Annotated in this window: 70 protein-coding genes, 2 tRNA genes, 2 rRNA genes and 1 pseudogene (2 of these 75 only partly in view); 63 read left to right on the top strand and 12 right to left on the bottom strand. The window is 48.5% G+C overall.

Annotated elements, in window-relative coordinates; translation table 11 throughout:
- From BN2373_RS01445 to BN2373_RS01435, 3 genes are all read left to right on the top strand, one after another.
- Positions 1–82 (top strand): 23S ribosomal RNA (locus BN2373_RS01445); it begins 2,980 nt to the left of the window's first position.
- Positions 83–139: 57 nt separating this feature from the next.
- Positions 140–256: ribosomal RNA gene (rrf, locus tag BN2373_RS01440) — 5S ribosomal RNA — on the top strand.
- Positions 257–320: 64 nt separating this feature from the next.
- Entirely contained in the window at positions 321–1,517 is a 1,197-nt protein-coding gene (locus tag BN2373_RS01435) for a CaiB/BaiF CoA transferase family protein (protein ID WP_337999376.1), read from the top strand.
- Positions 1,518–1,586: 69 nt separating this feature from the next.
- On the opposite strand, the pseudogene BN2373_RS07945 reads toward BN2373_RS01435, so the two are convergent.
- Positions 1,587–1,709: pseudogene (locus BN2373_RS07945) on the bottom strand (IS481 family transposase); the annotation flags it as partial.
- A 4-nt stretch (positions 1,710–1,713) separates the two neighbouring features.
- On the opposite strand from BN2373_RS07945, the gene BN2373_RS01430 reads away from it, so the two are divergent.
- Entirely contained in the window at positions 1,714–2,100 is a 387-nt protein-coding gene (locus BN2373_RS01430) for a hypothetical protein (RefSeq protein WP_053942404.1), read from the top strand.
- A 234-nt stretch (positions 2,101–2,334) separates the two neighbouring features.
- Here the strand turns inward: BN2373_RS01430 and alr are convergent, their stop codons facing one another.
- A complete protein-coding gene (gene alr, locus BN2373_RS01425; RefSeq protein ID WP_162200040.1) occupies positions 2,335–3,510 on the bottom strand; it encodes an alanine racemase in 1,176 nt (391 codons plus the stop codon).
- A 181-nt stretch (positions 3,511–3,691) separates the two neighbouring features.
- Between alr and BN2373_RS01420 the strand changes: the two genes are divergently transcribed.
- The 14 genes from BN2373_RS01420 (at position 3,692) to BN2373_RS01355 (ending at position 17,326) form a co-directional block, all read left to right on the top strand.
- Complete coding sequence (locus BN2373_RS01420) at positions 3,692–4,171, top strand: hypothetical protein (protein WP_053942402.1); 480 nt, start codon at positions 3,692–3,694, stop codon at positions 4,169–4,171.
- 7 nt (positions 4,172–4,178) lie between these two features.
- The gene (locus BN2373_RS01415; RefSeq protein WP_053942401.1) at positions 4,179–4,400 is read left to right on the top strand and encodes a helix-turn-helix domain-containing protein; all 222 of its coding nucleotides are present in this window, start codon (positions 4,179–4,181) and stop codon (positions 4,398–4,400) included.
- A 91-nt stretch (positions 4,401–4,491) separates the two neighbouring features.
- Positions 4,492–5,766 carry an NAD(P)H-dependent oxidoreductase gene (locus BN2373_RS01410; protein WP_053942400.1) on the top strand — a complete coding sequence of 425 codons (1,275 nt, stop codon included), beginning with the start codon at positions 4,492–4,494 and terminating at the stop codon, positions 5,764–5,766.
- The gene (gene ispD / locus BN2373_RS01405) at positions 5,759–6,475 is read left to right on the top strand and encodes a 2-C-methyl-D-erythritol 4-phosphate cytidylyltransferase (protein ID WP_053942399.1); all 717 of its coding nucleotides are present in this window, start codon (positions 5,759–5,761) and stop codon (positions 6,473–6,475) included. Before BN2373_RS01410 ends, ispD begins: the two co-directional genes overlap by 8 nt.
- Complete coding sequence (gene ispF, locus BN2373_RS01400; protein WP_202904627.1) at positions 6,468–6,962, top strand: 2-C-methyl-D-erythritol 2,4-cyclodiphosphate synthase; 495 nt, start codon at positions 6,468–6,470, stop codon at positions 6,960–6,962. Before ispD ends, ispF begins: the two co-directional genes overlap by 8 nt.
- Positions 6,963–7,101: 139 nt before the next feature.
- Positions 7,102–8,307 carry a methionine adenosyltransferase gene (gene metK, locus BN2373_RS01395; RefSeq protein ID WP_053942425.1) on the top strand — a complete coding sequence of 402 codons (1,206 nt, stop codon included), beginning with the start codon at positions 7,102–7,104 and terminating at the stop codon, positions 8,305–8,307.
- A 23-nt stretch (positions 8,308–8,330) separates the two neighbouring features.
- Positions 8,331–9,389, top strand: a complete 1,059-nt coding sequence (gene mreB / locus BN2373_RS01390; protein WP_019134835.1) for a rod shape-determining protein — start codon at positions 8,331–8,333, stop codon at positions 9,387–9,389.
- A 340-nt stretch (positions 9,390–9,729) separates the two neighbouring features.
- Positions 9,730–9,803: transfer RNA gene (locus BN2373_RS01385), tRNA-Pro, on the top strand.
- A 16-nt stretch (positions 9,804–9,819) separates the two neighbouring features.
- Positions 9,820–10,794, top strand: coding sequence for a type IV toxin-antitoxin system AbiEi family antitoxin domain-containing protein (locus tag BN2373_RS01380; protein WP_074017930.1), 975 nt, complete (start codon positions 9,820–9,822; stop codon positions 10,792–10,794).
- Positions 10,795–10,872: 78 nt separating this feature from the next.
- Positions 10,873–11,373, top strand: a complete 501-nt coding sequence (locus BN2373_RS01375) for a nucleotidyl transferase AbiEii/AbiGii toxin family protein (protein ID WP_082337953.1) — start codon at positions 10,873–10,875, stop codon at positions 11,371–11,373.
- Positions 11,374–11,588: 215 nt separating this feature from the next.
- The gene (locus BN2373_RS01370; protein ID WP_053942398.1) at positions 11,589–13,718 is read left to right on the top strand and encodes an efflux RND transporter permease subunit; all 2,130 of its coding nucleotides are present in this window, start codon (positions 11,589–11,591) and stop codon (positions 13,716–13,718) included.
- Complete coding sequence (locus tag BN2373_RS01365; RefSeq protein ID WP_053942397.1) at positions 13,696–16,137, top strand: hypothetical protein; 2,442 nt, start codon at positions 13,696–13,698, stop codon at positions 16,135–16,137. The genes BN2373_RS01370 and BN2373_RS01365 overlap by 23 nt, the downstream gene beginning before the upstream one ends.
- 24 nt (positions 16,138–16,161) lie before the next feature.
- Positions 16,162–17,187 carry a glycosyltransferase family 2 protein gene (locus BN2373_RS01360; protein ID WP_053942396.1) on the top strand — a complete coding sequence of 342 codons (1,026 nt, stop codon included), beginning with the start codon at positions 16,162–16,164 and terminating at the stop codon, positions 17,185–17,187.
- A 65-nt stretch (positions 17,188–17,252) separates the two neighbouring features.
- Positions 17,253–17,326 (top strand) — tRNA-Pro (locus tag BN2373_RS01355).
- Between the two features lie 392 nt (positions 17,327–17,718).
- Here the strand turns inward: BN2373_RS01355 and BN2373_RS01350 are convergent.
- Both BN2373_RS01350 and BN2373_RS01345 read right to left on the bottom strand, forming a co-directional pair.
- A complete protein-coding gene (locus tag BN2373_RS01350; RefSeq protein WP_053942395.1) occupies positions 17,719–18,060 on the bottom strand; it encodes a hypothetical protein in 342 nt (113 codons plus the stop codon).
- A 117-nt stretch (positions 18,061–18,177) separates the two neighbouring features.
- Complete coding sequence (locus tag BN2373_RS01345) at positions 18,178–18,522, bottom strand: rhodanese-like domain-containing protein (protein WP_053942394.1); 345 nt, start codon at positions 18,520–18,522, stop codon at positions 18,178–18,180.
- Positions 18,523–18,664: 142 nt separating this feature from the next.
- Here BN2373_RS01345 and BN2373_RS01340 point away from each other — a divergent pair, with 142 nt between their 5' ends.
- Positions 18,665–19,093, top strand: a complete 429-nt coding sequence (locus tag BN2373_RS01340; protein WP_053942393.1) for a PaaI family thioesterase — start codon at positions 18,665–18,667, stop codon at positions 19,091–19,093.
- Positions 19,094–19,134: 41 nt separating this feature from the next.
- Here the strand turns inward: BN2373_RS01340 and BN2373_RS01335 are convergent, their stop codons facing one another.
- Positions 19,135–20,526: an MATE family efflux transporter gene (locus BN2373_RS01335; protein ID WP_053942392.1), complete on the bottom strand. Its 1,392-nt coding sequence runs from the start codon at positions 20,524–20,526 to the stop codon at positions 19,135–19,137.
- A gap of 190 nt (positions 20,527–20,716) precedes the next feature.
- Here BN2373_RS01335 and rpmG point away from each other — a divergent pair, with 190 nt between their 5' ends.
- The 11 genes from rpmG to BN2373_RS01280 all read left to right on the top strand — a co-directional run bounded on the left by rpmG (position 20,717) and on the right by BN2373_RS01280 (position 30,707).
- Positions 20,717–20,866, top strand: a complete 150-nt coding sequence (rpmG, locus tag BN2373_RS01330; RefSeq protein ID WP_019134789.1) for a 50S ribosomal protein L33 — start codon at positions 20,717–20,719, stop codon at positions 20,864–20,866.
- 11 nt (positions 20,867–20,877) lie between these two features.
- Complete coding sequence (gene secE, locus BN2373_RS01325) at positions 20,878–21,063, top strand: preprotein translocase subunit SecE (protein WP_053942391.1); 186 nt, start codon at positions 20,878–20,880, stop codon at positions 21,061–21,063.
- 18 nt (positions 21,064–21,081) lie between these two features.
- Positions 21,082–21,690 (top strand): transcription termination/antitermination protein NusG, encoded by a 609-nt coding sequence (gene nusG, locus BN2373_RS01320; RefSeq protein ID WP_053942390.1) that lies wholly within the window; start codon positions 21,082–21,084, stop codon positions 21,688–21,690.
- A gap of 156 nt (positions 21,691–21,846) precedes the next feature.
- Complete coding sequence (gene rplK, locus BN2373_RS01315; RefSeq protein ID WP_053942389.1) at positions 21,847–22,272, top strand: 50S ribosomal protein L11; 426 nt, start codon at positions 21,847–21,849, stop codon at positions 22,270–22,272.
- A 41-nt stretch (positions 22,273–22,313) separates the two neighbouring features.
- A complete protein-coding gene (gene rplA / locus BN2373_RS01310; RefSeq protein WP_053942388.1) occupies positions 22,314–23,021 on the top strand; it encodes a 50S ribosomal protein L1 in 708 nt (235 codons plus the stop codon).
- Between the two features lie 169 nt (positions 23,022–23,190).
- Positions 23,191–24,951 carry a DUF6359 domain-containing protein gene (locus BN2373_RS01305; RefSeq protein ID WP_053942387.1) on the top strand — a complete coding sequence of 587 codons (1,761 nt, stop codon included), beginning with the start codon at positions 23,191–23,193 and terminating at the stop codon, positions 24,949–24,951.
- Positions 24,948–25,769: a hypothetical protein gene (locus tag BN2373_RS01300; RefSeq protein ID WP_053942386.1), complete on the top strand. Its 822-nt coding sequence runs from the start codon at positions 24,948–24,950 to the stop codon at positions 25,767–25,769. Before BN2373_RS01305 ends, BN2373_RS01300 begins: the two co-directional genes overlap by 4 nt.
- A gap of 141 nt (positions 25,770–25,910) precedes the next feature.
- A complete protein-coding gene (locus tag BN2373_RS01295) occupies positions 25,911–26,888 on the top strand; it encodes an ABC transporter ATP-binding protein (RefSeq protein WP_053942385.1) in 978 nt (325 codons plus the stop codon).
- Positions 26,885–27,964: an ABC transporter substrate-binding protein gene (locus BN2373_RS01290; protein ID WP_053942384.1), complete on the top strand. Its 1,080-nt coding sequence runs from the start codon at positions 26,885–26,887 to the stop codon at positions 27,962–27,964. The genes BN2373_RS01295 and BN2373_RS01290 overlap by 4 nt, the downstream gene beginning before the upstream one ends.
- Positions 27,965–27,979: 15 nt before the next feature.
- The gene (locus BN2373_RS01285; protein ID WP_053942383.1) at positions 27,980–29,641 is read left to right on the top strand and encodes an ABC transporter permease; all 1,662 of its coding nucleotides are present in this window, start codon (positions 27,980–27,982) and stop codon (positions 29,639–29,641) included.
- 1 nt (position 29,642) lies between these two features.
- Complete coding sequence (locus BN2373_RS01280; protein WP_053942382.1) at positions 29,643–30,707, top strand: MBL fold metallo-hydrolase; 1,065 nt, start codon at positions 29,643–29,645, stop codon at positions 30,705–30,707.
- A gap of 118 nt (positions 30,708–30,825) precedes the next feature.
- Here BN2373_RS01280 and BN2373_RS01275 read toward each other — a convergent pair whose 3' ends face one another.
- The 4 genes from BN2373_RS01275 to BN2373_RS01260 all read right to left on the bottom strand — a co-directional run bounded on the left by BN2373_RS01275 (position 30,826) and on the right by BN2373_RS01260 (position 34,009).
- Complete coding sequence (locus tag BN2373_RS01275; protein WP_053942381.1) at positions 30,826–31,932, bottom strand: site-specific integrase; 1,107 nt, start codon at positions 31,930–31,932, stop codon at positions 30,826–30,828.
- A gap of 328 nt (positions 31,933–32,260) precedes the next feature.
- Complete coding sequence (locus tag BN2373_RS01270) at positions 32,261–32,953, bottom strand: NYN domain-containing protein (protein WP_053942380.1); 693 nt, start codon at positions 32,951–32,953, stop codon at positions 32,261–32,263.
- A gap of 221 nt (positions 32,954–33,174) precedes the next feature.
- A complete protein-coding gene (locus BN2373_RS01265) occupies positions 33,175–33,519 on the bottom strand; it encodes an ImmA/IrrE family metallo-endopeptidase (RefSeq protein WP_053942379.1) in 345 nt (114 codons plus the stop codon).
- On the bottom strand, positions 33,500–34,009 hold the full coding sequence (locus tag BN2373_RS01260) for a helix-turn-helix domain-containing protein (protein WP_053942378.1): 510 nt from the start codon (positions 34,007–34,009) through the stop codon (positions 33,500–33,502). Before BN2373_RS01260 ends, BN2373_RS01265 begins: the two co-directional genes overlap by 20 nt.
- 136 nt (positions 34,010–34,145) lie before the next feature.
- On the opposite strand from BN2373_RS01260, the gene BN2373_RS01255 reads away from it, so the two are divergent.
- Together BN2373_RS01255 and BN2373_RS01250 are read left to right on the top strand one after the other, a co-directional pair.
- Positions 34,146–34,349, top strand: a complete 204-nt coding sequence (locus BN2373_RS01255; RefSeq protein ID WP_053942377.1) for a helix-turn-helix transcriptional regulator — start codon at positions 34,146–34,148, stop codon at positions 34,347–34,349.
- A gap of 70 nt (positions 34,350–34,419) precedes the next feature.
- Positions 34,420–34,605: a helix-turn-helix domain-containing protein gene (locus BN2373_RS01250; protein WP_053942376.1), complete on the top strand. Its 186-nt coding sequence runs from the start codon at positions 34,420–34,422 to the stop codon at positions 34,603–34,605.
- A gap of 532 nt (positions 34,606–35,137) precedes the next feature.
- Here the strand turns inward: BN2373_RS01250 and BN2373_RS07795 are convergent.
- Complete coding sequence (locus BN2373_RS07795; RefSeq protein WP_154826099.1) at positions 35,138–35,383, bottom strand: hypothetical protein; 246 nt, start codon at positions 35,381–35,383, stop codon at positions 35,138–35,140.
- Positions 35,384–35,605: 222 nt separating this feature from the next.
- On the opposite strand from BN2373_RS07795, the gene BN2373_RS01240 reads away from it, so the two are divergent.
- A complete protein-coding gene (locus BN2373_RS01240) occupies positions 35,606–35,848 on the top strand; it encodes a hypothetical protein (protein WP_053942374.1) in 243 nt (80 codons plus the stop codon).
- A 145-nt stretch (positions 35,849–35,993) separates the two neighbouring features.
- Here the strand turns inward: BN2373_RS01240 and BN2373_RS01235 are convergent, their stop codons facing one another.
- Together BN2373_RS01235 and BN2373_RS01230 are read right to left on the bottom strand one after the other, a co-directional pair.
- Positions 35,994–36,419 carry a hypothetical protein gene (locus BN2373_RS01235; protein ID WP_053942373.1) on the bottom strand — a complete coding sequence of 142 codons (426 nt, stop codon included), beginning with the start codon at positions 36,417–36,419 and terminating at the stop codon, positions 35,994–35,996.
- The gene (locus tag BN2373_RS01230; RefSeq protein WP_053942372.1) at positions 36,416–36,835 is read right to left on the bottom strand and encodes a hypothetical protein; all 420 of its coding nucleotides are present in this window, start codon (positions 36,833–36,835) and stop codon (positions 36,416–36,418) included. Before BN2373_RS01230 ends, BN2373_RS01235 begins: the two co-directional genes overlap by 4 nt.
- Before the next feature lie 154 nt (positions 36,836–36,989).
- On the opposite strand from BN2373_RS01230, the gene BN2373_RS01225 reads away from it, so the two are divergent.
- The 30 genes from BN2373_RS01225 to BN2373_RS01085 form a co-directional block, all read left to right on the top strand.
- A complete protein-coding gene (locus BN2373_RS01225) occupies positions 36,990–37,178 on the top strand; it encodes a hypothetical protein (protein ID WP_053942371.1) in 189 nt (62 codons plus the stop codon).
- Between the two features lie 9 nt (positions 37,179–37,187).
- Positions 37,188–37,412: a hypothetical protein gene (locus BN2373_RS01220; RefSeq protein ID WP_053942370.1), complete on the top strand. Its 225-nt coding sequence runs from the start codon at positions 37,188–37,190 to the stop codon at positions 37,410–37,412.
- Between the two features lie 8 nt (positions 37,413–37,420).
- On the top strand, positions 37,421–37,558 hold the full coding sequence (locus tag BN2373_RS07875; RefSeq protein WP_162200038.1) for a hypothetical protein: 138 nt from the start codon (positions 37,421–37,423) through the stop codon (positions 37,556–37,558).
- 22 nt (positions 37,559–37,580) lie between these two features.
- Positions 37,581–37,967, top strand: coding sequence for a helix-turn-helix domain-containing protein (locus BN2373_RS01215; protein ID WP_053942369.1), 387 nt, complete (start codon positions 37,581–37,583; stop codon positions 37,965–37,967).
- A gap of 89 nt (positions 37,968–38,056) precedes the next feature.
- Complete coding sequence (locus BN2373_RS07870) at positions 38,057–38,284, top strand: hypothetical protein (RefSeq protein ID WP_053942368.1); 228 nt, start codon at positions 38,057–38,059, stop codon at positions 38,282–38,284.
- Positions 38,274–39,215, top strand: a complete 942-nt coding sequence (locus BN2373_RS01205) for a YqaJ viral recombinase family nuclease (protein WP_053942367.1) — start codon at positions 38,274–38,276, stop codon at positions 39,213–39,215. Before BN2373_RS07870 ends, BN2373_RS01205 begins: the two co-directional genes overlap by 11 nt.
- Complete coding sequence (locus tag BN2373_RS01200; protein ID WP_053942366.1) at positions 39,212–40,063, top strand: recombinase RecT; 852 nt, start codon at positions 39,212–39,214, stop codon at positions 40,061–40,063. Before BN2373_RS01205 ends, BN2373_RS01200 begins: the two co-directional genes overlap by 4 nt.
- A 33-nt stretch (positions 40,064–40,096) precedes the next feature.
- Complete coding sequence (locus BN2373_RS01195; protein WP_053942365.1) at positions 40,097–40,708, top strand: DUF4373 domain-containing protein; 612 nt, start codon at positions 40,097–40,099, stop codon at positions 40,706–40,708.
- A gap of 129 nt (positions 40,709–40,837) precedes the next feature.
- Complete coding sequence (locus tag BN2373_RS07865; protein WP_053942364.1) at positions 40,838–41,038, top strand: hypothetical protein; 201 nt, start codon at positions 40,838–40,840, stop codon at positions 41,036–41,038.
- Positions 41,016–41,363, top strand: coding sequence for a DUF1064 domain-containing protein (locus tag BN2373_RS01185; RefSeq protein WP_053942363.1), 348 nt, complete (start codon positions 41,016–41,018; stop codon positions 41,361–41,363). Before BN2373_RS07865 ends, BN2373_RS01185 begins: the two co-directional genes overlap by 23 nt.
- A 16-nt stretch (positions 41,364–41,379) precedes the next feature.
- Positions 41,380–41,796: a sigma factor-like helix-turn-helix DNA-binding protein gene (locus BN2373_RS01180; RefSeq protein ID WP_162200037.1), complete on the top strand. Its 417-nt coding sequence runs from the start codon at positions 41,380–41,382 to the stop codon at positions 41,794–41,796.
- A 65-nt stretch (positions 41,797–41,861) separates the two neighbouring features.
- Complete coding sequence (locus tag BN2373_RS01175) at positions 41,862–42,329, top strand: Panacea domain-containing protein (protein ID WP_053942361.1); 468 nt, start codon at positions 41,862–41,864, stop codon at positions 42,327–42,329.
- Entirely contained in the window at positions 42,329–42,895 is a 567-nt protein-coding gene (locus tag BN2373_RS01170; protein ID WP_053942360.1) for a hypothetical protein, read from the top strand. The genes BN2373_RS01175 and BN2373_RS01170 overlap by 1 nt, the downstream gene beginning before the upstream one ends.
- Positions 42,896–43,175: 280 nt before the next feature.
- Positions 43,176–43,619: a terminase small subunit gene (locus tag BN2373_RS07605; RefSeq protein ID WP_074017928.1), complete on the top strand. Its 444-nt coding sequence runs from the start codon at positions 43,176–43,178 to the stop codon at positions 43,617–43,619.
- Positions 43,606–44,277, top strand: coding sequence for a PBSX family phage terminase large subunit (locus tag BN2373_RS01160; RefSeq protein ID WP_053942358.1), 672 nt, complete (start codon positions 43,606–43,608; stop codon positions 44,275–44,277). The genes BN2373_RS07605 and BN2373_RS01160 overlap by 14 nt, the downstream gene beginning before the upstream one ends.
- A gap of 133 nt (positions 44,278–44,410) precedes the next feature.
- Positions 44,411–44,968 carry an NUMOD4 domain-containing protein gene (locus BN2373_RS01155; protein ID WP_053942357.1) on the top strand — a complete coding sequence of 186 codons (558 nt, stop codon included), beginning with the start codon at positions 44,411–44,413 and terminating at the stop codon, positions 44,966–44,968.
- 272 nt (positions 44,969–45,240) lie between these two features.
- Entirely contained in the window at positions 45,241–45,738 is a 498-nt protein-coding gene (locus BN2373_RS01150; RefSeq protein WP_053942356.1) for a terminase large subunit, read from the top strand.
- Between the two features lie 11 nt (positions 45,739–45,749).
- A complete protein-coding gene (locus BN2373_RS01145; protein WP_053942355.1) occupies positions 45,750–47,096 on the top strand; it encodes a phage portal protein in 1,347 nt (448 codons plus the stop codon).
- Positions 47,065–48,399, top strand: a complete 1,335-nt coding sequence (locus BN2373_RS01140; protein WP_053942354.1) for a minor capsid protein — start codon at positions 47,065–47,067, stop codon at positions 48,397–48,399. The genes BN2373_RS01145 and BN2373_RS01140 overlap by 32 nt, the downstream gene beginning before the upstream one ends.
- A complete protein-coding gene (locus tag BN2373_RS01135; protein ID WP_053942353.1) occupies positions 48,392–48,583 on the top strand; it encodes a hypothetical protein in 192 nt (63 codons plus the stop codon). Before BN2373_RS01140 ends, BN2373_RS01135 begins: the two co-directional genes overlap by 8 nt.
- Before the next feature lie 163 nt (positions 48,584–48,746).
- Positions 48,747–49,346, top strand: a complete 600-nt coding sequence (locus BN2373_RS01130) for a DUF4355 domain-containing protein (protein WP_053942352.1) — start codon at positions 48,747–48,749, stop codon at positions 49,344–49,346.
- A gap of 14 nt (positions 49,347–49,360) precedes the next feature.
- Entirely contained in the window at positions 49,361–50,236 is an 876-nt protein-coding gene (locus BN2373_RS01125; RefSeq protein ID WP_053942351.1) for a hypothetical protein, read from the top strand.
- A gap of 11 nt (positions 50,237–50,247) precedes the next feature.
- Entirely contained in the window at positions 50,248–50,607 is a 360-nt protein-coding gene (locus BN2373_RS01120) for a phage head-tail connector protein (RefSeq protein ID WP_053942350.1), read from the top strand.
- The gene (locus BN2373_RS01115; RefSeq protein ID WP_053942349.1) at positions 50,604–50,912 is read left to right on the top strand and encodes a hypothetical protein; all 309 of its coding nucleotides are present in this window, start codon (positions 50,604–50,606) and stop codon (positions 50,910–50,912) included. The genes BN2373_RS01120 and BN2373_RS01115 overlap by 4 nt, the downstream gene beginning before the upstream one ends.
- Positions 50,912–51,253 (top strand): HK97-gp10 family putative phage morphogenesis protein, encoded by a 342-nt coding sequence (locus tag BN2373_RS01110; protein WP_074017927.1) that lies wholly within the window; start codon positions 50,912–50,914, stop codon positions 51,251–51,253. Before BN2373_RS01115 ends, BN2373_RS01110 begins: the two co-directional genes overlap by 1 nt.
- Positions 51,254–51,262: 9 nt before the next feature.
- The gene (locus BN2373_RS01105; protein ID WP_053942348.1) at positions 51,263–51,646 is read left to right on the top strand and encodes a hypothetical protein; all 384 of its coding nucleotides are present in this window, start codon (positions 51,263–51,265) and stop codon (positions 51,644–51,646) included.
- Between the two features lie 9 nt (positions 51,647–51,655).
- Entirely contained in the window at positions 51,656–52,153 is a 498-nt protein-coding gene (locus BN2373_RS01100) for a phage major tail protein, TP901-1 family (protein WP_053942347.1), read from the top strand.
- A 67-nt stretch (positions 52,154–52,220) separates the two neighbouring features.
- Positions 52,221–52,589 carry a tail assembly chaperone gene (locus BN2373_RS01095; protein WP_053942346.1) on the top strand — a complete coding sequence of 123 codons (369 nt, stop codon included), beginning with the start codon at positions 52,221–52,223 and terminating at the stop codon, positions 52,587–52,589.
- Between the two features lie 35 nt (positions 52,590–52,624).
- Complete coding sequence (locus BN2373_RS01090; RefSeq protein WP_053942345.1) at positions 52,625–52,924, top strand: hypothetical protein; 300 nt, start codon at positions 52,625–52,627, stop codon at positions 52,922–52,924.
- A gap of 2 nt (positions 52,925–52,926) precedes the next feature.
- A protein-coding gene (locus tag BN2373_RS01085) for a phage tail tape measure protein (protein WP_053942344.1) crosses the window boundary here: on the top strand, positions 52,927–54,041 show its start. Its footprint extends 2,494 nt past the window's final position; the window shows 1,115 of its 3,609 coding nt (coding positions 1–1,115); its start codon is at positions 52,927–52,929; the stop codon falls past the right edge of the window.

The following is a 54,041-nucleotide window of genomic DNA, read 5'->3' as shown; positions in this document are numbered from 1 at the left end:
GAAAATCTGGTTGATAGGTCAGAGGTGGAAGTGCAGTAATGCATGAAGCTGACTGATACTAATTACTCGTGAATTTGACCAGAAATATCTTTTACTATTTGAGGTTAAGGTGAAACAAGAATGAGGTGTTCATTCTTCATATGGTGATGATAGCAAGAGGGATCCACCTGTTCCCATTCCGAACACAGCAGTTAAGCCTCTTCACGCCGATGGTACTTGGTTGGAGACGACCTGGGAGAGTAGGAAATCGCCAAATAAGAAGCCCGAGAGCAATCGCTCTCGGGTTTTGCTTTTTTGTTAGAATAGGGGAAAGGAGGGATATGATGACAGATACAATCAAAAAAAGCACGGGGGCCCTGGAGGGGCTGAAGGTGTTGGATTTTACCACTCTTTTGCCCGGCCCCTATGCCAGCATGGTCCTTGCCGATTTAGGAGCGGAAGTTCTTCATGTGATAGGTCCGGGTCGCTATGACCTGGTCACCCATTGGTCACCGGATCTTCCGGGCCAGGGGACCGGTGGAGTGGGGGCTTGGCTGGGAAGGAACAAGAAATCCCTTTTTCTCAACCTGAAGAAGGAGGGGGCTGTAGAGGTCGTCAAGAAGCTGGTTGCCGACTACGATATTATTCTTGAGCAGTTCCGTCCTGGCGTCATGGCCAAGCTGGGCTTGGTTTATGAGGACTTGGCAAAGGTGAATCCGGGGCTCATCTACTGTTCCATTACCGGCTATGGTCAGACCGGGCCTAAAAAAGACCGGGCAGGCCACGACATCAACTACCTGGCCCAGTCGGGTATTGCGGCTTCTTCCGGGCGAAAGGAGGGCGGCCCTGCCCTATACAACTTCCAGATTGCCGACGTGGCTTCCGGGTCCATGAATGCCTTGGTGGGCATCCTGGCCGCCGTCATCCACCGGCAGAATACGGGAGAGGGCCAGTATATCGACATCGCTATGGCCGATGGCTTAGTCCCCTTCCTTTCCATGGATGGGGCTGCCTTTTTGGCGGGAGAAGGTCCGGTGGGACCGGAAGAAGGCCTGCTCAATGGCGGAGGAATTTATGATTTCTATGAGACCAAGGACGGGGGGTATATGAGCGTGGGCTCCCTAGAAGGAAAGTTCTTCCGTGCCCTTTGTCGGGCCTTAGGCTATCCGGAATGGGAGGATGGAAAAATTTTGAAGGAGGATCCGGAAGGGGTCAAGGCGGCTTTTCGGGCGACCTTCCGGACCAAGTCCCGGGAGGAATGGACGGCTATTTTCCGGGAAACCGATGCTTGTGTGGAAGCGGTCTTAACGATCGATGAGGTCATTAAGGATCCTCATTACCAGGAACGAGGGGTCTTTCCTCAGGTCCCCCTGGCCATTGGTGAGGGTCAAGTTACCCAGTTGGGCAATCCCATCCGGATGACCAAGACACCGCCTGCCTATGTCCATGCGGGCTATCCGGAGGGCTACCATAGCCGGGAGGTTTTGAGCACCTTAGGCCTTAGTAAAGATGAGATCGAGGAGTTATCCAGTAGGTAATAGGGCTCTCTTTTCCATAGGCTGTCTGCATAGGCAAACGGAAATGCGTGAATTCAAAACCGTTGTCGGGTGGGAACGGTCCATGAGTGACTCCCGGCTGCCGTCAAAGTGGCGATTCCAACGCATAGGAGAAGCTTTTGAGATCTTGTACCTACGAAGGACGAAAGCAAGGGAGTACCCGGAACGGTAGGTTTATATGGGACAACACAATTCAAGGTTGGTAAAAATCATTGGTGGGGTGTGTCTTGTTGCCCTTCTTATCCTCTTTTTTTCTCAAATTCCACCGGATGTGCTGAATCGAAGAGGAAATGAATCCGATGATTCCTTTAAACCCATGATTAAAGTTGACGATGATATCTATATATGGGAGGAAGAATTTGACCACTTTGACACAAGCAAATATGAGCTTATTGGAAAGGTGGCTTTTTCCTATGAGGACACATCTAAGACTCTGGGCCCGGAGGATGTAAGCTTATCAAGCAATTTATTTCCGAAAAATTCAAAGATATACAGGTACGATGACAAAAGAATACTGGTAGAATTTGAACCCTATGGGTTTACCATACTGAAAAAGACCGATTAGACTTCCTTTGAAGAGTAATTGAAGAAAGATGAGAGATCCCCCTCCTGTTTTATTGGGAGGGGGATCTCTCATTCCTGAAGGTTTTTAATAGAGGTCATTTCTTTGGTCGTTTTCAAAGGTAAAAGTCGAACGGACCTTATCTACCAAAGCAAGATCGATATCCACGGTCGCCGCGCTCGGCTTTTTTTGGCCGTCCACATCCGCACTGGACGAGGGGGATTTTCATAGAGCCTCCTAATTCAGGTATTCTCGAGTGACCCGGCCGGAAACGGAGGTCAGGATCTCGTAGGAGATGGTATAGATCGTATCGGCCAGCTCTAATGGGGTGATCGGGGAATCTGTTGGCCATTCGGCGGGATCATGACCCATCAGGTAGGCTTCCTCGCCTACGGAGAGGGGAGGCTGTTTTTTTGCCCGGAGTTCATCTTCCAGGCGACTGACATCCACCATCATCTGGTCCATGCAAACCGCCCCAACTTGGGGGCAGCGGTAGCCCCGGATGAGGACATCCGCCCGGTTGGTCAGGCTTCGTGCATAGCCGTCGGCATAGCCCACCTGGAGAGTGGCAATCCTCGAGGAAACCGGAGCCCTCCATTTGTGGTTATAGGAGACAGGAGTTCCGGGGACGATGGTTTTGATATTGGTAATCACCGTCTTCCAGGCGACCACCTCTTCCAGGTCAATGGGGTTGAGGTCTCTGATTGCACGTGAGGGGAACTCCCCGTAAAGAGAAATGCCCAGGCGGACACCATCCAAAACATATTTGGGGTCCCGGATTAAAGCCGCATCATTGGCAATGTGGCGGATGGGAACAGCAATGCCCTCCTCCTTCATTTCCTCCATGACCGTTAGAAAGCGGTCGAATTGCCGGTCAGTGAAGGCGGGATCTTCTTCATCGGCCGAGGCAAAGTGGCTGAAAGCCCCTTCTAAAAAGAGGTGGTCCAGCTCAGCCATGGCCCGGATTTTTTCCATCCGGTCCTCATCGTCCCAAAGAATTCCGATCCGGGAGTGCCCCGTGTCAATGGCCAGGTGGAAGGGGGCACAGACACCCAGCTTTTTGGCCTCCCGGTTGAAGGCTATGGCAGAATCCGGGTCGTATAGGGTGGGACGAATCCCCTTTTCTGCAAAATAGGCCATCCACTCCTGGGGAAGGTAGCCCAGAGAAAGGATGGGCTTTTGGATGCCCGCCTCCACTAACTCCTTGGCTTCCTCCGGGAGGGCAACACAGAAACCGTCCACCTCCTCTTCAATCTCCCTGGCTACACGTACTGCCCCAAGGCCATAGGCATTCGCCTTGACCACACCGAAAACCTTGGCCTCTGGATTTTCGTCCTCCTTACGACTATTGAGGACCATGAGATTATTTTTTAAAGCCTTGAGATTAACTACAAGGCGGTTTCTCGTTGTCATTGTCATTCCTTTCTCAAGCGAATTTTTTCCTGACATCAGTTTCATCCTATTTTACCACGCCCGGCCCCATAAAAGTATTTCATGGCACAGTCAACCAAACTTTTTATTGATATTCAATAAAAGATTCTTGATTATCAATAAAACATCGCCTATACTGGATAAGAAAAAGAAAGGGGATACCATGAAACGCTGGCGGATGATTACCATACAAGCTCTCCTGCTTGCCATTTGTCTATTCACAATATACATCGCCCTGGGTCCGGTTGTCACTCTATCTCACCGAATGGCCCTGGAAAATCCTTCTTTGGCGGCCTTCCGCCCCTGGATTCTTTGCATGGCCTGGATCATTCTATTGGCCATGGCGGCCTCTTCCGCTATTCTTTTCCTGGCTTTCTTCCGGGTCTTCCGCAACAAAGAAAAACTCTATTCTTTCTTCATTTTTGTCTCCCTGAAAGGGTCGGCCAAAGCTCTTGAAGTGAGCCAGGTGACCTTGGGGCTCTTGGACCTCCTTCTTTTTGTCGCCGGAGTCCGGTCCATGATCCTCCTCTCTCTTTTTATTGGCCTCCTCCTTTCTCTTCTGGTCAGCCAAGTCCTTCGTCTTTTTGCTGAGGTGGTCCGAGATGCCTCTGATATGAAAGACGACCTGGAACTGACGATTTGAGGGGATGATGAGGATTAAAGTCAACCTGGATGTCATCATGGCCAAGCGGAAGATGACCCTGACGGAACTCTCGGAAAAGGTCGGGATCACTATGGCCAACCTGTCCATCTTGAAAACCGGAAAGGCTAAGGCTATTCGTTTTTCAACTTTAGAGGCCATTTGCGAAAATCTTGATTGTCAACCGGGCGACATCCTGGTCTATGAACCGGAGGATCCATCGACTTCTTAGGGGGTCTATGGACAGGAAAGAAGTAATAGGATAGTAAACTGAAAAAACGCCCGGCCTGACCTTAGTCCGGGAGTTATGGAAGGGATGGAACATGGCAAGGATTTACCAGGAACTTCTCGAACTGGACAAGGAAAACAGACCCATACGCCTGGGGATTATTGGTGCAGGCCAAATGGGGCAGGGTTTGGTCGCTCAGCTATCTACGGTTCCCGGGATGGCCCTGATGGCCATTTGTGACCACAACCTCGATCGGATAGAATTAGCAGTAAAAAATTATAAGCGATTGTCGGGCAGGGACTCTGACATCGTTCAAGACACGGATTTTCGAACCATCTGTCGGTCAAAGGAAGTTGACTTGGTGGTCGATGCGACCGGGACTACCGAAGGAGGAGCGGAGATCGCCTATGAGTGCCTTCTTCAGGGGAAGCACCTGGTCCTCCTCAATGTTGAGGTGGACATCACCATTGGTCCTCTCATGCACAAGCTCTTTGACCAGGCGGGACTGATCTACACCGGGTCAAATGGAGATGAGCCGGCAGAAACCTTCAAGCTTTTTGAATTTGCCAAAACCATGGGAATGGAAGTCCTGGTGGCCGGTAAAGGAAAGAATAATAAAATTAATTATGGAGCTAATCCGGAGACTTGTAGGGAAGAGGCAGAGGCGAGGGGAATGAATCCCCGGATGTTGGCCTCTTTTAAGGACGGGACCAAGACCATGGCGGAAATGAACCTCCTGGCCAATGCTACCGGCTTCCTCCCGGATATTCCCGGCATGCATGGGATTACCGGTGGCGAGGAAGAGACCCTGAAAGATCTTCGGACAAAAGAAGAAGGGGGAATCCTAAGTCAATACGGGATCGTGGAATATGTGGATGGACTTGCTCCCGGTGTTTTTGTCATCGCCAAAGCACAAAATGAATGGGTGCAGGATGAACTCAACTACATGATGAAAAAAGATGGTGACCACTTCCTTTTCTACCGTCCCTTCCACCTGGGATCTCTGGAAACCCCCATCACCATCGCCAAGGCCATTCTCCACGACCAGATGGCGATTACTCCCCTTCCGGGCGGTCCGGTAGCGGAAACGGTTTGTGTGGCAAAAAAAGACTTGAAGGCCGGGGAGGAACTGGACGGAATGGGCGGTTTCTGCCTCCGTGGGCTGGTGGAGAGCCATGAGGACCTGGTTCAAGGGGGCCATGTTCCCTTCGGTATTATTGCCGGGAAGTCCAAGATGGTCCGGTCGATTAAGGCCGGCCAGATTCTGACCAGGGATGATGTCGAGGTGGATCCGACTACAACCATTTATAGACTACGAGCCCTTCAAGATTCCACCTTTGCCATGAATTTAGGAGCACTTGATGACTAGGCTGAAGGTTACCGCTTTGATTGCCGGGGCGGGCCGGTCCCAGCGGATGGGAAAGGTCAATAAAATTTTGGTGGATCTGGGCGGGATGCCTGTCATCGAGCGGACAGTCCGGGCCCTGGCTGAAACGGGACGGATTGATCACCACATCCTTCTTGTGCGGGAAGAGGACCTGGACCGGGTGAATGAAGAAATTCTTCCCGGCCTGGTAGAAAACTTCCCTGACCAGACCTTTGCCTTGGTCCAAGGTGGGGAGGAGAGGATGGACACCATTAGGAAGGCGCTGGATGCCCTGGACGATGACACGGACCTGGTTTTGATCCAGGACGGGGCCCGGCCTTTCCTGGACCCCGACTTGGTTGAAGGAGGTCTGGACCGGATGGAGGCGGAGGATCTGGATGGTTGCATCGCTGCGGTTCCTGTGACCGACACCATCAAACGGGTCAATGACCGGGGAGAGATTCGGGAAACCCCGGACCGGGCCCAGCTCTACCGGGCCCAGACCCCCCAGATCTTTCGGAAGGAAGCCCTTCTGGCTGCTTATGATAAGCCCCTCGCGGAGGGGGAAAGGGTCACCGATGATGCCCAGATGCTGGAGCGGATTGGGAGGAAGGTGGCCATCTACCCGGGCCATGGACAAAACATCAAACTGACCCGACCGGAGGATTTGGCCTACGGTCGTTACCTGCTTATGGAGGATACCCATGAATAATATACGAGTGGGAACGGGCTATGATGTCCATCGACTGGTGGAGGGGCGGAAGCTTATCCTGGGGGGAGTCGAAATTCCCTTTGAAAAAGGTCTCCTGGGCCATTCGGATGCGGACGTTCTGACCCACGCCATCATGGACGCCCTCTGCGGGGCCCTCTGCCTGGGGGATATCGGCAAGCTCTATCCGGATACGGACCCCAAGTACAAGGACATCTCATCCCTCCTCCTTCTCCGGGGGATCATGGACCGGGTGGAAGATCGGGGCTACACCATTGGGAATGTGGATGTGGTGGTGATGGCCCAGAGGCCTAAACTGGCCCCCCACATCGATGCCATGAGGAGGAAACTGGCCGAGATCATGGACTGCAGGGTCGACCAGGTTTCGGTTAAGGCGACCACGACCGAGGGTCTGGGCTTTGTTGGCCGGGAAGAAGGGATGGCCGCTATGGCCAGCCTCCTTTTGCTATCAAAAGACGAGGAAAACTAAGAGGAAATGAGAGGACCAAGCCTGCCTTTGGGAGGGCTTGGTATTTTCTTTTTCGGATTTTGTATATAATAGAAGTGATACGGTTTTATTAGGAAGAAAGGAGCAGGAAGGTCATCCGAAGGAGCCTTCTGAACAAGAGATGAAGGAAGAAAGACGAGTTTTAAGCGCAGAATCCGTGACGGAGGGCCATCCTGACAAGGTCTGTGACCAGGTGGCGGATGCGATTTTAGATGAGACCCTGGCCCAGGACCCCGATGCACGCTGTGCCTGTGAGGTTTTGGCTACCAATGGAATCATTTTTATTACCGGGGAAATTACCACCACCGGCTATGTGGATTTCGATGCCGTGACCCGGAAGACTCTCAACCGGATCGGTTACGTTGATACCCGGTCGGGTTTTGATGGCAACCACTGTGCCGTCCTCTCTTCGATCCAGGAGCAGTCAAGCGATATTGCCCAGGGGGTTAACCAGTCCGAGGAATCCCGTGAAGGGGATTCGGATGCCCGGCTCCAGGCGGGGGCAGGGGACCAGGGGATCATGTTCGGCTACGCCTGCAAGGAGACGGAGAACTACATGCCCCTGACTACAGACCTGGCCCACAAGCTTTCCTACCGCCTGGCCCAGGTTCGGAAGGAGGGGATTGTTGACCACCTCCGTCCGGACGGGAAGACCCAGGTTTCCGTGGAATACATGAATGGCAAGCCCAACCGGGTCCGGTCCATCCTGATCTCCGCCCAGCATGACCCGGAAATCACAATGAAGGAGCTCAAGGAGGAGCTCTGGACCAAAGTAGTGGTCCCCACCATTGACCCCTCATTGCTGGATTCCGAGACCCGTTTCTTCGTCAATCCCACAGGCCGCTTTGAAAAAGGCGGGCCGGCCGCCGATTCGGGCCTGACCGGACGGAAGATCATCATCGACACCTACGGGGACCGGGCCCACCATGGCGGCGGAGCCTTCTCCGGGAAGGATCCCTCCAAGGTTGACCGGTCGGCCACCTACTTCGCCCGTTATGTGGCCAAGAACATGGTGGCTGCCGGCCTGGCGGATGAAGTGGAGATCGAGCTGGCCTACGCCATCGGCCGGGCCACCCCCTTCTCCATGGACGTCAACTCCTTCGGCAGCGGGAAATACAGCGACCAAGACCTAACGGCCATGATCCAGGAGGTCTTCGACTTCCGTCCGGCGGCCATTATCCAGACCCTGGACCTCCGTCGGCCCATTTATGGGAAGACGGCGGCCTACGGCCACTTCGGCCGCCAGGATGAGGACTTCCCCTGGGAGAGCTTGGACCGTGTCCAGGACCTCCAGGAAGTGGCAAAAAAATACCAGGAACGCGTGTAAAACGAAGATAAGGGAGCCAAACGATGGCATATTTACGGAAAAACATGGCAATTGACTTGGGGACGACCTCCGTTCTCTGCTTCACCCGGTCCCAGGGCGTGGTTTTGAATGAGCCCTCTGTGGTTGCCTTTGATAGCTTCTCCAATGAGATTGTGGCTGTCGGCGCAGAGGCCAAGAGGATGCTGGGCAAGACCCCCGGCAACATCATCGCCCGCCGGCCCCTCAAGGACGGGGTCATCGCGGACTACCCCTCCACGGCCAAGATGTTGGATTACTTCATCCATAAGGCCATGGGCCGGTCCCTCCTGAGCCCGGATGTGGTCATCTGTGTTCCTTCTGAGGCCACCCAGGTTCAGAAGCGGGCGGTGGTCCAGGCCGCTAAGGCTGCCGGGGTCCACTCGGTCTACCTCATCGAAGAGGCCCTGGCTGCGGCCATCGGGTCGGGCGTGGACATTTCCGAGCCCGGTGGCCACATGATCGTCGATATCGGTGGGGGGACTACGGATATTGCCGTCATCTCCCTGGGGGGAATTGTGGTCTCCCGGTCCATCCGGGTGGCCGGCAACGCCTTTGACCAGGCCATCCTCCGCTACATCCGCGACCATTACAACCTCATCATCGGCGACAGCTCAGCCGAGGAGCTCAAGATCCAGCTGGGCTCCGGCGCTTCCGATGGGATGGAGGAGACTATGGAAGTTAAGGGCCGGAGCCTGGATGACGGCTTGCCCAAGTCCATCTATATCTCCTCCACCGAAATGGCGGAGGCCCTCAGACCTTCCCTCATGACCATTGTCGATGCCGTCCACGACCTCCTTTCCAACACCCCGCCCGAGCTTGCCGCCGACCTTTATGACCGGGGCATTCTCCTCACCGGCGGTGGTTCCCTGATCAAGGGCCTGGACCGCCTCCTCCATGACCGGATTTCCATCGACCTCCACCACCCCGACCACGCCCTCACGGCCGTCGTCCGGGGAACCGGGTCCTCTCTCAACTGGCTAAAGAAGTGGAATCCTTCCGATGAGCTCTTCTCCGAATCCACCCGCCAGCAGATCATCCAGCGGGAGGAACTGAGGAGAAGGTAGGGGAGGGGGGCTGCAGGTACTGCTGTGGCTGGGCGAGGGCCCTTTGTGACTGCCGGCCGCAGGGCCCCCTCATTTAGCAAAGTCGGGGGAAAAGGGGGCCATTGGTAGCCCCCTTAACTGACGAAATCATGGAAAAAGGGGGCCAAACGAAGCCCCCTCATCTGCCAAAATGGCCATTTAAGGGGGAGTCGTTTGTCCCCCTCATCTGCCAAAATAGCCATTTAAGGGGGAGTCGTTTTTCCTCCTCATCTGCCAAAATGGTCAATAAGGGGGCATCTGATGCCCCTTACTATTGGTAGGTCTTGTCAATCTTTCACCCTTGTGGTATATTTATTTCTCACGGGGCGTGGCGCAGTCCGGTAGCGCGCTTGCTTTGGGAGCAAGATGTCGGAGGTTCAAATCCTTTCGCCCCGATGAACAAAGAAACGGCTTGAAAGCAAGGCTTTCAGGCCGTTTTCTTATTTTTATGCTTGGCCTGAAAAATCTTTTTGGTGCCAATTTTGGGGCCAATTTTTTTCTATTTTATGAACGAAGTAATAAGCATTCGAGCATATCGCGCAAAATGTTTTTAATTTTACCCAAAAAGAGAGTAATAACAATCTGTGTGAGTTATAATAACTATATAATTAGAGAGGTGATTATTATGAAATATTATGAAAAGCTACTGGAATTAGGCTGCTTCAGTAAAAATGATTTAGAACAAGTAACTGGTAGTGAGGCGGCTGCAAAATGGATTTGTCGGGAGTATCAAAAGAAAGGCTATATTGAGCAAGTAAAGAGGGATTTATACGTCGCTATTAGTTTGGAAACCCGTCAACCCATTGCTAACCGTTATGTCATTGCCTCTCATATCAGTGACGATGCCACTGTGTCTTATCACAGTGCTTTTGAATTCTATGGCTACAGTAATCAGGTCTTTTATGAGACTCTGGTGACAAGTGACAGCCGATTCCGAAATTTTGAATATGATGGTATTACATACCAACGAGTTGCTCCACGGATTACTGGTGGTGTGACAAGGAAAAAACGGGTTCGCGTTACGACGCTTGAGCGAACAGTGATTGATTCTATTAATATGTTCAACAAGATTGGTGGACTGGAAGAGCTTCTGCGCTGTCTAGTACTGATTCCCATGCTTGATGAGAAAGCACTCATGTCCTATCTGACAGAATATGACAATGGATTTCTTTATCAAAAGACAGGCTATATTCTATCGGTCTTTGCACATGACCTTGGTCTCTCTAAGAGCTTTTTTACCATGTGTAAATCTCACCTCCCAGGAGGAAAATCCTATTTATTTAGAGAAGGCCAAAACTTTGTCTTACATAGGGAATGGAAATTATATGCACCAAAGAACCTAATCCAAATGATAGATAAAGGGGTGGTAGATTATGATGCAATTTGACAGAATGACCTTGGGAAAGGAGGCTCGCAGGCTTGGCTTTGTCATGTATTAACGCTCACGAAGAGAGCGGTTGAACTGATGTGGCTAGATCAGGAGCTTCGTGTTTTATGTGTTCATCCAATAGAAATTTATGGGTCCAAAATTGTTGCACTTCTTAATCGAGCAGCCCCACGCGACCTTTACGATATTTATAAAATGGTAGAGTATGAACTGTTTGATGAGTCGAAGGAATCCATGCTAAAAAAGTGTGTCATGTTTTATAGTGCTATTGGTTCGGACCGTGTTCCTGATCATTTTGATTTTAAGCAGATCGCTTCTGTGTCTCAACAGCGTGTTAAAACTGACTTGATTCCTGTACTACGTCGTGGCACTTGGTTTGATGCACAGCAGGCGTATGAGAAGGTTATTGTCTATCTTCAGGAACTATTGACACCGGATGGAAAAGAGTTTTCTTTCTGGACTTCATTTCGTCAGCAACAGTATCGTCCGGAGTTGCTTTTTCATGACAAAGAGATACTCCTGCGTATCGAACAGCACCCAATGGCACTTTGGAAATGCAGGGGAAAACTTGATAGCTAGATAAAAATAATGTAGGGATCTTATCAGTCTGAGCATTTTGAATTCTATTTCAATTAACCATCTCTTTCCATTAATCCCCCGCCCTCATCCACAAAAGACTCACACATCTTGCTCATATATGTGATAATACTAGTGATAGTTGAACCCTTTTATTCCTATCCGCTATTATCGACGTTAGGGATAGGGGTGTTTTGGCGGAAGAGTGAGGATGGGATATGAGAAAAGTAGCAAAATTTATTGTCAGGCATTATCGGCCGATCTTCATTGCTTTTCTTGTGGCGGTTTTTTTTTGTGGATTTTTGGCCGGTCAGGTGAAGACGAATTATTCTTTGGCCAAGTACCTGCCCAAGGAGGCGGCGTCTTCGAGGGCCTTGGAGGTGATGGACGGGGAATTCCATGAGTCGGTACCCAATCTACGGATGGTCATGGAAGGCGTATCCCTGCCCCAGGCTGCCGGCATAAAGGAAGACCTGGGCAGGCCGGATGAGGTTTCCCGGGTCATGTGGTTGGATACCTATGTGTCTTTGAACCAGCCTCTGGACTTGGTGGATCCGACCCTTTTGGACCAATATTACCAACCCAATGCGGATGGAAAGACGGGGACGGCCCTCCTCCAGGTGACGGTAGAGACAACGAATGCCAAGGAGAGCCTGGCCAAGATCAAGGATTTGGCCAACGCCAAGGGGATCCAGGCCTATTATGATGGGGACCTGGTGGACCAGACCATGAGCCAGGAGGCCACTTCCTCGGAGGTCCTCCTGATCACCTCATTGATGATCCCGCTGGGCGTCCTCATCCTCCTCTTTTCCACCCAGTCCTGGCTGGACCCCTTCCTCCTCCTGCTGACCTTGGCCGTAGCCATCATCCTCAACTTGGGAACCAACATCTTCTTCGGCGAAGTGTCCTTCATCACCATGGCGGTGACCTCCATCCTCCAGCTGGCGGTCTCCATGGACTACGTCCTTTTCCTCCTCCACGCCTGGGCGCGGAATAAGGAAGCCGGGATGGACCGGGACCAGGCCCTGGTGGAAGCCATCTGCGAATCGTCCTCCTCCATCGTTTCTTCGGCCCTGACCACGGTCTTCGGCTTCCTGGCCCTCATCTTCATGCGCTACCGCCTGGGCATGGACCTTGGGTTCGTTCTGGCCAAGGGGGTGGCCTTCTCCCTTTTCTGCGTCATCTTCTTCCTCCCCACCCTCCTCATTCTTTTCGGAAAGTGGGAAGAAAAGCTGAGCCATCGGTCCTTCCTGCCCAGCTTTAAGGGACTATCGACCTTTGTCTATAAAAAGCGCTTCATCCTCATCCTCCTTGTCATCTTGGTTCCGGTGGCCTTCCTGGCTTCCCGGTCCAACCGATTCACCTATGGGATGGGGGGATTCCCTGAGAATTCACAGATTCAAAAGGATGCGGACTTTATCAACTCGAAATTTAAGCCGAATACCCAAATCGTCCTCCTGGTTCCCAAGGGGGATATGGGGCGGGAAAGAGGCCTGGTGAATGACCTCCAGGACCTCCCCATGGTGACCTCCATCCTTTCCTATACGGAGATGGTAGGGGAGGGGGTCCCCGTGGAAGTCCTCCCGGGCCAGGCGACCAAAGAGCTCATGAGCGAGAATTATGACCGGATCATTATCAACACCACCTCTCCCAAGGAGGGGGAAGAGGCCTTCGCTCTGGTCGACCAAGTCCGTTCCCTGGCGAATGAGGCTTATGGGGACCAGGCCCACATCCTGGGCCATTCAGTCACCCTCAAGGACATGAAGGACATCATCCAGGTAGACAACCGCCTGGTTAACCTCCTGGCTATCCTCTCCATCGCCATGGTCATTGCCATCAACTTCAAGTCCCTCATCCTCCCCATCCTCCTGGTCTTGACCATCGAGCTCTCCATCTGGATCAACCTCTCCTTCCCCTACTTCACCAACACCGAGCTCACCTTCATCGGCTACCTCATCATCTCATCCATCCAGTTGGGAGCCACGGTGGACTACGCCATCCTTTACACCAACCACTACCTCCACTTCCGGGAGGACATACCTAAAGACAAGGCCCTGGTTCAGTCCGGTATGAAGACCTATGGGTCCATCATCCCGCCCGCCTTCATCCTGGCCCTGGCCGGCTTCCTCCTCTATAAGTTCTCTTCTTTGGAGGTGGTCTCCGAGATCGGGACAGTCCTAGGACGGGGTGCCCTCCTCTCTCTCTTTATGGTCATCTTCCTCCTCCCTGCCCTCCTCTACTTCTTCGACGGGCTGGTGGAAAAGACCACCCGGGGCATCCATTTCTTCCCCGGGAAGGGCTCGGCGAACATAAAGGAGGCGGGTCATGGACCGGAAATCAAGGAATAATGACGGCGGTAAACACGCTTTTTTTGAAAGGAGTCTGGGCATGAAATTGACAAAGCGCTTCCTGGCGGTTCTTTTGGCCATGGTCCTGGTTGGGGGCTCCCTGCCGGTCATGGCTGCCTCGGAGACGGAAAAAAATACCCCTAAAGACGAGGTGGTTTATGTCTCCATGGACAATAGGGGGAAGACCAAGTCGGTCCATGTGGTCAACGCCTTCCGTCCGGAGGAAGATACGACAATCTTGGATTACGGGAATTATGAGAGCCTGGTCAACCTGACCAACGACCAGGAGATCAGCCGGCAGGGGGATGAGATTCGGGTCCCCGTCAAGGCCGGTCAATTCTTCTACCAGGGGAATGCGCCAAAGGAGGAACTTCCCTGGCTCCTTTCTTTAGAATACAAGCTGGATGGGAAGACCCTGGAGCCCAAGGAACTAGCCGGGCAGAAGGGGGAGGTGGAATTGCTGGGGAAGATCCGCCCCAACCCCAAGGCAAAGGCTGCCTATAGGGATTATTATATGGCCCAGCTCACCCTCAGCTTTGACACCAACAAGGTGGAGGTTCTGGACGGAGGCAAAGCCCAGATCGCCTACCAGGGATCCAAGCGGTCTTTAACCTATATTGCCCTCCCCGGCGAGGACCTGGACTTCACCATTAAACTTAAAGCCCGTGACTTTGCTATGGAGGCCATCACCATGGCCGGCATCCCCTTTTCCATGGATGTGGATTTGCCGGATACCGAGGAACTCTTCTCCGGCCTAAGTAAGCTGGAGACCGGAATCCGTGACCTTGACGCCGGGACCAAAACACTGGCTTCCCATGGTGGGGCTCTTAGCAAAGGCACAAAAGAACTCTACGCCGGGATGGAAGCTCTCCGGACAGGGGCCAACAAGGCTGCCAAGGGACAGAATACCATCATTCAGGGGCAGACCCAGCTCCAGGAGGGTCTGGGCCGGTATGCCGGGGCGATCGGCAGCCTGGTTGACCAGGTGGAAGCCCTTGGGGGCAACCTGGGTGACCTGACCCGGGGTGTAGGTCAACTGGAGGAAGGAACAAAGAGACTGGAAGAGGGCATGGCTGCTTTCAGCCAGGGACTTTCTTCCTATACCGGGGGAGTCGGACAGCTTGTCCGGGGGCAGGATGAATTCACCCAGGGATTGAGCACCCTCGTCGACCAATCCTCTGCCCTGAAAAAAGGCGGGGAAGGCCTACTTCAGGCTTCACAAAAGATGCTAGACGTTTTATCCAACCAGTTTCCCCAAGGACAGGTTTCCCTGGATCCGGCTAAGCTAGCCGGTCTTAAGCAAGGCTTTCAGGCCCTGACCCAGGGTCTACAGTCCCTTCAAGGGCAGGTGGAAAAAATGGACCCCACGCCCATGATGGATCAGATGAAAGCCTTGAGCCAAGGACTGGACCAGCTGGAAGCTTCCCTCAACCAAGAAACCCTGATCACCCAGCTTGGCCTGAGCCAGGAAGACCTGGCCAACCCTGCCGTTCAAAAGCTTCTGGGAACTCTGGGCCAGGTCCAAAGTCAAGTCGGGGGAATCAACCAATCCTTGAACCGGGGATTGGCCGATTACCGGGAAAAGATTCAGGAATCCCAAAAGGATATGGAGGATCTGAAGACCAACCTCTCCTCCATGGAGAAATCCATGGGCCAGATTCAGGCCCTTCTGGAGGATGAGAATCTGGAGAAAATGTTGGCGGCCATGGGGAAGATGGGCGAATTCAGCCAGAGTCTCCGGTCTTTCCATGAGGGGCTGGGCCAGTATGTGGGGGGGAATCATGCCCTCCTCGATGCCCTGGTCGACCAGGTCTATCCGGGCGCCCAAGAGATTCAAACGGGCCTGGGCCAGCTGAACCAAGAAGGTGGAAAGCTGGTTTCCGGCTTTGACCAGATCAAGGGCGGTCAGGACCAGCTCATCGGTGGAATCAAGAAGTTTGCCTCTGCCGGGTCGGGACTTGACCTCAGCCAGATGGGCCGGATCCAAGAGCTCAAGGCCGGGATTGACACCATCTTGGTCAACCATAACCGACTTCTGGGTGGTCAGAAGGAACTGGCAGCGGGCCTGGAAACCCTGTCCGGTGGTCTGGGATCAGCTCTGGAGGGGATGGCCGGCTATCAGGAGGGCCTGGCCCGCTATCTGGGCGGGATCGACCAGCTCGCCGGCGGAACCGGTCAGATGGCCCAGGAAACCGGCGGCATGGCCCAGGAGGCCCAGGACCGGATGGATGATGCCTTAGGAAAGTTTACCCAAGAAGGCTTCCATGCCGAATCCTTCAGCTCCGAGAAGAACACCCAGCTGGGCCTGGTGCAGTTTGTCTACATGTCGGATGGCATTCAAAAAGAAGAAGAGGTCACCCAGGCACCGGTCCAGGAAGAAGAATCCCTTTGGGACAGGTTCCTCGACCTTTTCCGTTAGTTCATCGAATGAAAGGAAGTATTCATGGACCCCATTGACCAAAACCGGACTCCCCGGATCCCGGGGAGCAAAGGGGAGGGAAGGCCCATCCTCTGGGTGGTCATCCCCTGCTATAACGAAGAAAAAGTTCTTCCTCTGACGGCCCCCCTCTTTCGAGACCAGGTCCGGTCCATGGTGGATGCCGGAAAAATCTCATCCCGGTCCCGGATCCTTTTTGTGAACGATGGGTCCAAGGACAGGACCTGGGAAATCATCAAGGAGCTGGCGGAAGAGGATGAGGTCTTTATCGGCATGAGCCAGTCTCGCAACCGGGGCCACCAAAACGCCGTTCTGGCCGGCCTCATGGAGGCCAAGGGCAAGGTGGACATCACCATATCCATCGACTGTGATGGCCAGGATGACATCAGTGCCATGGATGCCATGGTGGACAAGTACCTGGCCGGAGCGGAGATTGTCTATGGCGTTCGGTCGGACCGAGCCAGCGACTCCTTCTTCAAACGCTTCTCCGCCGAATCTTTTTATAAACTTCTGGCCTCCATGGGAGTGGAGGCGGTCTACAACCACGCCGACTACCGGCTCATCTCTGACCGGGTTCTCCAGGAATTTGCCGACTTCAAAGAAGTTAACCTCTTCCTCCGGGGTATGATCCCCCTGGTGGGCTTCCCCTCTGATAAGGTCTTCTACAAGCGGGAGGAGCGGATGGCCGGGGAGTCCCACTACCCCCTGTCCAAGATGTTGGCCCTGGCCTTCAACGGGATCACCTCCCTTTCCGTCCAGCCCATTCGCTGGATCACCATCCTGGGCTTTATCATGTCCTTTTTTGGCTTCCTGGCCTGCCTCTGGGCCTTTTTCAAGGGCCTCTCCGGTTCCACCGTATCCGGCTGGGCTTCCGTCATCTGTATCCTCTCCTTTCTGGCCGGCATCCAGCTCTTTTCCCTGGGGGTCATCGGGACCTACATCGGAAAGATCTACCTGGAATCCAAGCACCGCCCTCGCTACATCATCTCCGAGCGGACTTGGGTTCCGGAAAAGCGAAAGTATAAGGGCTAAATTTTGATGGAAGGCCATTCCTGTGGTATAATCTTTAAGTCACCAAACGGATTCGGTGACTTTTTCGGGGTGTAGCGCAGCTCGGTAGCGCGCCTGCTTCGGGAGCAGGAGGCCGAAGGTTCGAATCCTTTCACTCCGATAATAAAGAAACGGCTTGAAATAAAGGCTTTCAGGCCGTTTTTGTTTCCTCTGAGTTATAGACATTTTAGGTTTTGCCCCCAATTTTGCCCCCAATTTTTTTCTAGATTATTTTGGCCATCATTTCTATGGCCGCTTCCCTCATGGTATCATTAATACCTTCATATTTTTATTAAAAAAAAAATATGGAAGCTTTTTAAGTTATGTAAGTTAACTTTTATCCACTCTTCTGGAAATACATATTTACAATCGTATTAAATATTTCTATTGTGAAAAGTATATACTTATATTGTCATAACAACCAGAAATTTACTGGATGTAAAGAAATAATTCGAAAAGTGTAAAAGGGTTTTTATTTTGAATTGGTTATTCAAAACATGAACTATTTTTGGATCATTTCGTTAACAAATGGGTCAACACTCCAGCTAAAATCATTGTAATGAACCCAAATAGCCATTTTATTAAGGGCAATCCATACAGATGAAGCAATACTTTATTTCTTGAATATTTTTTTCCGCGTTCTGTAAGTTCTGCTAGCCAAGGGATATTATCCGCCCATAAAGAGATCATTAGAAGTTCTAACTTTTCTAATTCAGATATTGCATCACGCAGATGCTGATCATCTTCATACGCCAGCCCCTGGAAACGGTGAAACCAGTATTGATGTGCCTCATCTCCTGAAAGAGAGTTCATCTTTTGTAAATCAATAATTAAATTTTCTTCTAACTCATTCATATATTTTCTCCATAAAAGAACGTATTTTGAGATTATAGCATAGTATTCTTTATCCCTCCGCTATTATTAGTATTGAGGTATATACTATGGGAAGATGATAGTTAAGGGAATCACATTTTATAATTCCCTTAATAACTCCCCCTTATAATCCAAAATACCCCCCACATTATGGACCTCAGTAAAGCCGAGCTTTTCCAAATCCTTTTTGGCGAGTCCGGCCCGGTGGCCCGACCGACAATAGACAAAGAGGGGCTTATCTTGAGGAAGCTCCTCTTTGGCCCTTTGCGGGATTTGGTCATGTGGAATATGAAGAGCACCGGGAAGGTGGCCCTCGTTCCATTCTTCATCACTGCGAACGTCGAGGAGGATGGCGGAATCGGGCTGGTCACGGAGGATTTGAGCGGCCTCCATGAGGCATAAATCATCTGTACTCTTCTTTAAGAAATGACGAAAGATGGTCATATAATCTCCTTTCAAATAGAGAGAATAATTAAATTTTTTGCTTATTTCTTCAGCGAGCCCTGTCTTATATTATATAACCCCTCCCCCCATAAGGGTATATTCATATTGTTTGTTTCCTATTTCAATTCAGAAAGGACATCTTATGATTAAAGAAGAAAACTTGCGTTTCCGGATCAACCATAACAACTTCGGCCTCCACATCGGGGTCGAGTGCGAGGAGGTGGGCGAGGGCTATGCCGAGGCCTCCATGAAGATCGGGGAGGACCTGACCAATCCCTACCGGATCGCCCAGGGAGGATCCCTGGTATCTCTGGCGGATGCCACTATGGCCCTGGCCCTGGTTTATTTGGATGAGGCGGTGACTACCATTGATATTTCTTACCACTTCATGGACTCCATTAAAGAAGGAGGAACCGCTTATTGTCAGGCGGAGGTAGTCAATGAGGGGAAGAGGATTGTGACCTTGAAGGCCGAGGTGAGTGACGGGGAGAAGGTTCTGGGGATTTCCACAGCTACCTACTACCGCTTGGGCCGTCCTATGCTGCCGGAAGGTTGGGAAGAAGAAAAATAAAAAATCCCCGGAGGTCCGGGGATGGGGAAAGACGGGGATAATCAGACGCGGTTGAGTCTCCAGGTGGGCTGGTTGTAATAATAGAGGGTGATGAGGAGGTCTGCTGTGTCCGCAAAGAGGTAGGAGGTCCAAAAGATGAGAATGGGGACATGGAGGACGTAAATCATGACCAGAACCACGGGAAGGTGGACCAGCCAGGTGGAGCCAATGGTGGAGATGAGTTTAGGCCGGTTATAACCGGATCCGGAAAAGACCACTTTGTGACCGAAGCAGTAGGCCAGGATAGGGAGGTCCACCGCCATAATCCACAGCATGGGGATGCCATTATCCACAATCATGGGATCCTGGGAGAAGAGGGACATGATGGGCCGGGCAAAGATGGCGATGAGGAGGGAAAGGGAGCCGACGATGATGACATTGACCAGGGCCCCGACCTTGGTAACCAGCTCGGCTTCCTTGATCCGGTTTTCGCCCAGAGCGGCACCGACAAGAGTGGATCCCGCCATGGTCAGGCCGAAGATGGGCATGAGAGCGAAGCCATTGAGCTTGCCATTGATGCCGGCCAGGGCGATGGCGGTGGTTCCGTAGACCGCGACAAATTTGACCATAGCGGCATTGAAGAACTGGCGGATAAAGAACTGGACACCGGAGGGAATTCCAATGAAAAGGAGCTTCTTGTCAATCTCCTTGTCCAGACGGAAGAGGCCGGGGATAGAAATCCGGACCTTTCTGCAGCCGGTCGCCAGGATGGTAAAACCATAAATGAAGGCAGCGGCGGAGGCCAGGATGGTCGCCCATGCAGCACCGAGGACACCCAAACCGGCACCAGGGATGCCCAGGAAGGGGACGGTATCAAACATGAGGATGGGGTCCAGGATGAGGTTGAGGACGGCGGAAATCAGCATAATCTTCATGGGCGTGATGGAGTCCTGGGTGCAGCGGAAGATGGTGTTGACGGAGTATAGGGCAAAAAGAACCGGGATAAAGAAGATCCGGATATAGCCGTAGGACAGGGCTTCGGAGATAACCTTGGCATCATCGGTATAGAAAGCCATGACGGGGCGGATAAAGAGGAGCAGGAGGGCCATGGAGATGAAAGCGAGGACAATCTTAAAGGAGATGGTTTGTTCAGCGACCCTTTGGGTGGTTTCTTTATCACCCCTCCCGTAATATTGGGAGATCAGGGAGATGGAAGCATCGCCGGCCACTTCGTTGAGAACAGTAAATAGCATATAGAGGGTGGAAAAGATGGTGACACCGGAGAGGGCTTCCGGCGAAATCTGTCCGACCCAGGCCATGTCGACAATATCATAGAAGGATTCTAAGCCAAAGGAGATCATCGTAGGGTAAGAGAGGGACCATAGTCTTTTGGCAATTTCTTTTTTCTCGGTAGGCAGAGCGGGTTTTGCTTTTGGATGCGAAAGACGAATCATGGAACCTCCTTACTCGATAAGATCATGGATAGAAACACAGTATACAAAGGGTAATGATACCCAATCTTTTGGAATTTTGCAATTGCTTAGGACTTGTGATATTATATCTCGATGTATCGGTCTACATAGGCCTTTCTTTAGTGTGCGAAAAAAGGCTGCCGATAACTTTTGGGAGTAGGAGGGAGTATATATGGCAGACAAGGTTAAATTAGCTTGTACTGAATGCAAGAACAGAAACTACGATACCACCAAAAACAAGAAGAACACGACGGACCGCCTCGAACTGCGTAAGTATTGCCCGGTTTGCAAAAAACACACCTTGCATCGGGAAACCAAGTAAGGAGTTTTCACATGGCAGCTAAGAAGCAAAGCTCAAGATTACAGGGAGCAAAGGCAGAATATCGCAAGATTCAGTGGCCCAGTAAACAGGAAACTATCCAGTACACCACAGTGTCCTTGGTTATCGCACTCGCCGTGGCACTTTTCTGTTGGGTACTTGATTTGGCCTTTGGAGGGATTATCGGTCTTGTTCTTTAATCCGATGGAGGGAATGGAATGACACAATCCAAAAACGACTTACCGGAAGATGTAGAACTTTTCGAAGATCCCCAAGATCAAGAAGACCAAGAAACCGTGTCTGATGCTGAACAGGAAGCCAAGTGGTATGTCATTCATACCTACTCCGGCTATGAAAACAAGGTACAGACCAAAATTCAGATGATCATTGAGAACCAGAATAAGGAGACGATTTTTGATGTCCGCGTTCCCACGGAAAAAGTAGTGGAGAACAAGAATGGAGAGCGGGTAGTCAAGGAGAGGAAAATGCTCCCCGGCTATGTGATCGTAAAAATGATCATTACTCCGCAGTCCTGGTACCTGGTTCGGAATACCCAAGGGGTGACGGGCTTTGTCGGCTCGGCCAATGATCCGGTTCCACTTACGCCTGCTGAAATTGCTCGATTCGGTGTTCGCGAGCAGATTCGCCACCGGACAATTGAAGTGGAAGCGGGAGACAAGGTACAGATCATCTATGGCCCCTTCGCCGGTTTTATGGCCGAAGTGGAGGAGGTCATTCAGGAGAAGGAAGTGGTCAAGGGCTTGATCAATATGTTTGGTCGGGAAACCTCGGTTGAACTTTCCTTTGATGACATTGAAGTTGAGTAAGCAGGCTTTTCACATCCTACCCATTGAATAAGGGGAGGATGAGGAAACAATCCGAAGTAGATCGAGAGAACAATGTTCTCGCAAGAATCGAGAGATGGCGTGGAAGGGGGGCGCTTACCCCGTACTAACCACGACCACAATCCTTAGGAGGATATGATGGCTAAAAAAGTAAGTGCAATTGTTAAGCTGCAAATTCCTGCCGGCCAGGCTTCGCCAGCACCCCCAGTGGGTACGGCCTTAGGTCCTCACGGCGTAAATATCATGGAATTTGTTAAGGCATTCAATGCGAAAACAGCAGACCAGAATGGAATGATCATCCCTGTCGAGATGACCATCTTCCAAGACCGGTCTTTCACCTTTATTACGAAAACCCCTCCGGCACCGATCCTGATTAAAAAGGAATTGGGCATGGACAAGGCATCCGGCGAGCCGAACAAAAATAAGGTTGGCCAGCTGACCAAGGAACAAGTGAAGAAGATTGCCGAGATCAAGAAGCCGGACATCAATGCAGGCTCTCTGGAAGCTGCTATGAGTATGATTGCCGGAACCGCACGTTCCATGGGCATTACAGTCGAAGAATAACCAGTGGGAGGAATTTCCGCTCGTACCACAAGGAGGAATCTATGCCTAAAAGAGGAAAAAAATATCAGGAAGTTGCCAAGCTCATTGATAAGAACCAGGCCTATAACCTGACCGAGGCGGCTTCTTTATTAAAGAAAACCGCTACAGCCAAGTTTGATGAAACCATAGAGCTTCATGCCCGTCTGGGTGTTGACTCCCGCCATGCTGACCAGCAGGTTCGTGGGACGGTCATCCTTCCCAACGGAACCGGCCAGAATGTCCGGGTTGCCGTCTTTGCTAAAGGTGCAAAGGCTCAGGAAGCCCTGGATGCCGGTGCGGATTTTGCCGGCGAAGAACTGGCCGACAAGGTTCAGAACGAAAACTGGCTGGACTTTGATGTTGCCATTGCTACTCCCGATATGATGGGTGTGGTTGGTAAGATGGGTCGTGTTTTGGGTCCCCGTGGCCTCATGCCCAACCCTAAAGCCGGTACCGTGACCATGGATGTGGCCCAGGCCGTCAAAGACGCCAAGGCCGGTAAGGTCGAATATCGGACCGACAAGCAGAACATTGTCCACGTTTTGGTCGGTAAGGCTTCTTTCAGTGAAGAAGCCATTGCCGGAAATATTGAAGCCCTCATGGCTGCCTTAGTCAAGGCTAAACCGTCTTCTTCCAAGGGTAAATACCTCAAGTCGGTTACCGTCGCCTGCACCATGGGCCCCGGAATCCCACTTGAAACAGCTCCCCTCATGGAGTTGGGGAAGAAATAACAACATATCAAATATTCAAGAGAAGGTCTCGGATCTACGCCGGGACCTCTTTTTTTATCTTTAACCTTCTTTTTACTTTCTGTTAAAATTGCCCTTAAAACTCTTCGATATGCTTTCCTTGTATGTTTATGAATGGAATGAGGAAAGAGAAAAGATTGAGGAGGAGAGCATGAACGGTTCAAAGGTCCTGAAGTTTAGCCGACGTCTGCTTGCTTTATTCTGCGCTTTCGCCCTTCTTTTGACTTCGGTCGATGGAAGAATCTATGCCAGTGATCCAGCAGAAAAAGATAGCTCATCGGTGGAGGAAGTTGCCAACAAGTCCTTAAGCGTTGTAGAGGCGAAGAAAATTGAAAACAACAAAGAGTGCACGGTAGAGGGATATATCGTTGGGAGCCTGAAGTCCGGCAATTTGATTGATCCCTCAGCTAGCCAATCGGTTTTCAATCTTGCCTTGGCAGATGCCAGAAATGAAAAGAATCCGGATAAAATCATGCCCATTTACCTGGCGGATTCAGACTTTATGAAGATCCTGAATGTAAAAGATCATCCCGAGAACCTGGGAAAACGAATCAAGTTAACGGGAAAGCGCCAGCCGTATTTTAATCAACCGGGTTTGATTTTAATTACAGCTTATGAGTTTGTTAATGATCCGGCTCCGGACAATAGCAAGAAGAAGGTGACGTATAAGTATTGGGGACAGACAACAACGGAAGATGTGGAGAAAGGATCCAAGCCGACCTCTGTTCCTGCCGCGAAGAATCCGCATAAGGTTACTCAATCCACATGGTCGACGATCGTAGGATGGCATGTGGAAGGCAGTAATGAGAAAGTGGATCCTGCCCAAACCGCCATCAATCAGGATACTGTTTTTGTTGCTGAAATCGTCAATAAGGATGAGCTTCGTGTTATCAATCAATCCTATTTCCGCAGTGGAATGGCCCAGTATACGGGGTTAGTGAATCCGGAAATTTATGAGGGATTTGCTGAAAAGGTAACGAGTGCATTACAGTCCACGACGATGAGCCAAGCGCAAGTGGATGATTTGGTAAAGGAATTTCGGGCTCTCCAAGAACAAGAGATTTTAGGGAATAATATCAGAATTGACCTGGTCGATGAGAACAAGAAGGTTATCCATGATAAAGCTACTGTGGAAATTCGCCAAGGGGATAAGCTGATTGATACCCTTGAAATCACCAATGGGTCAATGACGACTCAAAAGAAGTATCCCAATGGAGAGTACACCTTAACCGAAACAAAAGCTCCGGCGGGTTATTCGTTCGATCAAAATGAATCGGTCACCATCGACGTGAGCGGTGCTTTAGCCTACCAGCAAGCGCCAAGCGTGTGCTTGATCCATGCCGGTCAAACGATGGCGACCTTCTCTTACGAAAATCCACCCGAGGGGATGAAGGCTCCCGCCGACATGACCCCTGAGAACGGTAAGGTCATCCTGCCTGAGCCGGAAGCCAGTAGCGATCCGGCCAAATCCTTCCTCTTCTGGAAAGATCCTGCAGGGAACACCTTCCAACCAGGAGCGGAAGTGGAAGTGAAGGAGACCACTAATTATGTAGGCGTTTGGGGGAAAAACTACTGGAAGATCCGCTTGGATGTCCGCTATGCCAATGGGGAAAGAATCACGGATAAGGAGATTGAAGACCTGGGCCTGACCTTTAAGGTGGTTGGTTCCGACGGAGTCGCCCATGATCCTTGGGAGATTAAATCTTCTTTGGACACAGTTACCTTCTTCAAGGATGCTGATGGTCGCTACTACTTCATCCGAGGAGACTACAAGATTATCGTCGATGATTCCAAGAGCGATTATGAGGTGAAAGAACAGTTACCTTCTTCAAGGATGCTGATGGTCGCTACTACTTCATCCGAGGAGACTACAAGATTATCGTCGATGATTCCAAGAGCGATTATGAGGTGAAAGAAGCTCTCTTTGAAGAGAAGCCCTTTGACCTGAAGAAAGATCTTGTCTCTGTTCCTGGAAAAGATTCGTTAACGGATACTTCAACCCAAGCTTTGGAAGTTCGCATTCAAAAGAAGGATCTTGCATCAATTCCTGTTCGTGTTGAAGTTCGTGAAGACGGAAAGCGCGTGGACAGCATCAGCTTCCAGGTTCAGGCAAAGGTGAATGGTGTCTGGACAGAGGTGGAAAATCCCTTCAGTTACAATGACAATAAGCAGGGCGAATTTGAAAATCCTCTGCTTGAAGGTGAGTACCGGCTGAAGGCGCTGGGAGTTCCTGAAGGAAAGAAATTAGTAGTTCAGAGCTCTCCGAACAATATGGCAAAAGAAATTGCTAGTTTGAAAGACACATTTAGTCTCCTTGTTAGCGAAGAAAATAAAGGTAATTTAACTGCAATCTGGGCTATGTTTGACCTGGTAGAAGACGACGAGCCGGACACAGATCCCTCCAAGCCCGGAACAGATCATTCTGAACCGGAAACCGATCCTTCCAAGCCGGGCACAGATCCCACTAAGCCGGGCACAGATCCCTCCAAGCCCGGAACAGATCATTCTCAACCGGGCACCGAATCCTCTAAACCGAGAACGGAGCCTTTGACGAAGCCTGGTATTAATACCTCGGAAACAGATAAGAAGCCGGGAAAGACCACCGCTTCCAAGAATCATGGTTCCGGTTCTCCATCAACCGGTGATTTTAGTCTGATCACGGTTGCCGGACTGGGCCTTCTCGCCGCCTGCGGACTAGTTATTCTGAATAAGAAGAAGGTAGTCCGCTAAGTCGAGATTCATTCCTTCAATTGATGAAATCCCCCTGCTTTATAACAGCGGGGGGGATTTTACTTTTTTTTTACACAGTAGGGCGTTGCAATTAACTTCTTGCTTTTACACTTAATTTTGATTGTAGAAAAGGGGAGTACTATGCAAATCCGATTGAAGGAAATCTCAAAAAGCTTCGGTAAGAAGCAGGTAATCCATCCGACCTCGCTGACCATCAAAGACGGCAGTTTCACCACTCTTCTGGGCCCTTCCGGTTGCGGTAAGACCATGCTCTTGAGGATGATCACCGGACTGGAAAGGCCGGATGACGGTGAGATCTGGTTGGACGATACCTGCGTTTTTTCCAAGCAGGCCAAAATCGACCTGCCACCTGAAAAGCGGAATCTCGGTTTTGTCTTCCAGGACTTTGCTCTTTGGCCGCACATGACAGTGTTTGAAAATGTCGCCTTTGGACTGAGGGCAAGAAAGGACACCAAGGATTTGGAAGAACGTGTCCACAAGTCACTGAGTACCGTCCGCCTTGAGGGCTATGACAAGCGCTACCCCCACCAGCTTTCCGGTGGTCAGCAGCAGCGCGTGGCTTTCGCCCGTGCCATTGCCGTAAGGCCCGGCTGTATCCTCTTTGACGAGCCCCTCTCCGCTCTGGATGCCCTGCTTCGGGAGGAGATGCGCTACGAACTTACGGCCCTCACTTCATCGCTTGGCATCACCTCGGTCTTTGTGACCCACGATCAGACGGAAGCCATGAGCATGAGTGACTACATCGCGGTCTTATCCAGCGGTCATGTGGAGCAGTATGCGGCACCGGAGACCATCTACCACCTGCCTGAAACAGAGTTTGTGGCGAGGTTCGTGGGGAAGTCCAACTGGCTGAACGAGAACCAAATGTTCCGCCCGGAAGCCATCATGTCGACGCCCACCGAAGAGGCCCTCCACTTCAAACTTCCTATTCAGAGCGTCCAGTATCTGGGGAACACCTATGAGGTAACCGTCGCTTATCAATCGGTAATATGGACACTTCACACAAGGCAGAAAGTAGAGCCCGGCGAAGTATTGTCCATTTACATAGATTCCAATCAAGTCATCACTTTAGAAAAGAAAGAGGATTTAACAGCATGAAAAAAACTATCGTATCGTTATTGCTCGCCTTCTGCCTCTGTCTGAGCCTTGCCGCCTGTGGCAACTCGACACCTTCAAAAGAGACAAGCGGCTCTGAAAGTGCCCAATCTCAGGAAGAAACCAGCACATCCGAAAGCACTGAGCCGGCTTCTGAAGAAAGCAAAGCTGGGCTTTCCGGTAAAGTCACTATCTACATGCCCAGCCCCGCCAAATTGGCTGACAAGTTGGCCGCCGCCTTCACCGAGAAGACCGGCGTAGAGGTCGAGCTGTTCCAGGGTACCACCGGTGAAATCTTGGCCCGTCTGGAAGCCGAAAAGGCCAATCCGGTGGCCGATGTGGTCGTCCTGGCCTCTTGGTCCGACGGATTGACTATGAAAGCGGATGGACAGCTGGAAAGCTATAGCCCGGTTGAAAAGGACAAGATCAATGAAGGCTGGATCGACAGCGACAGCACAATCTTCGGCTATAGCGCTTCCGCCGTCGGTGTCATCTACAATACAGAGATCGTTCCTGAACTCAATGCCGACTGGAAAGACCTGGCCGATGCCAAGTATAAAGATATGATCGCTATTCCTGATCCTGAAAAATCCGGTGCCTGCAAGGACTTCCTGGCCGGCCTGGTAACCGGTACGGACGATGGCGAAGCTGTCATGCAGGGATGGGCCGACAATGGCCTGACCGTTCCCGGCGCCAACAAAGCCGCCCTTGAAGCCGTCACCACTGGAGAGAAGGGGATCCTGATCGCCGGCGTTGACTACAATGCTTACTCCTCCATCAATAAGGGTGAGCCTCTGAACATCTACTATCCTGCCTCCGGCACAGTGGTCAACCCCCGTCCGGCCATGATCCTCAAGACGGCCCCCAACATGGACAACGCCAAGGCCTTCGTGGACTTCCTCTTCAGCGATGAAGCGCAGAAGGTGGTTGCCGACGCCTACCTCTTGTCCGGCCGCAAAGATATCACAAGCGACAAGCGCACCAACCTTGCCGACATTCCTCAAATTAAGACCGACTGGTCAAAGATGATGGATGTGGCTTCCGATACTGCAGCCAAGCTCAACAGCATCACGAAATAAGGGAGCTGAGGGCATATGAGACCAATCCATCTGAAAAAGAAACTGCCACCGGCCCTCCTGTTGGCGGTCTTGACCGGTTTTATTCTCTGCCCTTTGATTACAGTATTCGCCAAGGCGGTCATCATTGATGGCCGCCTTGATCTGTATCAGGCATGGCAGATCATTGCAAGCCCTGAGAATGTTCAAACCGTCCTCAACTCTCTTCTCCTGGGCATTTGTGTCGTCCTTTGTTCGACGATTATTGCTGTGCCGACGGCCTATCTCCTGGCGCGCACCCAGCTCAAGAAGCACGGCTGGCTGGATATTCTTTTTATGATCCCCTTCATGACCCCTCCCTATATTGCTTCCATGGGCTGGATTTTGTTCATGCAGAAGAAGGGCCTCTTCCAGCAGCTCTTTCCTTCCACCGGCTCATGGTCGGAGGCTTTCTTCTGCTTCGGGGGCCTTGTCCTGGTCATGAGCCTGCACGTCTTTCCCTTCCTCATGACCATGCTCAAGAACGCCATCCTGAACATTCCGGCCAGCCTGGAGGAAAGCGGGGCAGTCTTCGGGGCGGGCTTCGGCCTCAGGCTCAGAAAGATTTTTGCACCCCTCCTCACGGGTAACTACGCCATCGGCGCCCTTCTGGTCTTCGTCAAAACCCTGTCGGAATACGGGACGCCCTACACCCTGGGCCGTCGGATCGGCTTTTATGTCTTCACCACGGACATTCACCGCTATTCCACGACGGCGCCCATTGATTTCGGCCGGTCGGCCAGCCTCTCCTCCATTCTGGTCTGCATTTGCATGGCCATGTGGCTGCTGCAGAGCTACATCACCAACAAGAAGAGCTACCGCTTGGTGAGCGGCAAAGGAACCCGCCCGGCTAGAGGGAAGCTTTCCGCCATGGGCCAGGTGGGGGCATGGGCATGGGTCCTTCTGGTTGCCTTTGTGGCGATCGGGATTCCCTATTTCTCCATCATCTCCACCTCCCTGATCAAACTTCGGGGCTTTGGCCTGGCGGCCGGCAACTTCACTCTGGAACACTACAGGGAGCTGATGTCCACGCCCAAAGCCCTCTCATCCATATGGAAAAGTCTCTTTCTCGCCGTATCCTCCGCCACGATTTGCTCGGTGATTGGGACGGCTGTTGTTCTTACGGTTCGAAAGTCCAAGGGCTTTTTCAAGAAAGCTCTGGAAGGGATCAGCCTCCTTCCGGAAATGCTACCAAGTATCGTTCTGGTCATCGGCATCATGCTTTTCTGGAATGCCATTTACAATGTCATCCCGCTCTATAACACCCTGGGCATCATGGTCCTGGCCTATGTGGTCCTCTACTTGCCCTATACGGTCCAGTATGTGACCTCCGCCTACAGCCAGATCAACGAGAGTCTTCTGGAAGCAGGACGGACCTTCGGGGGAACGCCGGCCTATGTCTTTCGCTGGATCACCCTGCCCATGATCTCCCGAGGCATCTTTGCCGGCTGGATGATGATTTTCATCATCGCCTTCCGCGAGCTCGTAACGGCTAGCCTCATCGCCCCGCCCAACACCCTGGTCGTCTCCACTTACATCAACCGGGAATTTGAACAGGGGAGCGTCTCCCTAGGTATGGCCATGGCTGTTCTCTGCGTCCTGATCACCACGACCGCACTCCTGATTTTCAACCGTCTTGTCGATAAAAGGAAAGAGGCCTGACTTGGAGTTGATCATTGCAGGCGGCGTGGGTGAGCACGGCCGCAACGCCTTTCTGGTAAGGGGAAGGGAAGTCACTTTTCTTGTAGATTGTGGGAAGATGGCCGGCATGCCCCAAGAACCCTATCCCCGGCTGACGGAAGATCAGATCGGCCGCATGGATGCGGTCTTCTTGACCCACAGTCACGGCGACCATACGGGGGCCCTTCCCTGGCTCTTTAAAAAGGGATTTTCGGGCCGCGTTATCGCTTCAAGGGAGACCCTGACTCAGCTCCCCTTTCCGGTCAAAAGACCCCTTGCTCTGGAAGGCTTGTGTCCGGTGGGAAAGGGGCACTTCCAAAAGCTTAAACTGACTTGGGGGCGGACCGGCCACTGCGCGGGGAGCGTATGGTACCGCTTTGAGGAAGGCGATCGGGCCATCCTCTTTTCGGGCGACTACATTGAGGAGACAAAGGTCTATGCCTGTGATCCCATTCGAGGTCAGACGGCCGACCTGGCCATCCTGGACTGCGCCTATGGCCCGGATGATAGGCCCTATGCTCTATCCTGTGACCGGCTCATTCAGGGGACTGAGTGCCTCTTGTCCAAACACGCTCTCCTTCTTTTTCCTGTGCCCAAATATGGACGCGGACTGGAAATTTTGGCCCTCTTTTCTGCAGGCCGGGGTCAAGTGTCTTGCTTCGGAGATGACTTGTTTCTGGAAAATCTCGCCAAGCAGAGGGAAGGTGGATTTTGGTACAAGCCGGCTCAGATATGCCGGTCGGTGACGCCCTATAACGGGGAAGGGGAGGGGATAGTCTTTGTCTCCGACCCTCAGCTTAAAAGCCCATGTGCCCGAAAGATAGCGGACCATATCCTCTCCCTTGGCGGAATAGGGGTCATGACGGGAACCCTGGAAGAAGGCTCCTTTAGCAAAGAGCTGGTCAATCGGGGGCTCATGGAAGAGTGGCGCTACCCCGTCCACCAGAATCTGAGACAGTATGAGAGGCTGGTGGGGCAGAACCACTTTTCAAGGGCCATTCCCTACCACTCTGAAGCAATTACCTCGGAGCAGAAAATTGAATTTTGATGAAAAAAAATCCCACCCTGTTTACGCAGGATGGGGTTATCTTTTATGGATCCGATGGGGATATAAAGAAACGCTGTTTCCCTTGCTTTCCGTGCCTGTCGATAACAGTCTGATAACATCAAACGCTTTTGATGTAGTCAATGAATGAATCCATGGACTTCTTTTTGGCTTCTTTCGTGACATGGGCGTAGATGTCCATCGTAGTCTTAATGTCAGAATGACCCAGTCTGTCCTGGACTTCCTTAAGCGACCAGCCAGCGGCAAAAAGCATAGAGCAGTGGGTATGCCTCAGGGAGTGTACGTTGATCTTTTTATCGATGGATGTTCTTTTTAGGGCTGACTGCAGCTTCACATAGGGCTTGCTTAGTGGTATGGGCTTTCCCATGGCAGATGAAAAGATATAGCCGTTCATGGGGATAGGGGACTGTGTACTCCTATAATCCTTTAAGGCCTGGAGGGTTTCATCGTCTAGGCTAATTGTCCGGTTCCCGGCTGTTGTTTTCGTACTTGTGACATAAGGGATATTCCCCATCCCTAAAGTAACCGTTTTTGATATCTCAATGATCTTATTCTTAAAATCAAGGTCAGTCCATTGTAGAGCCAGGGATTCCCCTTTTCTCATGCCTGTAAATGCCAGTAAGCGGAAATAGGCCTTCCACATGGGATCATCTATGGCATCCAGTAGTTCTCGAAGTTCTTCGATCTCCAGGAATTCTGCTTCCTTCTTTTCAGCCTTCTTTTTGGGCTTGATTACCCGGTCAAAGGGATTTTGCTTATCAACGATGCCGGTCTTATAGGCGTAGTCGTAGACTCTTCTAGCGTAGTCATAGACTTTCCCATATGAGGTAAATTTCTCTGACAAGGCGTCCGCAAAGTCCTGGCAATCAATAGGCCGAATATCCGAAAGAAACATCTGCCCGAAAGCCGGAAGAATGTGATGGTCGAAATACCCGCAGGTCTTATTGAGGGTGGATTCCTTCACCGTGTCCTTATAGTAGGTAAGCCACTTCTTATACGCTGTTTGATAGGTTAGGTTGGTTGGCGTTTCCATTTTCCCGGTATCATAGGCATAGTGGAGGGCATTGACGGCGCTTTGGGCTTCCTTCTTTGTCTTGAAGCCCCTTCGTGTCACCATAATCCGCTTCCCTGTGATCGGATTCATGCCAAGGTGCTCCGTGAGCTTATACCGATCACCTTTCTTGGTGGAGTACTTTGTAATTGTCATTGGCAGTCCCTCCTTAAGAAAAAATAAATCCTTGGTTTCAGCCGTTCCCGTATCGTGGGGGACTTACTTCCAAGGATTGAAATAGTATTACGCTAAACTCTTTGTTTAGCTTAGGTATATGATATCAATCCATTGGAAGTGGTTCAAGTGTATTCTTTCTGCTAGCCCGCACTATAAGATGTAGAGCTTGTAAATTCTAACAAACCGCTTAAAATATAGATAAAGATAACTTGTGAAGGAGTAACGCTGGGTCCCAGAATGGGGTAGGCCAAAGGCTGAGCAATCCTATGCGCCTGGGGTTATCTTTTTTTTTGCATATATAGTTAGCTTAATTTTTTATGCGGCCTGAAAACTTTCCATATTCATCAGGGCCATCTACGGCGGATCTTAGCCCATCAATATGCTCGTTTAGACCGGATTTAATATGAGACCACATGGGATCCAGTATAAAATCTATGCCTTCTCGACGTGCAGCTTTCGCAGCAGGTACAAAATCACTATCTCCAGCTATCAAAATGATTTGCTGAGCTTGCTTTTTATATGCAAGAGAAGATATATCCAGACCAATTTTCATATCAACACCTTTTTGGCGTGTATCGAGATGAATATCATTTTCAGATAAGTCTTCTGGTTTAATTTTTCCAGAAAGAAGTTGGCTTAATTTCCTTCCTCTAAGACACCATGTTGGATTCTTTTCGTCCATCACACCAAGCCTTAATGCAAGTTTTCTTTTCTTCCTTAATTCCTCGAAGAAATCTAGTCTCCATTTTGCCGTAGGAGTTTTAATATAATTGATTGGCTTTTGTGTGATTGGATGAATTGTTTTTATTTCTGCAGGTGGGCAATCATAGTAGAAGATTCTATATAACTCAGCATTAGGGGAATGGATCTTCGAAAGTTTGATATGCGAACTACAATAGGCAACTAAAATATTTGCCGCTTGTTCGGGGGATCTTGTTCCAAAAATTTTCTTCGCACGGTTTAAATAGAATGCTCCATCAATTAATATCGCTATTTGCATTTTCTTCTCCTCAAAAAAATCCCTGAGCTCTGGACACCTAATTATGCTAGGGCCATACTGTCAGGGAATGGATAAAGGGTTTAGATGGGTTAAAACCAGATCTAACAGTCCTTAATTGACTGTATTTATATTATATTGCATTCCCCTAACAGAATCAAACTGAATTGTGAAATATGGGCCTATAAATCAACTGATTTGATTTATTCCCTGTTTATCTCCTCCTAAAAATCCATCAACAGCTCCGCAAAGTAGTCGGCTTCCTCTTCCAGTTTTCTTCCCTTAAAAAGAAAACTGTAGTGGGCCATCTCTACATCATGGAGGATAGCGTGGCCAAGCTCATGGGCTAGGACTTTTGCCTGTAATTCCACAGGGCAGGCATCGGATAAAAAAATCATCTCTTTATCGTCAACCTTGATATAGCAGGCAGGAGAGTCGTTCAGCGCAGAGGATTCACTCGGGACCACCTTCAAGGAGATGCCGATGGCTTCAATCAGTTCCTCCAAGGATAGGAAGTAGTAGCACTCCTTAATCCCTGTGACGATCTCCTCAATCTCTTTCCGCTTCATCTTTCAGCTCCTTGTAGAGCCTATAGAGGCTTTCGTCGTCCCGATCCTCGTAGTTTTGCCCATCGAAGGCCGCCATCCGGACGTGGTCCCTAAGCCAGATCAGGATCTCCTCACGGGAGGGACGTTCTCCGTCGGTTTCTCGCTCATCGGTCATACTGTATAAGGAGGAGGACAGGAAATCTTCCGCATTGGGTTTGATCACACGGGTGGGGGAGATTAAGGTGAAGTTTTCATCTTTGAATAGGATTTGCTTATTTTCATATTCAATTCTTTCTGGAAGAATTGTTGTCTTAGTCGTTTTACCAAGCAAGTAATCGACATCAACATTAAAGATATCCGATAGGTCTTGGAGTACATATGTACTGGGTACTCTGTTGTTTGACTCATACATTGAAACGGCACTCCGTGAAAGGTTAAGAATTTCTGCCAGCCTAGATTGGCTCATCCCCTCACGTTCTCTTAATAACTTAATAATATCCCCGGTTTTCATACACACTCCCCCTTTCTTTTTAATAGTATACACTTTTAGTGAAATAGGGTCAATAAAAATGTCACTTTGAGTGTTGACACTTTAAGTGAATTATGATATCCTTGATTCAACATAAGGGAAGGGGGGTGAAGCCAAAATGTGCAAAGCCGGAGACCGCATTAAAGAATATCGGTCTATGCTTAATATAACGCAGAGAGATTTAGCCAATCAGCTTGGTGTCGCCATTTCAACGGTGAGCATGTACGAAAATGGAGAAAGAGCTCCAAGCGATACTGTGAAGGTTAAACTAGCCGAAATTTTTGGGACGAGTGTTGGCGCTCTTTTTTTTGATGAAAAATGACACTTTAAGTAAACAAAAAGAGGCCCCAATGAAACCTGTATGCACGGGGAGGCCTTGAAAGGAGGGGAGAGTGGAAGGGCTCACTAAGTTACGCCAATCGGAAAGGCTAACTCAAAAGGAAATGGCGGAGAAGCTAGATATTACCGTATCAAGCTATACGAAGCTTGAATTAGGATTACGAAATCCGAGTTTTAAGTTGTTAAAACGCATGAAGAAAGAATTTCCTTCCTGCGATATGAACAAGTTTTTTCAATAAAAAAGGATGTTCTGCTGCTTCAGAACATCCCTGCGGAAAGGAACTTGCTTCACATCGCAAGCAGTCGATGCCACAACTTAGCCAGTATCGCCCCTGGCGCTGCAATAGGACCGTAAGATGACCCGTGACTTTGTTGATGTTCCAGGCCTTGGCCTGAGATTAAACAACAACTGCCAGTTTAACGTCCCTGTATGACGGATGCCACCAGTCAGTGGAAAAAACGGATCTTACGGCAGAAGCACAGCGTACGTCAAAAGTTTTGTCATAAGACATCACCTCGCTTTCATTAAGCGAATTCGTACAATTCAAGTTTATCAATGTTGCACTATCGGTGCAAGATAACCCGGGAAGCCGGGAAAGGAGGGGAGTGTGGAAGTAAATATTACCGGTCAATACACTGACATAGCAGACCTTAAGAAAATCCTTCAAAAGGTGTCTGAGATAGAAAAAGAGTGCAATTGCACTTGCACCCTTAATCTTTTTGAAGACTTGTCTAACGAGTTTCCAATGTTTGAAGCTTTCGCAAAAGAAGTTAGTTCTGTGAATCAGAAGGATCTACGAGCAAGTCAACCAAGGTATTTATGAGCACTTGATCAGAATGACGAATAGCTAAACGGTAGATGGCAAGAGAAGTATTCCAAGGATCGATTGTTCCGTCTTTGCCAACAAATTCCTGGGTGGCTTCTATTATATAGCTCTTATCCATGTGTTTTGCGACTCGTTCCCTAGCTGTATTAACAGCAGATTCGATTTCAGAAATAGTAAAAGATTTATTCACTAATGTTTCTCCTTTCTATAGATTTCGGTACGGCCATACCGATGACTCAAGTATAGCAAAGGGAAAGGGGAAAGCGGAAAGGAGAAGAGAGTGGTGGAAAAACTTATCCTAGGCATTCTGATTATCCACTTGATAATGAACGTAATCATTTTAATCCGCTTGCATAGGGATGATTGAGTAATCCTAATTTACTAAAAGCTGAATAACTACAAGGAGGGGAGTGTGGAGAAACCAGCTAACACATCAAAGCCCATCATCAAGCTAAAGAGCCTTGATGAGTATAAAAAAAGACTCAACCGAGTCATCCAAGCTTGTGAGGAGCTTCAAGAATCGACCGAGTCTTTAATGAATTACATTTCTGGTTCGGATGCCGAAATACAGCTTCAGAATGTTTTCAGGTTTTCGAATGAAGACATTACTGTATTGAGCCAAAAGATAGACCAACTATTTCATCAGCAAAAATAACGATGAATGGAGGAGAAGATGAGAAATCTAATTCTAGGGATTTTAAACATACTTACTCTTCTCATCAACGCAATAGCGCTTTGGAACCTCTTTTTCCTGATGAGAAGTGATTGGTGGGAGCCGAGTAAAACAAGGCTTGAAGGGATTATTGATCGGTTGATCCGTGGCCAGTGAGGGTCAGGTATTCGGAGATCAGCTTATCCATATCACAATCAAAGAGTTCCGGACGATAAGAAGGATCTACGCTGTAAAACGCAAGCTTGCTTAAAGACTCAAGCTTTTCTTGAGAAGCAGGGACGGAATGAACAGGGCCATCTTGAAGGTCGTTAATATAAAGCTTGATCGGCTCATTAGCCATCGGTTCGTAAACGATAGAAATGATGAGATTTTCAGAAAGTGTAATGAAGCTTCTACTGATATCCACTTCTCGGTATTCATTGCTCGTAAAGAGTAAATCAATCGAATCAGTAGCGAAGCGGCCACGAATAAAAGCACCGTACACAGTCCATGTTAGGTCATGGGATTCCGTTTGTTTGATAAGCGTATCAACGAAAGATTCATAAAGACTCATCGGCTACATTCCTTTCTGATTGTACCTTTTAGTTCCCCGGTTGCCTGGTAAATGGCATCCAACGAACTCAAATAGGAGGGATCTTCAAATGATTGTAGAGCATTGAGAATCTCGGCCAAGTTGTTACAAGATTCTAAGATAGCCGGGTTGAGGTCTCCATACTGATTCTTTAGCTGAGAAGATAAACGAAGCAACGAAAGCCTAGCATTATCAAAGGTGTTTTTATCCTTCAATTCCCGCTCAACCTTTGAGAGTTCTTTTTCAATGCGCTTCTGATCAAGAAAGAGAGATTTCCGACCCAATGCAAGGCTTACCTCTCGTTTAATCTTCACAGAAAAGTATAGCGTGAAGAGGGAAAGGACAAACTCAATGGGAGTTAAAAACTGGTTTATGTTGTTTAGAAATTGGTTGCCCATATAATCACCTGTCGTTGTTGCTCTTTAGGCCAATATCACAGTTGTTTCTTGCTTAGAGCATATCTCATTATAAGTGAACTTGGAAGAAGAAATTTTTGAATTTCTTTCTTGATGATCTAAAGAAAGAGGCCTTGAAAGGCCTAAAGGAGGAGTGATGAAAGACATTATGACACGAAAGGAGTGCGCCGACTATATGGGAATCAGCCTAAATACTCTTGATAAGTGGCGAAAAGATGGCCTTGTCGTCAACAAGATCGACCGAGCAGTATTTATTTCCGCACAGAATCTCATGAGTTTTCTAAAAGATCATGAAGTTAATGATTATGAAGAATGGCAAAAGTAAGGAGGAGAGATGAAGAAAAAGATTAATACGGAAGACGTGAAGACCATAGACACCCCGGCGGAAGGTTTCCCGTCTGGAGCCATAGGTGGGATTACGGTCACCCTTGAGATGAAAAACGCTGATGAGTATAAAAAAAGACTTAAGGCGCTAGTCCAGTGCATTCAAGCGGTTCAAGAAGCGATGGACGCCGTGGAAGGCTTTGAGCTTAAGTGCGTTCCAAAAGTAAAGAGATAGGAGGATGAATGATGAGACTAAAAGATTGGAAAGACTGCACACGATCCCAAAAGGTGGCCCGCATACTGCTTTTTGGGCCGGTGATCCTAGCAGGCGTGGGCTATATGTTTGCTGGTCTGTGGTTTTGCTGGATCATCATGAGATGACACCGGCAGAGGAGGCGCTTTTATGATTGGAGAAAACATAGCTTACAAAAGAAGATCTCTTGGTTTGAAGCAAAAGGAATTGGCTGAAAAAGTCGGCATAACTGCCTCAGCAATTTCATTGATTGAAACAGGGAAAAATACGCCTACTGCTGGCAATCTACAAAGAATAGCGGATGCATTAGGTACTACAGATCAGTTATTGATGGAAGATAGGAGAATAATCTACAAAGAGGCCTGGGATGAATTGAAAGCCTGGGCAACTATAAGCCTCTTGATGGCGAATTCTGGATGGTCTAATTTTGGCAATTCCACTACCGTCACACCAGAGACGTTAGAGGTAGTTATAGCGGTGATGGAGGAGATTGAAAAGGAATTAGATAGGGAATACCTTGAGAATAAAAAAGACTAAGGGCGATCCTACCGAAAGGACCGCCCGAGATGGTTGTAATGAGTGGGGACTCATTTACACCTCTAGTATATCACAGGAGGTACAGAACTTTGAAATTTAGTGAGATTGAAAGTCAACATTGGAGAGAAGTACAGGCTCAATTTGAAGGGTGGTATGAAATCCCGGTCGGCTATTGCACGGAATGCGGAGAGCCAATCAACGAAGAAGAAGAGGTGTATGTCTTCGGGAACGGTGAAATGATTCATGAAAACTGCTTGGATGATTGGGCATACCGGTTTAAGGCAACTGCCCACAAGGAGGATCCCCGTGCCATATAAAGTCATTGCTAATACTAAAGATCTTTCCCGAGAGGATTGGCTCAAGATGCGGAAAGACTATATCGGCGGTAGTGATGCTTCAGCTGTGTGTGGGTTAAATCCCTGGCGGTCTGTGCTCGATGTTTGGATGGAGAAGAAAGCTACTGAGATTCAGGATAATCCCTCCTACAAGATGATTCTGGGAAACAAATTGGAACAGACGGTTGCGGAGCTTTTTGAAGAGAAGACCGGAAAGAAGGTTCGCCGAAACAACCAGATGATGGTCAGCGAAGAACATCCTTTTATGCTGGCAGATATCGATAGAGAGATTATTGGGGAAGGAGCCATCCTGGAGTGCAAAACCACCTCCGGATGGAACCGGGACCAATGGAAAGACGGCGTTGTTCCTATTTGGTACCAGCTCCAGGTCCAGCATTACATGGCGGTAACAGGGGCTTCTCTAGCCTATGTGGCTTGTATGATCGGCTTTGAAGATTTTGTTATCCGGGAGGTCGAAAGGGATGAGGAAACCATCGGGCTCTTGGTTGATTTTGAAAAGCGGTTTTATGAAGGGTTGAAGGATCCTGAGTGGATGCCAGATCCGGATGGGTCCAGTGCCTACACAGAGGCTTTACGGTCGAAATATAGTCGCTCCATATCTAATAGTGACCCAGTAGCCCTGCAGATGGATATTCGCCCTTATTTCGCCCTTGAGGAGGAGATAAAAGAACTCACGGAGCGGAAGGAGCGAATGGCTCAAAAGATGATGAAAGCACTTGGCGAAGCGGAGACAGGGGAGAGTAAAGATGCCTTTGTGACATGGAAGAGTGTGACTTCAAACCGCTTCGATTCCAAAAGCTTTCGGAAAGATCATCCGGATTTATATGAAGAGTACAAGAAAGAATGCACGTCACGGCGTTTTAAGGTGACCAAAAAGGAGGAGAACCAATGACAACCGCAAAGCAAGCTCTAATGAAACAACAGAAAGCACAGATGGAGCCCACCCCCACGCAAAACATGCAAAGCCTCCTTCGGAGCATGGGGAAGGAAATAGCCAATGCCCTTCCGGAGAACGTCAAGTCGGAGAGATTTCAGCGGGTAGCCCTTACAGCATTTTCAAGTAATCCAAAGCTTCAGCAATGCGATCCGGTAAGCTTCTTGGCCGCTATGATGCAGTCGGCCCAACTGGGACTGGAGCCTAACACGCCTCTTGGACAAGCCTATCTCATCCCTTATGGTAAGCAGGTCCAATTCCAACTTGGTTATAAGGGAATCATTGACCTAGCGATGCGGTCGGGTCAATACGAGTCAATCTATGCCCATGCCGTCCATGAAAATGATGACTTTGATATGGACTACGGCCTAGAACAGTCGTTAAAACATAAGCCTTTATTATCTGGCGATAGGGGGTCTGTGATCGGCTATTACGCCGTCTATAAACTCACAAACGGGGGATACGGCTTCGCCTATATGACTAGAGACGAAATCCAGGCCCACGGAAAGAAGTTTTCCAAAAGCTTCTCGAATGGACCTTGGGCCACAAACTTTGACGCGATGGCTAAAAAGACGGTGATTAAACAAGCCCTGAAATACGCCCCCATGTCCATTGAGCTTCAAAAGGCAACTTCGGTTGACGAGAAATCCACCAGTAAGGAAACGACTCAATCAGCGATTGACGAGAATATTATTGAATCCGCCTTTACGTATGTGGACGAGGAGACCGGTGAAATTCATGATGAAGATGGAGAGGATGATTTTCTAGGGAAGGACTTCAAGCCGGTAGAGGGGATTGAGGGATAGACACAGGATTCCCATTAAAGGAGGTGATGCCTCTTGGGAAACATTCCGAAACAAGGTATCGACTACTTTGATTTGGATGTGGATTTCCTGGATGACATAAAGGTTCGTAAAATCACACGTGCTTGTGGAGCGCAGGCCGTTGCTGTACTCATCAGCTTGCTCTGTCGTATCTATCGTTTTGAAGGATACTACATGGTGCTTGACGACGATGCCACTTTCCTGATTGCTGAGCAGACCGGGGTCAGAGAGAGTCTTGTACAGTCGGTAGTTGAAAAAGCGACTTCGGTGGGATTCTTCGACGCTGCTTTATATAAAGAGCGTAGGGTTCTCACGTCTGGAGGCATTCAACGTCGGTTCTTCAATGCCGTTAAGCGCAGAAGCGTGGTTCGAGTCGACGCAACCATTGTGTCCAATTTGCAAAATGTAAGCAAGAATGCGATTGATGTCAACAAGAATCCGATTGATGTCGACGGGAATCCACAGAGTAGAGTAGAGGAGAGTAGAGTAGAGGAGAGGAGAGAACAGCAGGCAGAGGCCGGAGGCCGATCTGCTAAAACCCCTCCCCCCGCCTTTTATTCAAGAAGAAAACAAACCGATGCGATGCTTAAGAAGTCCAGAAAGAGATCTTTAAGGGGAGATAAGTAAGGAGAAGAACATCAATGCCAATAGTACAAATCATAGTCTATATCCTTCTAATCATTTGCGTTATAGATATTACACTCTTTATCTATCTCCTCAAAGTTCATTGGAATGAAGTGAAGAAGGGAAAGATAAATGAAAAATCAAGAGAAGAAACTACAAGCACTAAGGAACAAATTCAATGATGAAATCTCTGTACTGATTGTAGAAACCATGGAATCAGAGATTAACGGAACATTGGATGAGCATGGGTTTTACTTAGAAGCCTGTGCTCTCTATAGGAGCTATCAAGGAAAGTATGTCGAGGCTTGCCATGAGAAGATACAGCAAGTATAACGCCAAGAGAACGAAGGTTCTCGGACATACCTTTGATAGCAAAGCAGAAGCCAACCGGTTTTTATATCTTAAAGCTCTAGAGCAGAAGGGAGAAATACTGGATCTTGAGTTGCAGCCAAGATTTCCCTTACTGGATAGCTATGTTAATGGAGAAGGTAAAAGGATACGACCTATTAGCTACGTGGCAGATTTTCGATATAAAGATGCAGAGAGTGGGGAAGTCGTTATTGAAGACGTAAAGGGGCGAGAGACTGATGTCTACCGGCTGAAAAAGAAGTTGTTTGAGAATAAATACAATCCCTTAACCATCCGGGAAGTTAGGTAATTAGTGAGGTATGCCAATGGGTTCTGAACGACAAGAAGTGAAATTGACGAGGGAGGTTCTTGAGTCCATTCCCTCGATTCGGCGGAGAATTGCAAGGCTTAAAGAAAAGCTGCATGAGAGGCCAGTGTTATCTGGTCTTCACTATTCCGTGAATAACTCGCATGGAAACGGAACCCATTCTGAGCTTGAGGGGCTGGTTATTTGGAGAGATAAAATTATTGACAAAATCATAAGAGAATACGACAGGCTGTATGAGGTCCAGGTTAAAATTTATGACTTCATCAGATCGCTTGAAAGTGAGAAAGAAAAAGAGGTCGTGGAAATGTACTGCATCGACGGGCTGACTTTTGAAGAGATAGGGAAGAAAATCCATTGCAGTCGTTCGACAGTTCAACGGCTTTATTACCAGGCGATAAGTAGAATAAATAACTAAGCACCGCCACTTAAAATGGGGTATAGTATAGCTAGCCGAAAGAAGACAAAAGGAAGGAGGATATCATGGCCAGTATTTTTGATGTTGCAGATTGGTTTTTATCAAAGGAATCCATGTCGCCTAAGAAATTACAGAAGCTGGTTTATTATGCCTATGCGTGGTCACTAACGCTCCTTAACGACTCTATTAATTCTTTAGAGTATCGATTATTTGAGGACGCACATCCAGAGGCTTGGGTCCATGGTCCTGTTTTCCCTGAGCTCTATCGACAGTATAAAAGATATGGAGCGTCTGATATTCCAAAAAGAACAGGCGAAAGCAACTCAACTTTTTCAAGTGATGAGTTAGATGTTCTTGAGCAAGTCTGGGATGTTTATGGCAGGTATTCTGCAAATCAACTTGAGCATTTTACACACCAAGAAGATCCTTGGAAAAACGCAAGAGTGGACTGTGCATCATATGAAGTTTGTACCAATGTTATAAAAGATAGAGATATTTTTGAATGTTATGCAGACAGGCTGAGCGTTGACTGATGGGGAAAAATAACAGACGTAAGATTCCTAAGCCGAAGAAAAACGATAAGGCACAAAGCGTAAGAATTGGTAGAGAAAATCAAACACTAAGATCGGAAGGGCTGGTGTTTGATCTTTCTTTTGAGTACCTGTTTTGCTTAGTGAATGATAAGGATTTTTATAATCAGTGTAAGAATGAATCGCATTTTGTGGATTCTTTAATGCTTTTGCACCAAACTATTTCCAAACTTTCTGGGAAATCTACTAAAGAATTGTTTGCATCGCAACATTATCGCCACTGTCATTTGATTGGTCAAGATAAACGTGATTTAGTTGTTCGATTAATTCAAAAAGCCGCTAGAAATGGTGGGCATCCCGAGGCGGTTAGACTAACTGACCATTTGTTAGGAGATGAAGATATTTATCAGGTGGGGATAGAAAAGGGAACCCGAATAATAGGCATAATCGGTCAATCAGGAATTTTTACTGTTCTATTATTAGATTTTCATCACAAGCTATATTCCAATGAAACTAAAAATCGCCTTAAACAAAATCATTGCAAGTATACACCTTCATGCCCAGACTGAGCAAAATGGGCAAAATGAACATTGAACTTGTTGTATACTATAGGCAGTAAAGATCGTCCAGAAATGGACGGTCTTTTTTGTGGCGAGAAGAGGCACGGGCTTTTATAGCTGGTGCCTTTTTTATTGGGCCACTCAGAGATGATTCCTCCTTTCATGGCATAGGTGGAAGGCCGGGTGCAACTCCCGGCTGGTCCATTTTTAAGGTCTGTAGTGGGAGGTTTTCCCTTTAGAGGAGGACAGACAGGTTAAAAAGACGTAATTAGAAGGGAGATGATGACTTATTCGGAAATTAACGACAAAACAAAAAAGATTCGCGGATGAGTATATCATCTCCGGCAATGCTACAGAAGCAGCAAGAAGGGCGGGATATAGCGGAAAAACCGCTGGAGTGATAGGCAGTGAAAACCTTACAAAACCTAATATTTCTAGTTATATCAAAAGGCGTATGGATGAAATTGAATCGAAGAAAATTATGACTCTAGAAGAAGCCCTGGCCCGGACAAGTGCTATCGCACGAAGAGAAATTCAAAAAGGCTATTCAAAGCAGGTGGACAAGGTAACCGGTGAAGTCCTTAAAGATGTGGAGTACACCTTCACACCGTCTGTCGAGGAAGCACAGAAGTCACTCGAGCATATCATCCGCTGTAACGGGGGATTTATGGATAAGCTTCAGGCCGATGTTGATATGGAACTGTCTTTGGAAGTGAACTATGAAGACGATTAATCTTCAGGCAAATAGGGTTTTTAGGCCCGTTCATCATTCCAAATGCCGGTACGTTGCTATGAAAGGCTCAGCCGGATCCGGGAAGTCTGTTGATACGGCGCAGCAATATATTGTTCGTCTCATGGCAGATAAGGGCAGAAATCTCCTGGTGATGCGTAAGTCCGAGGTGACGAACAGGGACAGTACTTTCTACGAGCTCATGGCGGCTATTGACCGGCTGGAGGTTGGCCGATACTGGAAGGCGACGCTTAGTCCGCTTAAACTCTCCTGCATCAATGGGAACTCGATTATCTTTCGGGGATGTAATGACCAGAAGCAAAGGGAAAAGCTCAAGTCCATCACCTTCGCTAAGGGAAAGCTGACCGATGTTTGGCTAGAAGAAGCCACGGAGTTTACACAAGAGGACTTTGAGATCATTGATGACCGCTTGCGTGGAAAACTTCCAGAAGGCCAGTTCTATCAGATCAAGCTGACCTTCAATCCGGTATCAAAGAATCACTGGATAAAGGCGGCTTTCTTTGACCATAAAGATAAAAATACATTCTCTCACCAGTCAACCTATCTGGATAACCGCTTCATTGATGAGGCTTACAAAGAGAGAATGGCGAGAAGGAAACTCCTGGATCCTGACGGATACCGCATATATGGCTTAACCTAAAAAACTAAGGTCATGTAAAACCTGCTTAATTCGGTGAAAGCCCTAACGTGAAAGACGAGGGTAACCCCGAGCTAAAACAATGTAAATGTTGACATCCCATAAATTATATGGAAATATAATAAGGGGTGACAATATGAAGGAAATATGGAAACCAGTTGAAGGCTATGAAGGATTGTATGAAGTATCGAACACAGGCAAAGTAAAGTCATTGAAGCGGACGGTTAAATCTTATAATGATCGGGACAGGACATTCAATGAAAAGATACTGACATTGCATTCTTCAAAAATCACAAAGCGGCATCCTAAACCTATGTATCATGTTGAACTGTGGAAGAATAACAAAAGACAGGTGAAGATGATACACAGGCTTGTTGCTGAAACATTCATTCCGAACCCTGATGGAAAACCGCAGGTTAATCACAAAGATGGGGACAGGATGAATAACAGCGTTGAAAATCTTGAATGGTGTACTTGCAGTGAAAATTCAAAGCATGCATACAAAACAGGACTTTCAAAGCCTAAAGGTTGCAAGCCAATCAGAGGTATAAACAAAAAGACGGGGGCTGTTGTTGAGTATCAAAGCATAGAAGAAGCGGCAAGAGAACTGAAAGGTAACGCCAATGCAATACGGGCTTGCCTAAAAGGCCGATCTGCTTCTTCATGTGGTTTCCGTTGGGAATACATTGTTTGAGTGTAACGACTATCGAAAGCACACTAAAAGCACTGCTGAAAAGCGGTGCTTTTTTCGTGGAAGTGAGTAGAGTAAGATTCAAGCGAATCTGAAACAGCAGGGGCTTCTTATGAAGTCAAGATATAGTCTGAACTGTATGGAAACATACAGAGAGCAAGCGGAAGCGGCTTGTTCGTAACGAAATTGTAGGTGAATGGGGAGAAGTTGGGGGGCTAATCCTCAAAAACTGGGAAGCTTGCGAGTGTAGTAGGAATCTTGCCGATTATGATGATGTGGCTATAGGACAGGACTTTGGATATAACCATGCCAATGCAATACTGCTTATTGGAATAAAGGATGAAGACCTATATGTCATTAAAGAACTCTATGAGTTCGGGAAGGACACCCAGGAGCTTATCAGCTTAGCGGAGGATAAGTTTCCTAAAACAAGAACCATGTGGTGTGATTCAGCAGAGCCTGATCGGATTCAGATGTGGGGGAGAGCCGGTTATATGGCCCGCCCCGTCTCCAAGGAGACGATCAGAGGGAAAAAGTATCAAGCTGTGCAGGTTGACTGGCTGAAGCAGCGGAGGATTTATATTGATCCATCCTGCACCAACACCATCAAAGAAATATCCCAATGGAAATGGAAAAGAGATCAAGCGTCGGGCGAGTACTTGGATGAGCCGGTCGCTTTTTTTGATGATGCCATGGCCGCTTTGAGATACGGCGTTGAAGGATGGCGAAAGGAAATTGGAGTGAGTGTCCATCTCATCCGACATTCCCTTTAGGAGGACAAGCCATGTATAAAGAAAAGGCATTTTATATGGATCCGGAAGAGGAGATGACCCAAGAGAAACTTTTGGGATTTATTTCAAAGCATCGCTCTCTTGTTGGAAGATATAAAGAACTTAAGCGGTTGTATGTAGGTGATCAAGATATCTTGTATCAAGACCCCAAGCCTGCGACAAAGCCGGACAACCGAATTGTTGCCAACTTTGCACGATATATTGTCGATACTTTTAACGGCTATTTTATGGGGATCCCGGTAAAGACTGTTTCAGGCAAGGAAAAAGTCTCAGATTACATCCAGCTTTTAGAGAAATATAACGATCTCGATGACCTCAATTCGGATCTTTCTAAAAAGTGTGATATCTACGGTCATGCCTTTGAACTGCTTTACATGGACGAGAATGCCCAGGTTGGTATCACCCAGATCGCCCCATCGGAATGCATCCTGGTTAGATCGACAAGCATAAGGGAGACCCCACTCTACGGCATCCGTTATACCGATGCCGCGGATGGAAAGATGATCGGGACCATATCAGATAATACCTCCATCAAATATTTTGAGGAAAGAGCCGGAGAGCTGATTTATACAGAGGAGAAGCCCCACTACTTCGGTGCGGTGCCTATCATTGAATACGTGGAAAATGAAGAACGTATCGGGGCTTTTGAGTGGGTTGAATACCTCATTAATGCCTACAATAAGGCAATTAGCGAAAAGGCGAATGACGTTGACTACTTTGCGGATGCCTATATGAAAATTTTAGGCGCAAAGTTAGACACCGAGATTCTTTCGGAAATACGAGATTACCGGATTATCAATCTGGAGAAGACCGGTGGCGATGGTCAGTTGGTTGTTGATTTCATGGAAAAGCCCAATGCGGATGCCACACAGGAGCATTTGCTGGAACGCATTGAAAAACTTATCTTCAATCTTTCTATGGTGCCGAATATTAATGACGACAAATTCGGCACGGCATCGGGCATTGCACTCCAATATAAGCTCCAAAGCATGAGCAATCTTGCCAAGACAAAAGAGCGTAAATTTGCCCGGGGCTTTAACGAACGCTACCGCTTGATAGCGAATCTTCCGAATTCTACGATCAGTCAAAATGACCTCGTAGGAATAGACTATAAGTTTACTCGAAATCTACCGGCAAACATCAAAGAGGAAGCAGAGACGGCACGCAGTCTTCAAGGGATCACATCAGATGAAACCATTTTAGAAAATCTTTCTGTTGTTGGGGACGTCAAGCAAGAGCTGGCACGCATTGAGGAAGAGAACCGGCTAGAGCCGATGGTAGAGCTTCACAACCATCAGGAGGCAGAGAGTGAAGAAGACGCTGCTAACGAAGAGATATAATCAGGCGATCGATAAAGAAGTAAGCTACACCAGGAAGCGTGAACTGGCGTTTATAAGAGATTCGATCATCGCCGATGGGCTATACTTAAGCAAATTAAAGGAGCTCTACAAGAGAGTTAGCATAAGCCTTCAGGCGGATATCAAGAATCAATACCTTCGCTATGCCGGTAAGGAGGGCTTGGATATTAACGCTGCTTATGAGAAGGCCAGCAAGATGGACGTAAAGACCTTCGCAGAAAAAGCAAAGCGGTATGTGGAGACCAGAGACTTTAGTGATAAGGCGAATGCAGAACTCAGGCTGTATAACCTGAAGATGCGTACTAGCCGGATTGAACTGATGAAACGGGAGATTGAGCTTCACGGACTTAAACTATACGATGAAGAATACCAACTACTCGCTACCCGATTATCACAGGACTCAATAAAGGAGATTGAACGACAAGCCGGAATTCTGGGATTGAGTGAACCGACTCGAAAAGCACTCCTTCGGAACGTCGATAAAATTATCCTAGGCAACTTTCAGGGAGCTCCATTCTCATCACGGATATGGGCAAACAAGGAAGAACTGGTAAGTCGCTTGCAGGTTGGCCTGGAACGATCCCTACTTTTGGGAGAACATCCTTATCAGTGGGCAAATCGCTTAGCTGATCTAGTCGATAAAGAAACGGGAGTAAAAGGCGGAGGGGCACTTTTCAAGGCCCATCGACTGGCGATTACAGAGTCCGCGAGAGTGATGACGGAAGTCCAGATGGATTCCTTTCGTAGGGGAGGATATAGCAAGTACGAATGGATTGCGGAGATCGACCACAGGACATGCCCGATATGTGAAGCGATGGATGGCCGGATCTTTGATACCGAAAAAAGTGCCATTGGCGGGAACTTGCCACCCTTACATCCTTTTTGCCGCTGTAGCATAGCTGCTGCGGTGGATAAGGGGTATAATGAAAATGAACCGATTGAAGATCAATCTGATGAATCAATAAGATCCTGGATAGATGACCATGACAAGATTTTGAATCACGAAAAGTTTGAAGAACATAATTATGGCAGTAAGAGGTATAATTCAGAGAAGAGCAAAATCAACATTCCAGAGAAGCAGACACAGGAATTGATTTATGATAGAGCGGGGTCAGGAGAACTTAGACGTAATGGAAGAGGATTATGGACTAAAAAAGAGTTTATTACGGATAAGAGATTTTTGGGAGAGGTTGAAGGCAATTTAACTCATCGCTTTAGCATAGAATATAAAGATAAGAAGTGGGTTCATATTGTTCCTAGAAAGGAGGGGGCGAAAAATGATTAGTGAGAAACTCATGAGGCAGGCGGACGGTAAAACAATCAATATTTCCTTCTTTCCGGAGAAAGATTTGAAGCATGTAAAGTGTACAAACTTTTATAGAAAAGAAGAAGATGATGAGGAAAATATGTTAGAAATAGGGAACATTTTGTTAAATCAATCTGAGATTGAATCGATAGAAATCCTTTAATCTAATTCAAGAAAACCATATAAACCAAAGCAGTAGGCATTGTGCCCACTGCTTTTTTATTGCCCAGCCGTGGAAGGCATTAAAAGCTACGGTGATGTCTAGACGTGGAAGACGGTAAACACTACGGAAATAAGCCGACAGGCGTAAAAATGGAGGAGTAAAAATGGCAGATGACAAGAATTCAAAGGAAATGCTGGAACAGGAGATCGACCCCACTCAAGACGATTCTCAGTCGAATGGTAAAAGCCCTAAAGACGAGAAGAGAGCGGAGAAGACTTTCACACAAGAAGAAGTCAACGCTATCGTCCAGGAAAGGGTGAAACGTGCTGTATCAAAGGCAGAAGAGAAGGCCAAAGCAGATAGGGAAGAAGCGGAAAAGCTGGCGAAGATGAATGCCCAGGAACGAATGGAGCATGAAAATCAGAAGCTCAAAGACGAACTTGCTGAACTACGAAAAGCAAATACTTTAAGCCAGATGGCAAAGACAGCAAGGGGAATGCTTAGTGAGAGAGGAGTTCATGTCGAAGATGCATTGGTTCAAACTCTTATCACGGATAAGGCCGAGACCACCCAGAAAAATGTGGAATCCTTCTGCAAAATGTACCAGAAGGCTGTAGAAGCCGGTATCAACGAGAAACTCAAAGGGAAGACTCCAAACCGGATGTCTCCCAAGGGGATGACTCGAAATGAGATTCTTGGCATCAAGGACATCGGAGAGCGGCAGCGAGCAATCGCAGAGCACTTGGATCTTTTTAATTCATAATCGGAGGGAATATTATGGCAGCAGAAGTCAATTTAACAGAAACTTTCGTCAAGGCGCAGTCCATTGATTTTGTAGAGATGTTCGGGAAACAACTGAAAAGTCTTTTTGATATGTTGGGCGTACAAAGAAAGGTGCCCTTGAGTGCCGGATCCACCATCAAAACCTATAAGTCCTCAGTGACTTTGGATGGTACGAAAGTACCGAAAGGCGACATCATTCCGCTGTCGCAGGTAAAAGTGGAAGAAGGCGATCCCATCGAGCTTACCTGGGATAAGAAGCGTAAAGCGGTAGCCGTGGAAGATATCCAGAAGTACGGCTTTGAACAGGCAATTAATGTGACCGATCAGAAGCTTCTGAGAGAACTTCAAAAAGAAGTGAGAAAGGGCCTTTTCGGATATTTGGCAAAAGGCACCGGGAAAGCAACAGGAGAGGGCCTCCAGGGCGCTATTGCTCAAGGCTGGGGTCAGGTCCAGGTCGCTTTTGAAGATGATGCTGTGCGCACGGTTATCTTTGCAAATCCTCTTGATGTGGCAGATTATCTGGCAAAGGCGCAAATCACCATCCAAAACGCATTTGGCCTGAACTATGTGGAGAATTTCCTTGGTGCTGATGTGGTCGTTCTTTCTTCCGCTATCACGAAAGGAAAGCTCTATGCAACCGCTGCGGACAACCTGGTCTTTGCTTATGCCGTCGTTTCCGGTGGAGAAATTGGAAAGGCCTTTGACTTCGTGACCGATCAAACCGGGGTTATTGGTGTAACTAAGGACATCAACAAGCAGCGCTTAACTGCCGAGACCATTGCTCTTTCTGGAACAGCCCTTTATGCAGAACGACTGGATGGGGTGGTTGTTGTGACTATCAAGGCTCCGACGGCAACCCCTGCTGCATAAGGAGGCGATAGATGGAAGCGGTAGATAGGGCTCAAGCACTAATCTTTGTAGACAGTACACCGACGGAGGGGCAGGTCAAGCTCCTCCAGTCGGTAGCCGGTCTCATGGAAGCACGGTTACTTGGAAGGCTAGCAGCACTAATAGAAAAGCCCGTTGAAAGAATGCCTGAAGAGCTAGAGTATATTTTGGTTGAGCTGATTGTTCGCCGCTTCAATCGTGTGGGTTCTGAGGGGCTGAAGTCCGAGAGTATTAGCGGGCATAAGGCCGAGTACACGGGAGACGACCTAGCCGGCTTTGAAGGTGACTTGATGAAATGGGCAGAAGCGCAGGAACTTGATGGTGGGAAGAGAGGGAGGATTCGGTTTTTATGAGGTACGATAAGAAAATCTGTTTTGTTAGGAATCCCTTCGGACCGGTATACAACGAAGAAACTGGAAACTACGATGATGCGGAACCGCAGAGAGAATGGACGGCTTGTCTCATCTCCGATATGGGCGAGGAGATGATGAATCTTCTTTTTGGGAAAGTAGTAAGCGGCGCGAAGACGATTGCACTTCCCGGAAGTGTCCATACTGCCTGTGACTACATTGAGGATGATGAAGGCGATAGGTACCAGGTGGAGCTAAGACAAGAGGCAAGGCATGACACAATCTTTCAGGTGAGGAGGATGCAGTAATGGCACACTTCAAGATTAAAGGGATTGCAGAGGCCATGTCATCGATTAAAAGTCTCCAGCATATTGCTGCTCCTGAAATGGTCAAAGTCGTCAAGAAAAACGGGGCGGAGCTCCAGCAGAAGGAAATGCGAATCGTCCCCGTCGATACTGGCAACCTTAAGCGTTCAATATTGCTTGCCGTTGAAGATAACGGGATGACATCGACTGTGGAACCAACGGCGAATTATGCGGGATATGTGGAATACGGGACCCGCTTTATGGATGCACAACCCTACGTTCGTCCAAGTTATGAACAACAAAAAGAGATTTTTATGAAGGATATGAAGAAGTATGTGAAGTAGGAGGGGCCTATGGTATCCCCCGAACAGGAAATCTTTACAGCGTTTAGGAAAATCGGAACCAGGATAAATGGGTGGAAAACCTACGATCATTTGCCTGGGAAAGACACTGCTTATCCCTTCCTCTTCATCGGCGAAGAATATGGGGGGATGAAAGCGGTCAAGACCGGCCGGATGGGGCGGGTCAATCAGACGGTTCATTTTTATAACAATAATCCCTATCAAAGGGGAGAGATGAGCACAGCAATGGAAGACTTTGTCAGAGAAGCTATGGAGCTTACTCAGACAAAGTCTTTTCATATTGACTGCTCTGATTACCGTATGCAGATGGTCTGGGACACATCTACTGGAACGCCACTCATGCACGGGATTTTAGAATTTACCGTGAACTACTAGGAGGTAGAAATGGAACAAGCAAAAAAAGGAAAAAAGATTGTTTTGTTATGGCGGCTCTTAAAAGAGGCGAAAGAGAAAGACGGAGGATTGATGATGTTCCAGACGGAGCACTCCGTTGAAAAGTCTAGAGATAGTGACAGCGTAGTGACGAAAACCGGAACCATTCGAAATGTCGGAGCCTTGGAAGAGGAAGTCCCTTTCACCTCGCTCTGTGCAATGGATGACCCGGTTCTGGATTATCTGAATACGGCCATTGATGAGGGGGAAGAACTGGAACTTTGGGAAGTCGACATGAACGGAGAATCACAGGCTGGAAAATATCCTGCGAAATATCGTCGTGGATACTTATCTGAGCTCAGTTATACCGCAAATGCCGAAGACAATATGGAAGTGGAAGGTACCTTTGCCACAGAAATGCAAGCCCAGAAGGGAGAGGTCGCCCTTACTTTATCTCAAACTGAAGCTGTCCAATACCAGTTCAGAGGAACAGAGAAGGTCGCCCAATAACTGAAATGAACCGATAGGGGAGGGGAAACCCTCCCTTGTCTTTTGCCAGTAAAAAAAGGAGGAAGTGATGGAGATCACAATCAAAAACAAGAAGTACGAACTGAAATTTGGATTCCAAGCCATCCATTACCTGGATAAGCTTCATTTCGTTCAGCTAAATGGCATGGAGTTTGGGCAAGGCATTCGCTCATCCGTCATTGCTTTGATGGATGAAAATCCGGCTGCAATTTTTGAAACGATAAAAGCAGGACTGATTACAGAGAAGCAAAAACCGAGCGATGAGGATTTGGAGTCTTACATCGCAGATCTTGCGGAGAAAGGGCAGATGGATCAGCTTTTTCAGGACTTGCTCAGGCTCTACGAGAGTCAACCTCTTACCAAGAGCCTGGCGAAAAAAGTGAGAGTATCCGTGGAGAAGGCGGGCAAAAACGCCTAATAACCTATTTTGATGCACTTACTGAAGTAAAGCGAATGTATCCATCGATGAGCATGGAAGAGATCCAACAAACAACACTAGCTGATCTAGAAGTGTTGGTCCGTGCTTATCAGCTCCATCGGGTAGATGACATGTTCATCGCCAGCTATACCGCTTGGCAGAGTTCTATCGCCCAGGGAACGGACAAGAAAGGAAAGCCTATTTTCAAGGCTTTTAACGATTTTTTCAATTACGAAAAAGAAATGAAGAAGGTCCAAGGGGATACAGCAAGGAAAATAAGTGCTATTGATACTGCGGGACTGAAACTCGTAGCCAAGGCCAATCGTGAGGTATAAGTATGGATTTTAATCTTAAAGCAATATTTTCTGCGGACATATCAAATCTCAAAGCCGGTTTCGGTCAGGTGATGACTTCGCTAGGCGAAATGAAGGCGGAGTCAAAATTGTCCGGGCTTGGCGTTGCGACCATGTTCAAAGGGGCTGGTGCCGGGATCGCTAATGTAGGAACTGCACTTTCACTTGGTGTGACAGCCCCAATAGCTGCTGTCGGAGCTAGTGCGGCCAAAACGGGTGCGGAGTTTGATGCCCAAATGAACCGAGTTGGTGCCATAGCCGGAGCCACCGGAAAAGACTTTGATAACTTACGGAAGCAGGCCTTGGACTTAGGTGCCAGCTCGATTTTTAGTGCGAAAGAGGTGGCCCAAGCACAGGAGGAACTTGCGAGTGCCGGTTTTAATACGAATGAGATTATGAAGGCAGCGCCGGGCCTTATCGATCTTGCCGCAGTATCCGGAAAAGATATGGGCCTTGCTGCTGAAGCCGCCGCATCAGCGGTTCGGCAATTTAACCTGGACGTTAGTGAAACAGGGCATGTAGCGGACGTGTATGCAAAAACAGCCGCGGATACAAACTCTGAAACAAGAGACCTGGCGGAAGCTATGAAATACGCTGGTCCTGTTGCTAGCTCCATGGGCCTTTCTCTTGAAGAGACCGCAGCGGCCATTGGTATTATGTCTAACTCCGGGATTAAAGGTTCCCAGGCAGGCACGTCCTTAAGAGGTGCATTGATAAGGCTTGCTAAGCCTTCCAAAGACGCAGCAACAATGCTTTATCAGCTTGGCATTAATGCTTTTGACAGCAGCGGGAAGATGAAACCCATTGGACAACTCTTACCCGAAATGAAGAAATCTTTCTCCGGCCTAACCGAAGAGGAGAAAATGAATGCCGTGGCAACAATTTTCGGACAAAATGCGATGTCCGGAATGCTCGCACTCATCAATTCTGCACCTGGTGCACTCTCTGATCTGACAGAAGGATTAGAAAACTCCACCGGAGCGGCTCAAACTATGGCCGATCAAATTAACAGCGGTCTTCCGGGAGCATTAGAAGAGCTTGACGGTGCTGTTGAAACGGCAAAGATCAACATAACGGATGCTGCAAAAGGAGCGTTCAC

Origin of the sequence: Kallipyga gabonensis (genome assembly GCF_001286805.1) — a bacterium.
GTDB classification, from domain to species: Bacteria; Bacillota; Clostridia; order Tissierellales; family Peptoniphilaceae; genus Kallipyga; species Kallipyga gabonensis.
The sequence above is the reverse complement of the archived record's forward strand: the minus strand, read 5'-3'. Positions and strand labels throughout refer to the sequence as shown.

What these genes read in the sequence shown, in the direction of transcription:
- BN2373_RS01435 (WP_337999376.1), top strand. Translation starts at nt 321, where the DNA reads ATGATGACAGATACAATCAAAAAAAGCACGGGGGCCCTGGAGGGGCTG.
- BN2373_RS01430 (WP_053942404.1), top strand. Translation starts at nt 1,714, where the DNA reads ATGGGACAACACAATTCAAGGTTGGTAAAAATCATTGGTGGGGTGTGT.
- alr (WP_162200040.1), bottom strand. Translation starts at nt 3,510, where the DNA reads ATGACAACGAGAAACCGCCTTGTAGTTAATCTCAAGGCTTTAAAAAAT.
- BN2373_RS01420 (WP_053942402.1), top strand. Translation starts at nt 3,692, where the DNA reads ATGAAACGCTGGCGGATGATTACCATACAAGCTCTCCTGCTTGCCATT.
- BN2373_RS01415 (WP_053942401.1), top strand. Translation starts at nt 4,179, where the DNA reads ATGAGGATTAAAGTCAACCTGGATGTCATCATGGCCAAGCGGAAGATG.
- BN2373_RS01410 (WP_053942400.1), top strand. Translation starts at nt 4,492, where the DNA reads ATGGCAAGGATTTACCAGGAACTTCTCGAACTGGACAAGGAAAACAGA.
- ispD (WP_053942399.1), top strand. Translation starts at nt 5,759, where the DNA reads ATGACTAGGCTGAAGGTTACCGCTTTGATTGCCGGGGCGGGCCGGTCC.
- ispF (WP_202904627.1), top strand. Translation starts at nt 6,468, where the DNA reads ATGAATAATATACGAGTGGGAACGGGCTATGATGTCCATCGACTGGTG.
- metK (WP_053942425.1), top strand. Translation starts at nt 7,102, where the DNA reads ATGAAGGAAGAAAGACGAGTTTTAAGCGCAGAATCCGTGACGGAGGGC.
- mreB (WP_019134835.1), top strand. Translation starts at nt 8,331, where the DNA reads ATGGCATATTTACGGAAAAACATGGCAATTGACTTGGGGACGACCTCC.
- BN2373_RS01375 (WP_082337953.1), top strand. Translation starts at nt 10,873, where the DNA reads ATGTGGCTAGATCAGGAGCTTCGTGTTTTATGTGTTCATCCAATAGAA.
- BN2373_RS01370 (WP_053942398.1), top strand. Translation starts at nt 11,589, where the DNA reads ATGAGAAAAGTAGCAAAATTTATTGTCAGGCATTATCGGCCGATCTTC.
- BN2373_RS01365 (WP_053942397.1), top strand. Translation starts at nt 13,696, where the DNA reads ATGGACCGGAAATCAAGGAATAATGACGGCGGTAAACACGCTTTTTTT.
- BN2373_RS01360 (WP_053942396.1), top strand. Translation starts at nt 16,162, where the DNA reads ATGGACCCCATTGACCAAAACCGGACTCCCCGGATCCCGGGGAGCAAA.
- BN2373_RS01350 (WP_053942395.1), bottom strand. Translation starts at nt 18,060, where the DNA reads ATGAATGAGTTAGAAGAAAATTTAATTATTGATTTACAAAAGATGAAC.
- BN2373_RS01345 (WP_053942394.1), bottom strand. Translation starts at nt 18,522, where the DNA reads ATGACCATCTTTCGTCATTTCTTAAAGAAGAGTACAGATGATTTATGC.
- BN2373_RS01340 (WP_053942393.1), top strand. Translation starts at nt 18,665, where the DNA reads ATGATTAAAGAAGAAAACTTGCGTTTCCGGATCAACCATAACAACTTC.
- BN2373_RS01335 (WP_053942392.1), bottom strand. Translation starts at nt 20,526, where the DNA reads ATGATTCGTCTTTCGCATCCAAAAGCAAAACCCGCTCTGCCTACCGAG.
- rpmG (WP_019134789.1), top strand. Translation starts at nt 20,717, where the DNA reads ATGGCAGACAAGGTTAAATTAGCTTGTACTGAATGCAAGAACAGAAAC.
- secE (WP_053942391.1), top strand. Translation starts at nt 20,878, where the DNA reads ATGGCAGCTAAGAAGCAAAGCTCAAGATTACAGGGAGCAAAGGCAGAA.
- nusG (WP_053942390.1), top strand. Translation starts at nt 21,082, where the DNA reads ATGACACAATCCAAAAACGACTTACCGGAAGATGTAGAACTTTTCGAA.
- rplK (WP_053942389.1), top strand. Translation starts at nt 21,847, where the DNA reads ATGGCTAAAAAAGTAAGTGCAATTGTTAAGCTGCAAATTCCTGCCGGC.
- rplA (WP_053942388.1), top strand. Translation starts at nt 22,314, where the DNA reads ATGCCTAAAAGAGGAAAAAAATATCAGGAAGTTGCCAAGCTCATTGAT.
- BN2373_RS01305 (WP_053942387.1), top strand. Translation starts at nt 23,191, where the DNA reads ATGAACGGTTCAAAGGTCCTGAAGTTTAGCCGACGTCTGCTTGCTTTA.
- BN2373_RS01295 (WP_053942385.1), top strand. Translation starts at nt 25,911, where the DNA reads ATGCAAATCCGATTGAAGGAAATCTCAAAAAGCTTCGGTAAGAAGCAG.
- BN2373_RS01290 (WP_053942384.1), top strand. Translation starts at nt 26,885, where the DNA reads ATGAAAAAAACTATCGTATCGTTATTGCTCGCCTTCTGCCTCTGTCTG.
- BN2373_RS01285 (WP_053942383.1), top strand. Translation starts at nt 27,980, where the DNA reads ATGAGACCAATCCATCTGAAAAAGAAACTGCCACCGGCCCTCCTGTTG.
- BN2373_RS01275 (WP_053942381.1), bottom strand. Translation starts at nt 31,932, where the DNA reads ATGACAATTACAAAGTACTCCACCAAGAAAGGTGATCGGTATAAGCTC.
- BN2373_RS01270 (WP_053942380.1), bottom strand. Translation starts at nt 32,953, where the DNA reads ATGCAAATAGCGATATTAATTGATGGAGCATTCTATTTAAACCGTGCG.
- BN2373_RS01265 (WP_053942379.1), bottom strand. Translation starts at nt 33,519, where the DNA reads ATGAAGCGGAAAGAGATTGAGGAGATCGTCACAGGGATTAAGGAGTGC.
- BN2373_RS01260 (WP_053942378.1), bottom strand. Translation starts at nt 34,009, where the DNA reads ATGAAAACCGGGGATATTATTAAGTTATTAAGAGAACGTGAGGGGATG.
- BN2373_RS01255 (WP_053942377.1), top strand. Translation starts at nt 34,146, where the DNA reads ATGTGCAAAGCCGGAGACCGCATTAAAGAATATCGGTCTATGCTTAAT.
- BN2373_RS01235 (WP_053942373.1), bottom strand. Translation starts at nt 36,419, where the DNA reads ATGAGTCTTTATGAATCTTTCGTTGATACGCTTATCAAACAAACGGAA.
- BN2373_RS01230 (WP_053942372.1), bottom strand. Translation starts at nt 36,835, where the DNA reads ATGGGCAACCAATTTCTAAACAACATAAACCAGTTTTTAACTCCCATT.
- BN2373_RS01225 (WP_053942371.1), top strand. Translation starts at nt 36,990, where the DNA reads ATGAAAGACATTATGACACGAAAGGAGTGCGCCGACTATATGGGAATC.
- BN2373_RS01220 (WP_053942370.1), top strand. Translation starts at nt 37,188, where the DNA reads ATGAAGAAAAAGATTAATACGGAAGACGTGAAGACCATAGACACCCCG.
- BN2373_RS07875 (WP_162200038.1), top strand. Translation starts at nt 37,421, where the DNA reads ATGATGAGACTAAAAGATTGGAAAGACTGCACACGATCCCAAAAGGTG.
- BN2373_RS01215 (WP_053942369.1), top strand. Translation starts at nt 37,581, where the DNA reads ATGATTGGAGAAAACATAGCTTACAAAAGAAGATCTCTTGGTTTGAAG.
- BN2373_RS01200 (WP_053942366.1), top strand. Translation starts at nt 39,212, where the DNA reads ATGACAACCGCAAAGCAAGCTCTAATGAAACAACAGAAAGCACAGATG.
- BN2373_RS07865 (WP_053942364.1), top strand. Translation starts at nt 40,838, where the DNA reads ATGAAAAATCAAGAGAAGAAACTACAAGCACTAAGGAACAAATTCAAT.
- BN2373_RS01185 (WP_053942363.1), top strand. Translation starts at nt 41,016, where the DNA reads ATGAGAAGATACAGCAAGTATAACGCCAAGAGAACGAAGGTTCTCGGA.
- BN2373_RS01180 (WP_162200037.1), top strand. Translation starts at nt 41,380, where the DNA reads ATGGGTTCTGAACGACAAGAAGTGAAATTGACGAGGGAGGTTCTTGAG.
- BN2373_RS01175 (WP_053942361.1), top strand. Translation starts at nt 41,862, where the DNA reads ATGGCCAGTATTTTTGATGTTGCAGATTGGTTTTTATCAAAGGAATCC.
- BN2373_RS01170 (WP_053942360.1), top strand. Translation starts at nt 42,329, where the DNA reads ATGGGGAAAAATAACAGACGTAAGATTCCTAAGCCGAAGAAAAACGAT.
- BN2373_RS01160 (WP_053942358.1), top strand. Translation starts at nt 43,606, where the DNA reads ATGAAGACGATTAATCTTCAGGCAAATAGGGTTTTTAGGCCCGTTCAT.
- BN2373_RS01155 (WP_053942357.1), top strand. Translation starts at nt 44,411, where the DNA reads ATGAAGGAAATATGGAAACCAGTTGAAGGCTATGAAGGATTGTATGAA.
- BN2373_RS01145 (WP_053942355.1), top strand. Translation starts at nt 45,750, where the DNA reads ATGTATAAAGAAAAGGCATTTTATATGGATCCGGAAGAGGAGATGACC.
- BN2373_RS01135 (WP_053942353.1), top strand. Translation starts at nt 48,392, where the DNA reads ATGATTAGTGAGAAACTCATGAGGCAGGCGGACGGTAAAACAATCAAT.
- BN2373_RS01130 (WP_053942352.1), top strand. Translation starts at nt 48,747, where the DNA reads ATGGCAGATGACAAGAATTCAAAGGAAATGCTGGAACAGGAGATCGAC.
- BN2373_RS01125 (WP_053942351.1), top strand. Translation starts at nt 49,361, where the DNA reads ATGGCAGCAGAAGTCAATTTAACAGAAACTTTCGTCAAGGCGCAGTCC.
- BN2373_RS01120 (WP_053942350.1), top strand. Translation starts at nt 50,248, where the DNA reads ATGGAAGCGGTAGATAGGGCTCAAGCACTAATCTTTGTAGACAGTACA.
- BN2373_RS01115 (WP_053942349.1), top strand. Translation starts at nt 50,604, where the DNA reads ATGAGGTACGATAAGAAAATCTGTTTTGTTAGGAATCCCTTCGGACCG.
- BN2373_RS01110 (WP_074017927.1), top strand. Translation starts at nt 50,912, where the DNA reads ATGGCACACTTCAAGATTAAAGGGATTGCAGAGGCCATGTCATCGATT.
- BN2373_RS01105 (WP_053942348.1), top strand. Translation starts at nt 51,263, where the DNA reads ATGGTATCCCCCGAACAGGAAATCTTTACAGCGTTTAGGAAAATCGGA.
- BN2373_RS01100 (WP_053942347.1), top strand. Translation starts at nt 51,656, where the DNA reads ATGGAACAAGCAAAAAAAGGAAAAAAGATTGTTTTGTTATGGCGGCTC.
- BN2373_RS01095 (WP_053942346.1), top strand. Translation starts at nt 52,221, where the DNA reads ATGGAGATCACAATCAAAAACAAGAAGTACGAACTGAAATTTGGATTC.
- BN2373_RS01090 (WP_053942345.1), top strand. Translation starts at nt 52,625, where the DNA reads ATGTATCCATCGATGAGCATGGAAGAGATCCAACAAACAACACTAGCT.